Here is a 57,671-nt window from a genome sequence, read left to right on the forward strand (position 1 = left end):
CCCGGGCCCGTGAGCTCTTCGGCTTCCGTCCGGACGCCGAGATCACCACCGAGGCCAATCCCGACACCATCACCGCTGCCACCGCGCAGGTCCTCGCCGAGGCCGGGTTCACCCGGCTGAGCCTGGGCATGCAGTCCGCCGTGCCGGAGGTGCTGCGCACCCTGGACCGCACCCATGACCCGGCCAACGTGGAGCGCGCGGTCCAAGCCGCCCGCGCCGCCGGCCTGCAGGTCAGCCTGGATCTGATCTCCGGCACGCCGGGGGAGAGCCTCGAAGACTGGCGCACCAGCCTGGACCACGCGGTCGCGCTGCGGCCGGACCACATCTCGGCCTATTCGCTGATCATCGAAGCGGGCACGGCGATGGCCGCCAAGATCAAGCGCGGCGTGCTGCCCGACATCGACCCCGATGATCAGGCAGACAAGTACCTGCTCACCGATCAGGTGCTCGGCGCCGCCGGGATGAGCTGGTACGAGGTCTCCAACTTCTCCACCAGTGCCGCGACCCGCTCGGAGCACAACCTGAACTACTGGGTGGACTCCGACTGGTGGGGCGCCGGGCCTGGCGCACACTCCCATGTGGCCGGACTGCGCTGGTGGAACGTGAAGCACCCCGCGGCCTATGCACAGCGGCTCTCCAGCGGCACCACCCCGGGCCACGGCCGGGAGCTGCTGGCGGATCAGGACAAGACCCTGGAGCACCTGATGCTGCGGGTGCGTCTGGCCGACGGGCTCGACGTCGCCGGGTACAACGCGCTGCCGGAGCTGCGCCGCAGCCAGGGCGAGAAGATCTCGCGGAAGAGCCTGCAGTCACTGGTGCATGACGGGCTGATCGACGACGACGCCGCGGAGCCCAGCACCGCTCATCCGCAGGGCCGAGCGGTGCTCACCCTGCGCGGACGGCTGCTGGCCGATGCAGTGACCCGCCGACTGGCGCCCTGACCGAAGGACGGGTGCTCGGTTGAGCAGGCGGCGATGCCCAGCGGATCAGCTGAGGATTCTCAGTGGATCAGGCGAAGGTTCAAGGGGTACCGGTAGGGGCGGCCCTTGTTGCACTGGATGCCGGCCACGAGCCCAGAGATGGTCATCGTGACCCAGATCAGCACCGCGAGGAGGCCGAAGACCCAACCGATGGCCGGGATCAGGGCAAGGATGTAGCAGGCCAGCATCACTGCGGTCAGCGGAAGCGTGAAGTTCAGCGCCTCTTTGGACTCCTGGGCGGTGAACGGGCCGCGGTCGCGGTAGACCAGATACACCGCGAGGGCGGGGAAGCAGCCGATGAGCGCGCCGAAGTGCGACAACGTGGCCCAGCGTCGATCCTCTGCCGGGGTCAGCGCCGCGGCGGCAGCGGAGGAACCCTTCAGGCGTGCAGAAGAATCCGTTCGAGCATCCTGCCCCGACCGGTCACCCTGGGGTTTCTGATTATGCTCCACTGCACCTCCGTGTCTGCGATGCCACCCTTGCGGCACCTGGCCGTTCCCGATTCGAATTCTACCCAATCGCCCTGGACATCGACTGGCCGACGGAGGCGTGTCGGAGTCCGGATTCTGCGCGCTGCGCCTGTGTGCCCGGACCCGGTGGTCTCGCTCGGTTCCTAAGTTCAGTGCTCCACCGTGACGAAGTCGATCAGCTCCTCCACCCGACCGAGCAGCGAGGGCTCGAGATCCGCGTAGCTGCTGACCTGGCCGAGGATCCGTTTCCACCCGTGCGCGATGTCACGCTGGTTCGCATGCGGCCAGCCCAGCGCCTGCAGCGTGCCGACCTTGATGTCCTGACTGCGCGGGATGTCCGGCCAGCGCTTCAGCCCGAAGAGATGCGGCTTCACGGCCTGCCAGACATCCACATAGGGATGGCCCAGGACAGCGATGTTGCCCTGTGCGCCGCGCTGCTGCATGACCTCGCGGGCGATGCGCGACTCCTTGGAGCCGGGGACCAGGTGATCCAGCAGCACTCCGACCCGACGCCGGGGTCCCGGCCCGAACGCGCGGATCGCGCCGAGCAGGTCATCGGCGCCGTGCAGCGGCTCCACGACGATGCCTTCGATCCGCAGGTCCTCGCCCCAGACCTTCTCCACCAGCTCGGCGTCGTGGGTGCCCTCGACCCAGATCCGTGAGGCCCGGGCGACCCGCGCCGGCGCGTTCGCCACCGCCACCGAACCCGAGGCGGTGCGAGTGGGCTTCGCCGCGGCGGCCCGCGGGGTGGGGGGAGTCAGCTCCACCGGCTGGCCCTCATACAGGAAGCCGTGGCCCAGCGGGAAGGAGCGGACCTTGCCGCGCCGGTCCTCGAGACTCACCACATGGACACCGCCGGAGGCCTCCACCGAGATGATGGCGCCGACCCAGCCGGACTCCACCTCCTCGATCACGGCGCCGTAGTCGGCGGGCATCGCGGAGACCTTGCGGAGCTGGCTCTGGCGGAGCCGGGAGAGGTCCTGGGCACCCCAGTTCGGGGTGGAGGAGGGACGCCAGTCGGGGAAGTGCGGAGCGCTCATGATCACCCATTGTAGAATTGGCACTTGTACTCGAAGAGTGCCAGAAGTTCAGGAGGCGCCAAGCTTACATGTCAGACACCCGTCGTCTGCAGGTTCTGCGTGCCATCGTGGAGGACTACGTCCAGACCCGGGAGCCGGTCGGATCCCGGGCCCTGGTGGAGCGCCATGACCTGGAGGTCTCGCCCGCCACGATCCGCAACGATATGGCCCACCTCGAGGAGGAGGGTCTGATCGCCGCCCCGCACACCTCTGCCGGGCGGATCCCCACCGACCTCGGCTACCGACGCTTCGTGGACAAGATCACCGAGGTCCGTCCGCTCTCGGCCGCCGAGCGGCGCGCCATGGACACCCTGCTCGAGACCGCCGATGACCACGATGCGATGCTCGAGCACACCGTGCGGCTGCTCGCGATGCTCACCAACCAGGTCGCCGTGATCCAGCATCCGCAGCGCTCCACCGCGAAGATCCGACATATCGACATCGTCTCGATGTCCTCGCACAAGGCGCTGGCCATCGTGATCCTCTCCTCCGGGAAGGTCGAGCAGCGCATGGTCACCCTCGCCGACGCGATCGGCGACGACTCGCTGCACCGGATCGCCCAGGTGCTCTCCACCGAACTGCATCAGCGCTCCATCTCTGCCCTGCCGCTGCCCACCGACACCCTGATCAGCCGGGTGGAGCCGGTGCTGCGGCCGTCCATGGCGATCATCGCCCAGGCGGTGGAGACGATCCTCGAGTCTTCCCGCGTGGATCGCATCATCATGGCCGGGACTGCTAACCTCGCCAGGTCGGGCCGCGACCTCGGTCCCTCCATCGGTCCCATTCTTGAGGCGCTCGAGGAACAAGTAGTGCTGCTTCGACTGTTGACAGAGATGGAGCAGGACCGACGCGGTCTCTCCATCCGCATCGGTCACGAGACCAGTCATGATTCGCTGATCGAGACCGCTGTCGTCGCAGCAGAGTATGGCTCCCAGGCGGGAGCCGAAGGTGCCAAGCTCGGCGTCGTCGGTCCGACCCGCATGGATTACGGCTCCACCATGTCCGCGGTGCGCGCAATGGCGCGCTACCTGTCCCGAATTCTCTCCGAAGGGTGAACGTCCTTGAAGATGACGACTGACTATTACGAAGCGCTCGGCGTCAGCCGCTCGGCGTCCACCGAAGAGATCAAGAAGGCCTACCGCAAACAGGCCCGCAAGCTTCACCCCGATGTGAACCCCTCCGAGGACGCCGCCGAGCAGTTCAAGGCGCTCGGCCGCGCCTACGAGGTGCTCTCCGACCCGCAGAAGCGGCAGAACTACGACGCCACCGGCGATGAGAACGGCCGCTCCGGATTCCCCGGCGGCGGAGCAGGCGGCGCCGGCTTCGGCGGCTTCGGCGACATCTTCGAGACCTTCTTCGGCGGGGGAGGCGGAGGCCCCGCCTCACGCACCCGCCGTGGCCAGGACTCGCTGATCCGGGTCCGCATCGACCTGCGCGACGCCGTGTTCGGCACCACCAAGGAGGTGGAGCTGGAGACCGCCGTGACCTGCACGGTCTGCGACGGCTCCTGCACCCGCAAGGGCACCTCGCCCACCACCTGCCCGGACTGCCACGGCCAGGGCCAGGTCCAGCGGCCGATGCGCTCGATCCTGGGCACCGTCATCCAGACCCAGACCTGCGCCCGCTGCGCCGGCTTCGGCAACATCATCGAGGACCCCTGCCAGGAGTGCGACGGCCAGGGTCGGGTGCGCGAGCGCAAGTCCCTGAAGGTCAAGGTCCCGGCAGGCGTGGACCGGGGCAACCGGATCCACCTGGCCGGCGAGGGCGAGGCCGGACTGGCCGGCGGCCCCTCCGGAGACCTGTTCATCGAGGTCGAGGTCAAGCAGCACGAGGTCTTCACCCGCCGCGGCAACGACCTGCACGCCACGGTCTCGATCCCGATGACCGCGGCCGCCCTGGGCACCACGGTCGACCTGGACACCTTCGACGGCGCCGAGGAGCTCACCGTGAAGCCGGGCACCCAGTCCGGTGAGGTGCTCACGCTCAAGGAGCGCGGGGTGACCCACCTGCGCGGCGGCGGTCGCGGCGCGCTGAAGGTGCACCTGAAGGTCGAGACCCCCACCAAGGTCTCCGACCGCGAGGCCCAGCTGCTGCGCGAACTCGCCCTCGAGCGCGGTGAGGAGCGCGGGGAGTCCACCACCGAACACCGTGGCGTCTTCGCCAAGCTTCGCGAACGCTGGGACGCGCTCTAGAGATGCGCGATCTGAGATGACGGCACCGCTGTTCCACCTCGACCCGGGTGCGCTGGACGACGCGGCCGTGGCCGAGGTGGTCACGCTCACCGGCGCGGAGGGCCACCATGCCGCCACCGTGATGCGGCTGCAGCCCGGCGAGCCGGTGCTGCTCTCCGACACCGTGGGGCGGCGCGCCGAAGGCCGCGTCCGCTCCGCCGGAGGCGGGCAGCTCGAGGTGGAGATCCTCGCCGTGATCGAGGAGCCGGTGCCGCTGCCCCGGCTGGTGCTGGTCCAGGCGCTTGCCAAGGACCGCCGCGACCTGCAGGGCGTGGAGTCCGCCACCGAGCTCGGCGTGGACGCGGTGATCCCCTGGCAGGCCGAACGCTCAGTGGCCCGCTGGAAGGCCGGCCGCGAGACCAAGAAGCACGCCGAGTGGGTCGCCCTGGTGACGACCGCGGCCAAACAGACCCGACGCACCACCATCCCCGAGGTGCGCCCGCTGCAGAGCACCGCCGGCTACCTCACGGCGATCCGGTCCGCGGGCGCCGAGGTCGGCGTCGTCGTGCTGCATGAGACCGACGAGACCTCGCTGGCCCAGGCCATCGCCGCGCTGCAGAAGCCCGCCCGCAAGGATCCGACGCTGAAGGATCCGATGCAGCAGGATTCCACGCACCAGCTGCAGGAGCTGCACCTGGTCGTCGGTCCGGAGGGCGGGATCAGCGACCGCGAGATCGAGCTGCTCACCGGCGCCGGAGCGCAGGTCGCCCGGCTCGGCCCCACCGTGCTGCGCTCCTCCACCGCCGGTCCCGCGGCGCTGGCCGCCGCGCAGCTGCTGCTGGGCCGCTGGGACTGGGGTGCTGAGACTGGTCAGCCTGAGCAGACCGCATAGACTGGGGACCAATGACTGAGACTTCGCAGAACCCGAGCACATCGCCCATCTCCGGAGCGGCCCGCGGCGCCACCGCCGCCGCGCTGGGCAACATCGAGCGTCAGGTCCACTTCGCCGACGCCGAGACCATGTTCCGCAGCCTCGGCGCCGGGGACCTCGCGCTGCGCATCCTGCAGGGCATCTACCCGGCGTCCTCCATCGGGCTGCGTGATCAGCTGGTCACCGTGGGCGGGCCCGCCGGGGAGATCACCGGGATCGTGGAGATCCTCACCCAGCTCAAGACCCTGGCCGCCTCCGGGACCACGGTCACCGAGGAGATCATCGAACAGGTCGCCACCATGGTGCGCGCCGACGCCGCGCAGGACTCCGCGCGGATCGTGACCACCAACATCCTCTCCCACCGCGGGCGCACCATCCGGCCCAAGACCAAGAACCAGCAGACCTATGTGGACACCATCGACGAGTCCACCGTGGTCTTCGGCATCGGCCCCGCCGGCACCGGCAAGACCTACCTGGCCATGGCCAAGGCGGTCCAGGCGCTGCAGGCCCGCGAGGTCAACCGGATCATCCTGACCCGCCCCGCCGTGGAGGCCGGCGAGAAGCTCGGGTTCCTGCCGGGCAGCCTCAACGAGAAGATCGACCCCTACCTGCGCCCGCTCTATGACGCGCTGCACGACATGATCGACCCGGACTCGATCCCGCGGCTGATGGAGTCAGGCATCATCGAGGTCGCCCCGCTGGCGTACATGCGCGGACGCACGCTCAACGACTCCTTCATCATCCTCGACGAGGCGCAGAACACCACCGCCGAGCAGATGAAGATGTTCCTGACCCGGCTGGGGTTCAATTCCAAGATCGTGGTCACCGGAGACATCACCCAGGTGGACCTGCCGCGCGGCACCGACTCCGGACTGCGCACCGTGATCGAGATCCTCGACGGCGTCGAGGGCATCGAGATCTCCCGCTTCGGCTCCGAGGATGTGGTCCGCCACGAACTGGTGGGCCGCATCGTGGACGCCTATGAACGCCACCAGGACCGGACTCCCGCCCCCGCGACCCGACGCGGAGGACGGCGATGACCGAGGCCCAGGTCACGGTCGAGGACAGCTCCGGCTCCGATCAGATCTCCGGAGCGCACCTTGCCGAGCTGCTGGACCTCACCGGATTCCTCTACGCCAAGCTCCACCTGGCACCTGCGGTGACGCTGTCGATCACGCTTGTGGACGAAGAGGCCATCGAGCAGCTTCACCTGGACTGGATGAACCTGCCCGGGGCCACCGATGTGATGAGCTTCCCGATGGACGAGCTCATCGCCGGCACCGCCGAGGACCCGGTCACCGAGGGCGTGCTCGGCGACATCGTGATCTGCCCCGGCGTCGCCGCCGCGCAGGCGAAGGCCAACGGGCACCCGCTCAGCGCGGAGCTCGCGCTGCTGGCCACCCACGGGGTGCTGCACCTGCTCGGACATGACCACGCCGAGGCGGCTGACCGTGAAGAGATGTTCACCCTGCAGCGAGTGCTCCTGGAGGAGTACCTCGGTCACGCTGCCCCGACGCCGACGGTCTGATCCATGGCCCTCGGCATCCTCATCATCCTTGCGCTGGTCTGCGCCGTGCTGGCCTTCGCGCTCTCCGCGGCCGACTCCGCGTTCCTGCGGCTGAGCCGCCGTGAGGCCGAGGAGATCGCCGAGCAGCGCGGCTCCACCGCCGTGGAGAAGATCCTCGCCCAGCCCGTGGCGCACACGCTCGCGCTGCAGACCTGGCGCTGGTTCTTCACCACCGCCGTCGTCGTGCTGGTCATCGTGGCCTCCGCACTGGCCCTCGACGGGCTTGCCGCCGGCGCCGTGGCAGGCTCCGCGGTCCTGCTCATCGGCGGAGTCATCGCCGCGGCGATCTCCCCGCGGCGGGTCGGCCGGGGCCACCACCTGCTGGTCGCGGCCTCCACAGCGCAGTTGGTGCGCACCCTGCGGGTCGTGCTCGGACCCTTCCCCGAGGCGCTGAGCAGCATCGGCGCGCGCACCGTCCCGGGCACCGCACACACCGACCAGGGCTTCTTCGACGACGAGGAGTTCCGCGAATTCGTGGCCCGCGCCTCGGAGAAGGACATCATCGAGCACGCCGAGGCCGAGCTGATCCAGTCCGTCTTCGACCTCTCCGCCACCCGGGTCCGCGCCGTGATGGTCCCGCGCACCGACATGGTCACCGTGGAGTCCGGGACCAGCCTCGCCGAGGTCATGACGCTGTTCTTCCGCTCCGGATACTCGCGGATCCCGGTGGTGCGCGGCTCAGCCGATGACATCACCGGCATGATCTACCTCAAGGATGCCGCGTTCCTGCACCACCGGCTGCGCAGCGGGGAGCTGCTCAGCGCCTACACCGACCGCGACCCGGACTCGATCCTCATCGACGAGCTCCAGCGCGACGTCCGCTATGTGCCCGAGTCCAAACCGGTCTCCGAGTTCCTCTCCGAGCTGCAGCGCGAGTCCACCCACGTGGCCATCGTGGTCGACGAATACGGCGGCACCGCCGGGATGGTCACCCTGGAGGACCTGATCGAGGAGATCGTGGGGGAGATCGTGGACGAATACGACACCGAGTCCGCCGAGATCGAAGACCTCGACGACTCACGACGCCGGCTCTCGGCCCGCATGTCGGTCGACGACTTCGCCGAGCTCTACGAGCTCGACCTCGACGACGAGGAAGAGGTCGACACCGTCGGCGGTCTGCTCGCCAAGGCCCTGGGCCGGGTGGCGATCGCCGGATCCGAGGTCGAGATTCCGCGCCGCCACGGCCCCGGAGTGGTGCTGCGCGCCGACCGGCTCGAGGGGCGACGCAATCGGGTGAGCCACGTGCTCGCCTGGGAGGCCGAGGACCGGCGAGGCGCCAGAGCGGGGCTGGGCACCGACGCCGAGCCCGACGCTCTGCACCTCGACCCGACAGAGACGGCAGCACAGACAGCACCACAGACGGCACCCCAGACAGCGGCCCAGACCGCAGTCCAGACAGCAGCCCAGCAGGACGACCGGGCCGCAGCCGCGGCCTCGGCGCAGGAGAGGATCGGAACACCACGATGAGCCCAATACAGATGCCGCCGCAGCAGGAGGGCTTCGCCGCGTTCGACGAGAACTTCCGCGCCGGATTCGCCAGCCTGGTCGGGCGCCCCAACGCCGGGAAGTCCACGCTGACCAACGCGCTGGTCGGGGACAAGGTGGCGATCACCTCCTCGAAGCCGCAGACCACCCGGCACACCATCCGCGGGATCGTGCACCGCAGCGACTTCCAGCTGGTCCTGGTCGACACTCCGGGGCTGCACCGCCCGCGGACCCTGCTCGGCAAGCGGCTCAACGGCCTGGTCATCGACACCCTCTCCGAGGTCGACGTCGTCGGGTTCTGCATCCCGGCCGACGAGAAGGTCGGACCCGGTGACCGCTTCATCGCCGCCCAGCTGACCAAGCTCCCGCACAAGCGGGTCATCGCACTGGTCACCAAGGTGGACAAGGTCTCCCGCGAGGACCTCGCCGAGCAGCTCATGGCTGTGGACCAGCTCGGCCGCGAACACCTCGCCCAGGAGGGCAACCAGGCCGGCGGCTTCGCCGAGATCATCCCGGTCTCCGCCCTCGAAGGCGACCAGACCGAGGTGGTGATCGAACAGCTCGCCGCGATGATGCCACAGTCCCCGCCGCTCTACCCCGAGGGGGAGCTCACCGACGAGCCCGAGGCCATCATGGTCGCCGAGCTGGTCCGTGAAGCGGCCCTCGAAGACGTCCGCGATGAGCTGCCGCACTCGATCGCCGTGGTCGTCGAGGAGATGGTTCCCCGCGAAGATCGGCCCGCCGACAAGCCGCTGCTCGACGTCCGGGTCTCGATCCACGTGGAGCGCGACTCGCAGAAGGCGATCATCATCGGCAAGCGGGGCGCCCGGCTCAAGGCCATCGGCACCGACGCGCGGGCCGGGATCGTCAAGCTGCTGGGCACCCCGGTCTACCTCGATCTCCACGTCAAGGTGACCAGGGAATGGCAGCGCGACCCGAAGAAGCTCGGCCGGCTCGGCTTCTAGCCCCGGACAGCGGGGGTCGTCCACATGATGAGAATCAGGGTGACCCACTGCACACGCCCGCGCTGCGTGCTAGTTTGAAAGATGTGCAGACGATACGCCAGCGCGTCCTACGACTAGAGCTTCTCCGCCGCAGCGGGGAAGAGCTCGCGCACGTCTGATCCCAGCTCACCTCACCGGTCCAGCTCGTAGATCCAGCACAGCGCAGCACTTCCAGGTCGAATCCCCGCTGCGGAGCTCCTCCGCCTCGACCGCTCGCCCTCAGCTCGTTCACAGCAAGGAAGCTCTCATGCGCAAACTTCAGAAGACCTCACCCATGCCGTTCCAGCGGTATGTGCCCTTCGAGGAGCAGATCACCGTCTCGCTGCCCGACCGCACCTGGCCGGACAAGACCATCCGCACCGCCCCGCGCTGGTGCGCGGTGGACCTGCGCGACGGCAATCAGGCGCTGATCGACCCGATGACCCCGGATCGCAAGCACCGGATGTTCGAGCTGCTGGTGAGCATGGGGTTCAAAGAGATCGAGGTCGGGTTCCCCTCGGCCTCGCAGACCGACTACGACTTCGTCCGCCAGCTCATCGAGCAGGACAAGATCCCCGACGACGTCTACATCCAGGTGCTCACCCAGGCGCGCGAAGCCCTGATCGAGCGCACCTTCGAGGCCATCGCCGGGGCGCCGCGCGCCATCGTGCACCTGTACAACTCCACCTCGGTGCTGCAGCGCGAGGTGGTCTTCAAGGCTGACCGCGACGGGATCGTCGACATCGCCACCCAGGGCGCCCGGCTGTGCAAGAAGTACGAGGAGGCGATGCACGCCGCGGCCTCCACGCCCACCGAGATCGTCTACCAGTACTCCCCGGAGTCCTTCACCGGCACCGAGCTCGACTTCGCCGCCCACATCTCCGATTCCGTGGTCGACGCCTTCGGCGCCACCCCGGAGAAGCCGGTCATCATCAACCTGCCCGCCACGGTGGAGATGGCCACCCCGAACGTCTACGCCGACTCCATCGAATGGATGCACCGGAACCTGCGCAACCGCGAGTCGATCGTGCTCTCGCTGCACCCGCACAACGACCGCGGCACCGGCGTCGCCGCCGCCGAGCTGGGCTACATGGCCGGCGCCGACCGGATCGAAGGCTGCCTCTTCGGCAACGGAGAGCGCACCGGCAACGTCGACCTGGTGACCTTAGGCATGAACCTGTTCAGCCAGGGCATCGACCCGGAGCTCGACTTCCGCGATATGAGCACCATCCGCAGCACCGTGGAGCACTGCAACCAGATGGGAGTCCCGGAGCGCTCACCCTACGGCGGCGACCTGGTCTTCACCGCCTTCTCCGGCTCGCACCAGGACGCGATCAAGAAGGGCTTCGAGCACATGGACGCCCGCGCCGATGCGGCCGGGGCCTCCCGCGACGAGATCACCTGGGCCGTGCCGTATCTGCCCATCGACCCCAAGGACATCGGCCGCAGCTACGAGGCGGTCATCCGGGTCAACTCGCAGTCCGGCAAGGGCGGGGTCTCCTACCTGCTCAAGGCCGAACGCGGGATCGATCTTCCGCGCCGCGCCCAGGTCGAGTTCTCCGGGGTCATCCAGCGTCGAGCCGACGACGGCGGCGGCGAGGTCTCCGGCGAGGAGATCTGGCAGATCTTCCAGGACGAGTACCTGCCGGTGGACACCGCGCACCACCAGTGGGGCCACTACCGGCTGGACGAGGTCAACACCTCCTCCAACGCCGAAGGAGTGTTCCACATGGAGGTGGAGCTGCAGGCCGGCGGTCACGCCACCTCGCAGTCCGCCCACGCCAACGGTCCGATCGCTGCGCTGCTGCAGATCCTCGCCGACGACGGGGTCGACGTGCGGCTGCTGGACTACACCGAGCACGCCATGAGCCAGGGCGGGGACGCCCAGGCGGCATCCTTCGTGGAGCTGGCGATCGGGGAGCGGGTGCTGTGGGGAGTGGGGCTGGATCACAACACCACCCTGGCCTCGCTGCAGGCAGTGATCTCGGCGGTGAACCGCGCGCTGCGCGACGCCGCCCCGGTCCGCTGACCGGCACCCCGGCAGCCCAGGGCCTGCGCCCATGCCGCTGTAGTACTCTGCCACCATGGCCGGCTCCACCTTCGCGTCCCGCTCCTACCGGGACGCCGCGATCATCCTGCGCACCCAGAACCTGGGTGAGGCGGACCGCATCATCACCGCGCTGACCTCAGCGAACGGGCTGGTGCGCGCGGTTGCGAAGGGGGTGCGCCGCACCTCCTCGAAGTTCGGCGCCACCGTGGAGCCGTTCATGGTGGCAGATGTGCAGTTCGTGCACGGGCGCTCCCTGGACATCGTCACCCAGGCCACGTCGAAGAACACCTACGGTCCGCCGATCGTCGCGGACTATGACAAGTACATGGCGGCGAGCACCATGGCCGAGACCGCCGAGCGGCTGATGGACGTCGAGTCGGATCCGGCCTTCGGCGGCGCCCAGTTCCGGCTGCTCCACGGCGGATACTCGGCTCTGGCCCGCGGAGTCCACCCGGCCGACGTCGTGCTGAACTCCTACCTGCTGCGCGCTTTGTCCTCCGCCGGCTGGGCGGTCACCTGGACCGCCTGCGTGTCCTGCGGCAAGCCCGGCGCCCACACCGGCTTCCACCCCGCCGCCAGCGGGCCGGTCTGCACCGACTGCCGGCCACCGGGCACCCGGACCCTGGATCCGGCCACGGTGGAGCTGCTGCACGCGCTGCAGCACGGCCACTGGGAGCACACCCGATCCTTCCGCAGCGACATCCGGCATGAGGCCACGAACGTGGTGATCAGCTACGCCCAACACCACCTGGATCGCCGACTGAGCTCGCTGGGACTCTGAACCGAGCGGGCAGAGGCTGGAGCCGCCGCGGCCGCGCCGGTGAGAGCAGACCGGTGAGAGCTGATCCGGTGAGAGCTGATCCGGTGAGATCCGATCCGGGGAGTGTCGCACGGTCGGGGTGCCGGCTGCGCCGGCGCGACATGGAAGAATGGACGCCATGTCCCTGCCCATCCATCAGGATCCCGCCCCCCGCCCCGACCGCGTCTCGGCACCGCAGCTGCCCCCGGAACTGGTGCCGGCCCATGTCGGGATCGTGATGGACGGCAACGGGCGCTGGGCGAACCAGCGCGGACTCCCGCGCACCGAAGGGCACCGGGCCGGTGAGGCCGCGCTGATGGACGTCATCGCCGGCGCGATCGAGATCGGCGTCAAACACATCAGCGTCTACGCGTTCTCCACCGAGAACTGGAAACGCTCACCCGATGAGGTGCGCTTCCTGATGGGCTACTCGCGCGAAGTGCTGCGCCGGCAGCGCGACGTGCTGAACTCCTGGGGCGTGCGGATCCGTTGGAACGGGCAGCCCGGACGCCTGTGGCGCTCGGTGATCAAGGAGCTCGAGACCTCCGAGGAGCTGACCGCACAGAACACCCGCTTCACGCTGACCATGTGCGTGAACTACGGCGGCCGAGCCGAGATCACCGACGCGGTCAAGCTGATCGCCGCCGAGGTCGCCGCCGGTCGGATGGACCCGCGCAAGATCACCGAGAAGACCGTGGCCGCCCATCTGGACGAGCCCGACCTCCCCGACGTCGACCTCTTCCTGCGCAGCTCCGGGGAGCAGCGCATCTCGAACTTCCTGCTCTGGCAGTCCGCCTACGCCGAGCTGGTCTTCATGGACGTGCTCTGGCCCGACGTGGACCGCACCACTCTGTGGGAGGCCGTGGAGATCTACGCCCGTCGTGATCGCCGCTACGGCGCGGCGGTGGACAGGTTCTCCGCAGGACGCTCAGCCTCGGGAGCGTAGGCCCGCAGCCAGCGCTGCACCTCGTCCAGCGCCCGGGTGCGCACCGCATCTTCTGAGGCGAAGACGTCATGGATCGCCCCGTGCACCCGCACCACGGTGACCTGATCGCCGAGCTTGACCGCCCGGCGGGCCAGCAGCTCCACGTCGAGCACCGAGTCGGACTCCTGCAGCTCCTCGGTCCAGTGCCGCCGGTAGGCGGTCACACCCGAGAGCAGCACCAGGATCGGCAGCTGCAGCCCCAGCCCCTCGTAGACCTTGCGCTGACCGGTCAGCACTGCACGCATCCAGCCCACCCGGATCGGGAAGGACGTGCGCGGGCGCCACCGAGGATGCAGCGTCCATTCGCCCTGCGCCTGATCCGAGAGCGTCTGCCAGTAGTTGTCGACGGCCGGCAGCTTCAGCGCGCGCGTGGGGGAGAACTGCCCCAGTGGTGCCAGGAAGCCCTCGGTGGCGGTGCGCGCGGCGACGTCGCCGGAGAGCTCCAGCCATGGACTGTTCAGCACCAGCGCGCTGATCGCTCCAGGGTTGCGCTGCGCCCACAGCACGGCGATGAGACCACCGGTGGAGTGGGCTTCGATGATCGGGGCCGGAGCGTCGGGGTGCAGCGAGTGGATCTCGCTGAGCGCGGCCTCGATGTCGGCGTCGTAGGTGCTCAAGTCATCGACATAGCCCGGCGTCTGCCAGCTGCGCAGGCTCCGGCCGTATTTGCGCAGATCCAGCGCGTAGAAGGGACGCCCCCAGCTCTGCCAGCGACGAGCCATCGGAATGTTGTAGAAGTAGTCGGCCCAGCCGTGCAGGTGCAGCACCGGGGCCAGCTGCGCTGGGTGGTCCGGCTCGGCCGGGGTCTGCCCGGCCGCCGACTCGGTCCCACCCGCTGCCGGGCGCTCATCCTGGACCGCCTGCTGTTCGGGATCGGGGGAGTAGCTGACCAGAGTCGCGCTGACCGGCCCCTCCTCGTCCTCACCGAGGGGCAGCGTGAGCCGCTTGCAGCCCTGGAGATGATCAGGAGACCAGAGGCCCACAGGGGAGTCTTCGAGCAGTTGATCCATGCTCACCATCCTAGGAGGCAACACCGGGCCGACCGGCATCCTAGGATGGGAGCCATGTACCGCTTCGTCTTCAAGACCGTCTTCACCCGGCTCGATCCCGAGAAGGCCCACCACCTGGTCGTCTCCGGGCTGCGGCTGAGCAGGCGACTCGGGGGCGGCAGGGTGCTGGAGCGGCTGTGCCGCCCGGATGAGTCGCTGCAGATCCGTGCGCTGGGCCTGGTCTGGCCCTCACCCTTCGGCCTCGCCGCCGGCTTCGACAAGGGCGCCACCTCGGTGCTGCCGCTGGCGCACCTGGGATTCGGACATATCGAGATCGGCACCGTGACCGCCGCCGCGCAGCCGGGAAACCCGACGCCGCGGCTCTTCCGACTCGTCGAGGACCGCGCGCTGATCAACCGCATGGGCTTCAACAACGACGGCGCGGAGGAGGTCCGTCCGCGACTGGTTCAGATCCGCGAGCAGATCTCCCGGCTCAAGCGGGCAGGTCGGCACGCGCCGGTGATCGGCGTGAACATCGGCAAGACCAAGGTGACCCCGCTTGAACACGCCACCGAGGACTACCTCGTCTCCGCCCGGATGCTGGCTCCGGTGGCGGACTATCTGGTGGTCAACGTGTCCTCACCGAACACTCCGGGGCTGCGTCAGCTCCAGGACATCACCGCGCTGCGGCCGCTGCTCGCCGCGGTGGGTGCGGAGGCCGACGACGCCGCGCAGCGCCACGTGCCGCTGCTGGTGAAGATCGCGCCCGATCTGGCCGACTCCGACGTCGACGCCGTGGCCGAGCTGGTCAGCGACCTGGGGCTGGACGGGGTGATCGCCACGAACACGACGATCTCCCGCGAGGATCTGCACAGCGACCCGGAACAGGTGCAGGCCGCGGGGGCCGGCGGACTCAGCGGCCCGGTGCTCGCCGAACGCTCCAAGCAGGTGCTGACCCGGCTGCGCGCCGCGCTGCCGCGCACCACCGCGATCATCTCCGTCGGTGGAGTGACCTCAGGGGCCGACGTGGCCGAGCGGCTCGCGCTCGGCGCCGACCTGGTGCAAGGCTACACGGCCTTCGTCTATGAGGGTCCGTTCTGGGTGCGCCGGATCAACCGCGACCTGAGGTCGCTGCTGCGAAGCGGCTGAGGCCCCGCCGCTCGGGCGGGGCTCATGCTCAGGCGGGGAAGTGTCCTCGGGCCACCAGCGGCTTGGGAAGCCGCAGTCGGCGGATCTGCAGCGATCGCATCGCGGCGTAGAAGGGGAGTCCGCGTTCACGGTTCTCGATGCCGAACTTGGCATCGATCTTCTTGCGCACGGTGCGCCCGACCCACACGGCCTCGACGAGGACGGCGAGCACGAAGAGCCAGAGGATCTGGCTGACGATGATGCGCATCCCCTCGTTCATGACGAAGGATGCGAAGAGGAAGACCAGCACCAGGACCAGCATCCACTCACCGATGCCGAAGCGCGCGTCGACGTAGTCCCGGACGTAGCGTCGCTGGGGACCGCGATCGCGAGCAGGAAGATACTTCTCCTCGCCGGTCTCCATCGCCCGGCGCATCTTCACCCGCTGATCGGCCATCTGCTGGCGCTGGGCGGCGCGGGCGACCTTGCGATCGTTCTGCACCAGCGGGCGCTTTCGTGCCGCCTGCTGCTGGCTGCGCTTCGGTGTGGGCACGCCCTTCTTCTCAGGCTGACGCCTGGTGTTCTGGGCCTGCTCGCGAGCTTGCGCGGCTTCAGCCTCGGCGATCTGGTCGGCAGTGTTTTTCTTACGTCCTAGCACCCCGCCAGTGTAGCGGGAATAATGGACTTGATCCCTGCGCCGTGCTCGACCGGCGGGAATGAACCTCGTGGCCCTCGGCGTTGTTACCGTAGAGCACAGGCCTGCCGCTACAACCAGAGAGGTGTATGCCATGAGCACCACCACCCAGGACACCGCCGCCGGATCCGCCGCTGAGACCGAATCAGCCGAGATCACCGGATCCGCCGTCGATGGCTTCAAGACCCACCAGGTCGAACTCAGTGAGACCGCCGCCGAGAAGGTCTCCTCGCTGCTTCAGCAGGAGGGCCGCGAAGATCTGCGGCTGCGCGTGGCCGTGCAGCCCGGCGGCTGCTCCGGCCTGATCTACCAGCTCTACTTCGACGAGCGCGTCCTCGACGGGGATGCACTGCGCGACTTCAGCGGTGTCGAGGTCGTCGTGGACAAGATGAGCGTGCCCTACCTCGAGGGCGCGAAGATCGACTTCGAGGACTCCATCTCGAAGCAGGGGTTCACCATCGACAACCCCAATGCTGGCGGCTCCTGCGCCTGCGGCGACTCCTTCCACTGACCGAATCCTCCAGGGCTCATCGGTCCGCGCCGTCGGGTTCCGACGCCGGGCCCTGACCCGGTCCGCCGAGTCACAGCGTCATAAAGCAGACACATCGGCAGCGGATTCAGCCGCTGCCCAGCACGAGCGAAACTCCGCTTCTCCCGTTTTCTACACGGGGTAGAAGCGGAGTTTTCTCGTATCCGGGGTTCGGAGGCAGGGTCGAAGGAGCAGATCAGATGCGTCGGGCGCGGGTGTCCGTCCTCCCGGTCCTCTACAGGACGTAGTAGTCTGGAGCGCGAAGCGTTCATGGTGGTTCGAACTCTGCGCACAGCGCGGTCAACGGGTCACGGAGAACGCACATTCGCACACCGAGATAGAGGAAGGGCCGTCTGTGAGTTCGCATAATCGAACCGGCAGCCGAGGCCGTGCATTGAAGTCAGTTGCACTGGCCAGCGCGGCGGCACTGGTGCTCAGCGCCTGCTCGGAAGAGCAGCCTGCACAACGAGGATGGCTTCCGGGCAGCCGGGACACCACCAGCAACACTGCGGAGTTGACCGACCTGTGGGTCAACTCCTGGATCGCCGCGCTGATCGTGGGCCTCATCACCTGGGCACTGATGCTCTGGTGCATGGTCGCCTACCGTCGCCGCAAGGGGGAGACCGGCTACCCGCGCCAGATCGCGTACAACGTGCCGCTGGAGATCATGTACACCATCGTCCCGCTGGTCATGGTGGGCGTGCTGTTCTTCTACACCAACCAGGTGCAGCGCTCAGTCGATGAGCCCTACACCGACCCTGATCTGGTCGTCGACGTCCGAGGCAAGCAGTGGGCCTGGGACTTCAACTACAACTACGACGGCGACGAGCGCTACTTCGCCGGTGTCCAGGCCGAGCTCACCGGTGAAGAGGGCGTGCGCGAGACGCTGCCCACCCTCTACCTGCCGGTGGATCAGCCCGTCACCTTCGAGCTCAACGCCCGCGACGTCATCCACTCCTTCTGGATCCCCGCCTTCCTGCAGAAGCGCGACATGATCCCGGGTCGCACCAACGAGATCCACCTGACCCCGCAGGAGCTTGGCAGCTTCGACGGCAAGTGTGCAGAACTCTGCGGCGAGTACCACTCGGAGATGCTCTTCAATGTGGAGGTCGTCACCGAGGACGAGTTCCGTGACTACCTCGAGACCCTGCCCGAGGGTCAGCTCGGCGACGAGTATGACCGCAATCCAAACCTCCACGAAAACGTGGCCGGAACTGAAGGGGACGACTGACTGTGGCGACCCTCGAATACACCGCCGACGAAGCGCGTGAGGTCTCGCGCGTCGTCCCCCGCTCCAAGGGGAAGATCGTCGTCAACTGGCTGACGACCACCGATCACAAGGTGATCGGCTACATGTACCTGATCACCTCCTTCTTGTTCTTCTGCGTCGGCGGCGTCATGGCGCTGCTGATCCGTGCGGAGCTCTTCGAGCCCGGCATGCAGCTGCTGCAGACCAAGGAGCAGTACAACCAGCTCTTCACCATGCACGGCACGGTGATGCTGCTGATGTTCGCGACCCCGCTGTTCGCCGGCTTCGCCAATGTCATCATGCCGCTGCAGATCGGCGCCCCGGACGTGGCCTTCCCCCGCCTGAACGCGCTGGCGTTCTGGTTCTTCCTCTTCGGCGCCCTGGTCGCCATGGCAGGCTTCCTCACCCCCCAGGGTGCGGCCTCCTTCGGCTGGTTCGCCTACGCTCCGCTGTCTGACACCACGTATTCACCGGGAGTCGGTGGTGACCTATGGGTGTTCGGCCTGGCCTTGACCGGCTTCGGCACGATCATGGGCGGGGTCAACTTCATCACCACGATCCTGTGCATGCGCGCTCCAGGCATGACCATGTGGCGGATGCCGATCTTCGTGTGGAACACGCTGATCACCTCGATCCTGGTCCTGATGGCCTTCCCGCCGCTCGCGGCCGCGCTGTTCGGACTCGGTCTCGACCGGAGGTTCGGCGGGCACATCTTCGATCCGGAGGCAGGCGGTGCGGTCCTCTGGCAGCACCTGTTCTGGTTCTTCGGACACCCGGAGGTCTACATCATCGCGCTGCCGTTCTTCGGCATCATCTCGGAGATCCTGCCGGTCTTCAGCCGCAAACCGATCTTCGGCTATAAGGGCCTGGTCTACGCGACCATCGCGATCGCCGCGCTGTCGGTGACCGTGTGGGCCCACCACATGTATGTCACCGGAGCCGTGCTGCTGCCGTTCTTCGCGCTGATGACCATGCTGATCGCGGTGCCCACAGGGGTGAAGTTCTTCAACTGGATAGGCACGATGTGGCGAGGGTCGCTGACCTTCGAGACGCCGATGCTCTGGAGCCTCGGCTTCCTGGTGACGTTCCTCTTCGGCGGACTCACCGGCGTCATCCTGGCCGCGCCGCCGCTGAACTTCCACCTCTCGGACACCTATTTCGTGGTCGCTCACTTCCACTACGTGGTCTTCGGCACCGTGGTCTTCGCGATGTTCGCCGGATTCTACTTCTGGTGGCCGAAGTGGACCGGCAAGATGCTCAACGAGCGTCTGGGCAAGATCAACTTCTGGATGCTCTTCGTCGGCTTCCACGGCACCTTCATGATCCAGCACTGGCTCGGCGTCATGGGCATGCCGCGTCGTTACGCGGACTACATGGTCGAGGACGGGTTCACCACCATGAACCAGTTCTCCACGGTGTTCTCGATGCTGCTGGGCGCCTCGCTGATCCCGTTCTTCTGGAACGTCTGGATCACCGCTCGCAAGGGCAAGAAGGTGCTGGTGGATGACCCGTGGGGCTTCGGCGGCTCGCTGGAATGGGCGACCTCCTGCCCACCGCCGCGGCACAACTTCTACTCGCTGCCGCGCATCCGCTCTGAGCGTCCCGCGCTGGATCTGCACCACCCTGAGCTCGCTGACCGGCACACCCTGCAGACACCTGCGGGCAAGATCTTCGGTCCAGCAGATCAGCAGGACAAGGAAGGCGTCTGATGAAGGCAAATATCGGGTTGTTCCTAGGCCTGGGCGTATTCGTCCTCATCGTGGCCTTCATCTACGGCTTCTGGAGCGGATGGTCAGACATGGCCGGGTTCCCGCTGCTCCTGCTCACCGCAGGCATGGCGTTCATGCTCTGGTTCTACCTGCGGATGGTCGCGAAGAACCACGACGTGCTCGACGGGGACAACCCGGCGGGCGAGATCGAGCACATGGCCGGCAACTACGGCGAGTTCGCTCCCTGGAGCTGGTGGCCGCTGGGCCTCGGCTTCTCCGCAGCGTTCGCGTTCTTCGGCCTGGCCATCGACTGGTGGGTGTTCTTCATCGCGCTGATCCCCGGTCTGTTCTTCATCACCGGCTGGGTGCTGGAGTTCAACCGCAAGCGCTACGCGCACTGATCAGCCCAGACGCACCGCTGGAGAAGGCCCGCCGTGAGCATCGACTCACGGCGGGCCTTCTCGTCCCCGGACGCCCCGCGCGGTGCGTAGAATCCTTGCTATGACGATCCGCCCCATCACGATCCACGGTGAACCGGTGCTGCACCGACGCGCACAGGAGGTCGAGACCATCGACGACTCCATCCGCGAGCTGGTGGCCGACATGTTCGCGACCCAGGACGCCGCCCACGGGGTGGGACTGGCGGCCCCGCAGATCGGCGTCGGGCTGCGCATCTTCACCTACAGCTTCGCCGATTCAGGCGATCAGCCCTCCCGTGGAGTGATCATCAACCCGCGGCTCCGCCTGATCGGCAAGGTCTCCAAGGAGTCCGCCGACCCCGAGGAGGAATCCGAGGGCTGCCTGTCCGCGCCGGGGTACAACTACCCGCTCAAGCGCAGCGAGCACGTGGAGATCACCGGGCTCGACGTCGCGGGGGAGCCGCTGCAGTTCGAGGCCACCGGATGGTTCGCCCGAATACTGCAGCACGAGTACGACCACCTTGACGGCTACCTCTATGTCAATCGGCTGGACCCCAGATGGGCGCGGCGCTGGAAGAAGGTCGTGAAGAAGGAGGGCTGGAACCAGCCCGGCCTCACCTGGCTCCCCGGAGTCGACCCTGATCCATTCGGCCACGACGAGCCCGAAGACCCGGCTGGTGCCGAAGACCCAGCGTCAAGGGACGCCGGTCACTCCGACGACGCCGGTCACTCCGACGACGCCGGTCAGGCCGAGCGGGGCGTCAGCTCACACTCTGGCTGAACGCCACCCAGCGGCGCAGCACATCAGCCGCGGCGCCAGAGTCGATGGACTCTTCGGCCCGGCGCATGTTGGCCGTCAGCCGGTCCACCAGCGGCCCCTGGGCCAGTTCATCGAGGCTGGTCAGTCCGGCCGCGGCATTGACCACGACGGCGTCTCGCACGGGCCCAGGCTCCCCGGAGAGCATCTGCCGCACGATCTGTGCGTTCTCGGTGCCGGAACCACCGCGCAGGTCCTCCACGGACACGCGGGGGAGTCCGACATCCTCAGGCTCCAGGGCGGTGTGTGAGACCTCGCCGGAGCGGATCTCCCAGATGTCGGTGGCGGCGGAGGTGGTGATCTTGTCCCGCCCGTCCCTCCCGCGGAACACCAGGCCGCGGGTGCCGCGCATGGCGAGCACCTCAGCCATCTTCGGTGCCAGCGTGGGGCTGGCGCAGCCCAGCGCCTGGGCGGTCACACGTGCCGGGTTCGACAGGGGCCCCAGGAAGTTGAAGACCGTGCGGATGCCGAGCTGACGCCGCACCGGCCCGACGTGGCGCATCGAGGGATGGAAGCTCTGCGCGAAGAGGAAGGTGATCCCGACCTCCTCCGCGGCGCGGGCCACCTGCTCGGCGCCCATGCTGAGGTCCACTCCCAGTGCCTCGATGACATCGGCCGCGCCGGCAGTGGTGGAGGCGCCGCGGTTGCCGTGCTTGACCACGCGTGCCCCGGCCCCCACGGCGGTCAGTGAGGCCATCGTGGAGATGTTCACGGTGCCCAGCATGTCTCCACCGGTGCCCACGATGTCCAGGGTGGGTCCGGGGATGCTCAGCGGGACGGCCTTGTCCATCATCGTGGCGCTGAGCCCGACGAGCTCCTCGGCGACCTCGCCCTTGGCGCGCAGCGCGACCAGGAAGGCGGCGATCTGCCCGTCACCGAGGGCCCCGCTCATGAGCCTCTCCATCGCCCAGGCTGAGGTGGCTGCGCTGAGGTGCTCTCCGGCCAGGAGCGTCTCCAGCAGCTCGGACCAGCTCGCGGGCACCGGGGTCGCGCGGAGCAGCGGATCGGGTGAGTGTGGAAGTTTCACAGCCCCAGACTATCGGCCGATCACGGTCCGGCTCCGACCAATTTCGACACGCTGTAGAAATATTGTCGACTTTTTTGACCGGCTCCACCTTGGCGGATCCTGGGAATGGCGCGGAATCCGCCCCCTGACAAGGATCTGGAACCACGCCATAGTGACCGTCGGTGTCGCAAACTGCTGGGCTTTCAGGACATAATGAATGCGTGACGACTGCAACCCAAGCCCCAATCGCTCCGGCGCGAACACTGCCGAACCGCCCGAACATGGTGTCCGTGGGCACCATGGTCTGGCTCACCAGTGAGCTCATGTTCTTCGCCGGCCTGTTCGCCATGTTCTTCACACTGCGTTCCACGCAGTCTGAGATGTTCGCCGAGGGTGCCAGTGAACTGGACATCCCGTTGGCCACCACGATCACAGTGATCCTGGTTGCAAGCTCGGTGACGGCTCAGTTCGGTGTCTTCGCTGCTGAGCGGCACCAGCCGCGCCGCACCGGCGGCACATTCCAGATCAAGCACTGGGGCATGGTCGAGTGGTACATCCTCTCGTTCATCATGGGCGCCATCTTCATCGGCGGTCAGACCTACGAGTTCGCGGTGATGGTCTCCCATGGGATCACCGTCTCATCGAACGCGTTCGGCTCCGCCTTCTACATCACCACCGGCTTCCACGGGCTGCACGTCATCGGTGGTCTCGTGGCCTTCCTCTATGTGATTGCGCGGGCGTACTTCAGTGTGAAGTTCACCCACAAGGAGGCTCACGCCGCCGTCGTCGTGTCGTATTACTGGCACTTCGTCGACGTCGTGTGGATCGCACTGTTCGGCATCGTCTACCTGCTGCCGCTGTTCGCCTGATCAACGGGCCCAGCCGAAGCACCCCAGCTTGTATCGCATCGAAAAGTTAGGAACCGGCACGTGAAGGCACTCTCACAGAAGCGTCGCCACCCGCTCGCGGCAGTGGCGCTGCTCCTCCTGGGCCTCTTGCTCACCGGAGGGCTCTACGCCGCGGCGACCTCCATCAACGAGGCTCAGGCATCGAACGCCGCTGACGTCTACTCCGCCTCCGACGTGGAGGAGGGCGAGCGGCTCTTCGTGGCCAACTGCGCCACCTGCCACGGCATCAACGCAGAAGGCTCCGACGCCGGCCCCTCGCTGATCGGCTCCGGCGCCGCCGCGGTCGACTTCCAGGTCGGCACCGGACGCATGCCGATGCAGATGTCAGGTCCGCAGGCGCAGAAGAAGCCGGCTCAGTTCAACGATGAACAGACCATGCAGCTCTCGGCCTACGTCGCCTCGCTGGGCTCCGGCCCCGCGGTGCCCGCGGCCGAGTACCTCGATGTCGAAGAGGGCAACATCGCCCGCGGCGGCGAGCTCTTCCGGATCAACTGCGCCATGTGCCACAATGCCGCCGCCGCCGGCGGCGCGCTGACCGAAGGCAAGTACGCCCCCGGGCTGGACGGCGTGGAGTCAGTGCACATCTACGAGGCCATGGTCACCGGCCCGCAGAACATGCCGGAGTTCACCGACGCCAACATCCCTCCCGAGGACAAGCGCGACATCATCGCCTTCCTGAAGAACAACGAATCTCAAAGCGCTCCGGGCGGCTTCGCCCTGGGCTCGCTGGGACCGGTCTCGGAAGGTCTGCTGATCTGGACCCTCGGACTGGCCCTGCTGATCGGCTCGATGGTCTGGCTGACCTCACGGTCCTCCTGAGCATCCGCCGCAGCACCTAAGCACCCGCACACGTAAACACTGAAGCAAAGGACGAGAACCATATGGGCGAGCACGGTAACGGTGATCCGAGCACGGGCGCCGTCATCAAAGCAGGTGAGGGAAGGTCGAGCGGCTATGCCATCGACAACCCGGGCCTGCCCCCGCACCGCCCGCGGTTGGCAGACGCGGACGAGAAGGCCGCCAAGCGCGCCGAGCGGCAGGTCTCTGCGCTCTTCCTGATCTCGATCATCGGTACCGTGATGTTCTTCGTCGGCTACTTCGCCGTCGGCGTCACCGCCGGGGATCTGAACATGCTCCGGCTGCAGAACACGCTGCTTGGAGTCGGCGTGGCCTTTGCCATGCTGGGCATCGGACTCGGAGTCGTCCAGTGGGCCCGCGCACTGATGCCGGACCACGAGGTCGTCGAAGACCGCAAGCCGCTGCGCAAGGAAGAGGACCGCGCCGAGGCTGCCCAGACGGTCGACGAGATCCTCGACGAGACCCAGATCAAGCGGCGTCCGCTGCTGCGCAACACGCTCATCGGCGCCGCCCTGCTGGCCCCGCTGCCCGCCGTCGTCGTCTTCCGCGATCTTGATCGCTCCGAGGACTTCGGGCCCGAGCGGATGCGGCACACGCTGTGGACCGAGGGGGTGCGCCTGGTGCGCGACCCCACCGGCACCCCGATCCGCGCCTCCGACCTCACGGTCGGCTCGGCGGTGCACGCCATCCCGGAGACCCTCCGCGAGGTCTCCGGGCACGGCGATCGCCTGGCCGAGAAGGCCAAAGCCGTCGTCCTGCTGATCCGGATGAATCCCGATGACTTCGAGGCCGTGACCCCGGGTCGCGAGGACTGGAAGCACGAGGGAATCATCGCCTGTTCCAAGGTCTGCACGCATGTCGGCTGCCCGGTGGCGCTCTACGAGCGTCACACGCATCACCTGCTGTGCCCCTGTCACCAGTCGACCTTTGACGCCGCTGCGGAGTTCAAGGTCACCTTCGGTCCGGCAGGCCGGCCGCTGCCCCAGCTGCCCATCACCGTCGACGATGAGGGCTTCCTCATCGCTCGCAGCGACTTCACCGAACCCGTCGGCCCCACCTACTGGGAGCGTGGCTAAAACTCATGAGCAGTCAGTCTCTAGAATCCAAGTACACCGAGGAGCAGTACTCCGAGGTGGACCAGTACCAGCCGGCGACCCGCACCGGCAAGATCGCGAACTACGTCGATCAGCGCGTGGGCGGTACCGGCATGGTCCGCGAGTTCGGCCGCAAGGTCTTCCCGGACCACTGGACCTTCATGTTCGGCGAGGTCGCGCTCTACAGCTTCGTCATCACCGTGATCTCAGGTGCGTTCCTGACCTTCTGGTTCGATCCCTCCATGGCCAGCACGCGCTACGACGGGGCCTACGTCCCGCTGCAGGGCGTGGAGATGTCCACCGCCTACGCCACTTCGCTGGAGCTCTCCTTCGATGTGCGCGGCGGCCTGTTCATGCGCCAGCTCCACCATTGGGCCGCCTTGATGTTCATCATGGCGATGGCGATCCACATGCTGCGCGTCTTCTTCACCGGCGCGTTCCGCAAGCCGCGCGAGCTGAACTGGGTCGTCGGCTGCACCCTGCTGCTGGCAGGCCTGGGCGCCGGCTTCACCGGCTACTCGCTGCCCGATGAGGTGCTCTCCGGCAACGGTCTGCGCATCATCGACGGCATGCTCAAGGCGATTCCCGTGGTCGGCACCTACATCTCCTTCTTCCTCTTCGGCGGGGAGTTCCCCGGCGACGAGGTCATCCCGCGGCTCTACTCGCTGCACATCTTCATCATCCCTGCGGTGATCCTGATCCTTATCGCGGTCCATCTGTTCATGGTGGTCACCCACAAGCACACCCAGTACCCCGGCCCAGGCCGCACCGAGCGCAACGTGGTCGGCTACCCGATCGGACCCGTCTACGCGGCCAAGGCCGGCGGCTTCTTCTTCGTGGTCTTCGGTGTCCTGGCCCTGCTGGCAGGCACCTTCCAGATCAACGCACTGTGGAACTACGGGCCCTATGACCCGTCTCCGGTGCAGGCAGGCACCCAGCCTGACTGGTACATCGGCTGGTTCGACGGCTTGCTGCGCCTGATGCCGGGCTACATCGGCGACATACCGCTGGAGTTCGTGCTGCCGACGCCTTGGGGCGGCAACAGCGTGGCCACGCCTGTGCTGGTCACGTTCATCCCGATCACCGCTCTGCTGCTCGGTCTGTTCGTCTGGCCCTGGATCGAGGCCTGGATCACCGGTGACAAGAAGGAACACCACATCCTGGACCGCCCGCGCAACGTCCCCGGACGCACCGCCTTCGGCATGGCCATGATGATCTGGTACTTCGTGATGTGGGCTGCCGCGTCCTCCGACCTGATCGCGACCCACTTCTCGCTCTCGTTCAACGACGTGCTCATCTGGCTCCGGGTGCTGTTCTTCGCCGGACCGATCCTCACGTTCATCATCACCAAGCGGATCTGTCTGGCCCTGCAGCGCAAGGATCGCGAGATCGTGCTGCACGGCAACGAGGCGGGCGTCATCGAGATGCTTCCGCACGGTGAGTTCCGTGAGAAGCACACCCGGGTCAGCGACTACGAGCTCTACACGCTGGTCTCCTACGAGTCTCCCGAGGTCACCGCGGCCCGCCCCAACTCCCGGGGCAAGGTCGGACTGCTCGAGAAGTCACGGGTGACGCTCAACCGGACCTTCTTCGAGGACCGGGTCGCACCGGTCAGCCGCGAGGAGTACATCGAGGCGCTCTCCCACGATGACCACGGGACTGCCGCCGAGCTGCCCGCCGGTTCGGTCGGAGCCATCGAGTCCAAGAAGAACTGAGCATCGTGAGGCGCTGATCATCCGGCGCTGGACGCAGAGAAGCGGCCGTCTCCCTCTCGGGAGGCGGCCGCTTCGTCGTCTGCGGCGTCAGCGGGTTCTGTCGGTGCCGCGGGCGAGCTGTCGCTTGCCCGTCATCTCGTGCCCGTCACCTGTTGTCCGTGCCCCGGATGATCGAGCGCAGCTTCCCCAGCCGCTCCGAGACGGCGCGTTCGGCGCCGTTGCCGGTGGGCTTGTAGTAGTCCACCCCGATCAGCTCATCGGGCACGTACTGCTGGGTCGCGACGTGATGCGGCTGGTCATGGGCGTAGATGTAGCCCTTGCCATGGCCCATCCGGTGTGCCCCGGAATAGTGTGCGTCACGCAGATGCGGCGGGACCGCGCCGGACTTCCCGGCGCGCACGTCGGCTATGGCGGCGTCGAGGGCCTTATAGGAGGCGTTGGACTTCGGCGCGGTGGCGATGTGCACCGTGGCCTGGGCGAGCAGGATCCGTCCCTCCGGCATGCCGATGAGCTGCACGGCATCTGCCGCCGCCATGGCGGTCTGCAGCGCCGTGGGGTCGGCCATGCCGACTTCTTCTCCGGCGGCGATGACCAGCCGGCGGGCGATGAAGCGCGGGTCCTCTCCGGCGACCACCATCCGCGCCAGGTAGTGCAGCGCGGCGTCGGGGTCCGAGCCGCGCAGCGACTTGATGAAGGCGGAGACGATGTCGTAGTGCTGGTCCCCGTCTCGGTCGTACCGCTGCACGGCGAAGTCCATCGCCTGTTCGGCGTCCCGGGCGGTGATCAGCACCGGGGCGTCCGACGCCGGCTCATCGGCCGAGGCTCCTTCAGACACATCCGAAGCGTCCTCGGGGGAGCGGCCCATGGCCACGGCCGCGGCGGCCTCCAGGGTGGTCAGCACCCGGCGCGCATCACCTCCTGCCATGCGCAGAATATGATCCCTGGCCGTGTCTTCGAGCTCGAAGGCCGAGTCGAGGCCGCGGGTGTCCTGCAGCGCCCGGGTGATCAGTCCGGAGAGGTCATCCTGGGTCAGTGAGCGCAGGGTGAGCATCAGTGACCGGGAGAGCAGCGGGGCGATGATCGAGAAGGACGGGTTCTCTGTGGTCGCGGCGACCAGGATGACCCAGCCGTTCTCCACTCCCGGCAGCAGGGCATCCTGCTGGGCCTTGTTGAACCGATGGATCTCATCGAGGAACAGCACGGTGGTCTGCCCGCGGAGATCTCGATCCTCCAGCGCACGGTCCATGACCTGTCGGACGTCCTTCACACCGGCCCGGATGGCGGAGAGCTCCACGAACTTCCGCGAGGCGCCACGGGCGAGCACATGGGCCAGCGTGGTCTTGCCGGTGCCGGGAGGGCCATAGAGGATCACCGAGGAGGCGCCGGCGGGTCCGCGGGACCCTTCAGCCAGGACGCGCAGCGGGGACCCCTGTTCGAGCAGATGCTGCTGGCCGAGCACTTCCGCGAGGGTGCGCGGTCGCATCCGCACCGCCAGTGGAGTATGCCGACGACGCGCGCCCGCCTCCGCCGTGGAGGCCGGGGCGGGCGCGTCGTCGTCGCCGAAGTCATCGGAGGCGAAGAGGTCCCCCGTGATGGGATCGGCCACTGCGCCTCCTAGAGCTGGGTTCGTAGATAGATTCGATAAGAATCCGTTCCAGGCTACCCGGTGCGGCTCAGGCCTGGGACTCAGGCTCAGCCCTTGGTGCCGGTCCTGCCCTCTGCCTTGGCCTCGGTGCCGGCCTCAGCCTTGGCCTCCGTGCCGGCCTCAGCCTTCGGCTCGGGCTTGGCGTCGACGCCGGCCTCCTTGCGCTGCTGCGCGGTGATCGGGGCGGGCGCCGCGGTGAGCGGGTCGTAGCCGCCGCCGGACTTGGGGAAGGCGATGACCTCGCGGATGGAGTCCTCACCGGCGAGCAGCGAGACCACGCGGTCCCAGCCGAAGGCGATGCCGCCGTGCGGGGGAGCGCCGAACTTGAAGGCGTCGAGCAGGAACCCGAACTTCTCCTGCGCCTCGTCCTCGGGAATGCCCATGACCTTGAAGATCCGCTCCTGGACGTCGCGGCGGTACACGCGCAGCGAGCCGCCGGCGATCTCGTTGCCGTTGCAGACCAGGTCGTAGGCGTTGGCCAGCGCCGAGGCCGGATCGGTGTCGAAGCTCTCGGCGAACTCCGGCTTGGGGGCGGTGAATGCGTGGTGCACGGCGGTCCAGGCACCGGATCCCACGGCCACATCGCCGGCGGCCTGGGCCAGGGCTGCGGGCTCGAACATCGGGGCGTCGACCACCCAGACGAAGGACCACGCGTCCTGATCGATGAGTCCCACACGGGCGGCGATCTCGTTGCGCGCGGCGCCGAGGAGTCCGCGGGAGGGAGAGACCTCACCGGCGGCGAAGAAGACGCAGTCCCCGGGGGAGGCCCCGGTGGCGGCTGCCAGTCCGGCCTTCTCCGGCTCGGAGAGGTTCTTGGCCACGGGGCCGCCGAGCTCGCCGTCCTCACCGATGAGCACATACGCCAGGCCCTTGGCGCCGCGCTGCTTGGCCCATTCCTGCCAGGCGTCGAGGGTGCGGCGGGGCTGCGAGGCGCCGCCGGGCATCACCACGGCACCGACATAGGGAGCCTTGAAGACCCTGAAGGGGGTGTCCTTGAAGTAGTCGGTGAGCTCGGTGAGCTCCAGCTCGAAGCGCAGATCAGGCTTGTCCGAGCCGTAGCGGGCCATCGCCTCGTGGTAGGTGATGTGCGGGATCTCGGCGGGCAGGTCCACGTCGATGAGCTTCCAGAGCCTGCGCACGAGCTCCTCGCCGAGGGAGAGGATGTCTTCCTGCTCCACGAAGCTGGCTTCGATGTCGAGCTGGGTGAACTCGGGCTGGCGGTCCGCGCGGAAGTCCTCGTCGCGGTAGCAGCGGGCGAGCTGGTAGTACTTCTCGAAGCCACCGACCTGGAGCAGCTGCTTGAACAGCTGGGGGGACTGCGGCAGCGCGTACCAGGCGCCCGGTGCCAGGCGCGCCGGGACCAGGAAGTCGCGTGCACCCTCTGGGGTGGAGCGGGTCAGCGTCGGCGTCTCGATCTCGGTGAAGGACTCGTGGTGCAGCAGGTCGCGGGCGACCCGGTTGGCCTCGGAGCGCAGCCGCAGCGCGCGCTGCGGCCCTTCCCGGCGCATATCGAGGTAGCGGTGGCGCAGCCGCGCCTCCTCGCCGACCTCGACGTGCTCATCGATCTGGAAGGGCAGCGGTGCCGCGGTGTTGAGCACCGTGACGGTCTCGGCCAGCACCTCGACCTCGCCCGAGGGCAGGTTGGGGTTCTCGTTGCCCGCGGGACGGCGCTCCACCGAACCGGTCACCTGCAGCACGAACTCGTTGCGCAGCGGATCGAAGTCGGCCTCCTCGCGCACCACGACCTGGGCCACGCCCGAGGAGTCACGCAGATCGAGGAAGGCCACTCCGCCGTGATCTCGGCGCCGCGCCACCCATCCGGTGAGGGTGACGGTCTGGCCTATGTTCTCGGCGGTGAGTGAGCCGGAGGTGTGTGTGCGGAGCACGGTGTCCTTCCTGAGGGATCAGTTGCTGGTGCGGGCCTGCGGCCCGGGGAGTCAGTCGGTGGCCGATTCTACTATCCGCGGGAGCGCGTCCTCGGCCGGGGGCGTCCAGCTGGCCGGATCCGCGGGGCTCTGGGCACCGGTGCGGATGTCCTTGACCTCATGGGCGCCGTCGTCGTCGGTGAACCAGACATAAGGGATGCCGCGGCGGTCAGCGTGGCGGATCTGCTTGCCGAACTTCTCAGCCTTCAGCGCGACCTCCACATTGATCCCCCGGAGGCGCAGCGCGTCGGCCACGTCCTGGGCGGCCCCCCAGTCCTCGTCGGAGCGCAGCGCCACGAAGACTGCGGTGGGGACCTTACGGCTGGCGGAGAGCCCGCCCTCGGCCAGGATCCGGGAGATCAGTCGGGTGACCCCGATGGAGAGCCCGACGCCGGGGAAGCTGCGCCTGCCCTTGGAGGCCAGAGATTCATAGCGGCCGCCGGAGCAGACCGAGCCCAGCGATTCGTGACCGATCAGCACGGTCTCGTAGACGGTGCCGGTGTAGTAGTCAAGGCCGCGGGCGATGGAGAGATCAGCGGTGACCCGACCGGGGACCCGCTTGTTCAGCTCCGCGACGACCTCTTCAAGCTCGGCCAGCCCGGCGTCGAGCAGCTCATCGGCCTCCACGGTGCCCAGCAGGGCGCGCACCGCGGTGACGAAGGAGGTGTCGGTGGCGCGGATCTGGGCGAGCTCGAGCGCCTGCTGCGCCTGCTGCGGGGTGGCGGCACCGGTGGAGACCAGCTCCTCGCTGACCTTCTCGGCGCCGATCTTCTCCAGCTTGTCGATCGCGCGCAGCACCGCGGTGGTGTCGCTGAGACCGATGGAGCGGTAGAACCCCTCGGAGAGCTTGCGGTTGTTGACCCGGAGCATGAAGTCGCCGATCGGCAGCGCCTCGAGCGCCTTGGCCATGACCACGCCGATCTCCACGTCGCTGCGGAAGGGGAGCGCGCCGTCGCCCACCAGGTCGATGTCGGCCTGGGTGAACTCGCGGTAGCGCCCGTCCTGGGGGCGTTCACCGCGCCAGACCTTCTGGATCTGGTACCGCCGGAAAGGGAAGTCCAGGTGCCCGGCGTTCTCCACCACGTAGCGGGCGAAGGGCACGGTGAGGTCGAAGTGCAGGGCCAGTCGGGCCTCGCGGCCCTCTTCCTCCTGCAGCCGGGAGACGGCGTAGATCTCCTTGTCGATCTCGCCCTTCTGCAGCAGCGTGTCGATGGTCTCCACCGCCCGGGACTCGATGGAGGCGAAGCCGTGGCGTTCGAACACCTCGCGAAGCGTGTCCAGCACGTGCAGCTCCACCAGACGCTCCTCGGGGAGCCATTCGATGAAGCCGGAGAGAGAGGTGGTTCGTGCCATGAGTGTGCGCGCAGTCCTTGGGTCGTCGGGGGAGCCTGGAATCGGGCCCGTTCAGCATAACGGCTCCGGTACGCTGGTGGGCATGAGTCCTGCAGTCAAGCCCGACCACCATGAGACCTCCCTCGCCGACGCCCACCGATTCGCCCGGGTGGATGAGGAAGGCCATGTCTATGCACTGGCCTCCGCTCCCGCGCAGACCGAGACAGCCGACGGCGCCGCTCCGGAGGCCGTCCATGTCACAGCGCCGGAGGCCGACGGCGTCGCGGCGGCGCACCCTGAGACCGCCGAGGCCGCCGAGACCCCCGGGCCGAAGGCCGCCGAGAGCTATGTGGGGCAGTTCTCCGGAGCCAGCGCCGATGAGGCCCTGCACTACTTCACCCGGAAGTTCGATGAGCTCTACAACCGTGCGCTGCTGCTGAGGGCTCGCGCCGCGGCCGGCGCCGACTCCGCCAAGGCGCTGCACGAGTCTTTGAGACACATTCGCCAGGAGCTCACCGACGGCACCTGGGTCGGCGACGTCGCGGCCCTGAGCTCGCTGCTTGGGGAGATCTCCACGGAGATCGATCAGCGCGCAGCGGTCGAGGCGCAGGAGGCTGAAGCGGTGCTCGCCGAGCACCTGGCGGTCCGTGAGCAGATCGTGGCCGAGGTGGAGCTGCTGGCCGAGGCCGATCCGACCACACAGCACTGGAAGAGCGCCCAGGCGCGGATGAACGAGCTCTTCGAGGCCTGGAAGGCCGAGCAGAAGAAGCCGCCGCGGCTGACCAAGTCCCAGGAAGACCCCTATTGGAAGCGTTTCCGCGCCGCGCGGAATCTCTTCGAGAAGAACCGGCGCGCGTTCTTCGCCTCCCGGGACAAGGAGCACGGTGATATCAAGGCCGCCAAGGAGGCGCTGATCGTCGAGGCGGAGCAGCTCAAGGACTCCGACGACTATGGCGCGACCACCAAGGCCTATCACCGGCTGATGGATGACTGGAAGGCCCTGGGCCGCGGCGCCCGCAAGACCGACGACGCGCAGTGGGCCCGCTTCCGCGCCGCCCAGGACGTGTTCTTCGGCGCCCGGGACAAGATCAACGCAGAGACCGACGCGGAGTACGCCGAGAACCTCACGGTGAAGCTGGCGCTCCTCGAGGACTTCGAGGCCCTGATGCCGATCGAGAACCCAGAGGCGGTCCGGGAGCAGTACCAGGCGCTGCTGAACCGCTGGGACGCCGCCGGTCGGGTGCCTCGTGGGGACATGAAGTCCATCGAGAGTCGGCTCAAGCGCGTCCAGGATGCGTTCCACGACGCCGAGAAGTCCCATTGGCGAAAGACCGACCCCGAGACGATCGCGCGACAGAATTCGATGCTCACCCAGCTCGACGACGCCATCGCTGAACTTGAAGCGGCACTCGAGGCCGCCCAGGTCAGCGGAGACACCCAGGCGATTGCAGAAGCTAAAGAGGCATTGGACGCGCGAAGAAGCTGGCGGGATATGTTGAAGTAACGAATACATTACACTCGTCAAAGATCTGGTGACCCATTTGCTATTCCCTGTGGGTCACTGGACTTGTGCCGTCGACATCCAGTGAGGACCCCGCGTGAGCGATCAACAGCCGCATGAGTCGGGCTCCCAGCGCAGCCGCCGCGAGATTCGCGAGGCTCGGGAGCTCGAACTTGCTGAGCAGCGTGCTCTGGAGGAGACGCTGCGCACTCCGCGCGCCCGCTCGGCGGCCTCGGCGGGGCCCGCGGTAGAGCGCGATGAGCCCACCGCGGCGGATCCCGGCGCGGCACCGTCCCCGGCGTCCCTGCCCTCGCCTGTATCGGCAGCCTCCCCGGAACCCGCCACGGACTCCGTCCCACTGACTATCCCCAGTCCGTCCAGGACGCCGCTGCCCACCATTGCGCCGGTGCAGGGCTCGGTGATCTTCAACCAGGAATACGTCAGCGAAGGCAAACTGGAGCGCGAAGACACCCAGCACGCCGACCCGCACCACCCTGACCTGCACCCCGTCGTCCCCGCCACGGGTGACGACCCTGACTCTGAGCCCACTGCTCCCTCCGCCGTGACCCCCTTCGACCAGGTCCTCTCCCCGGACGAGGCTGACTATGACGTCGACTACGAGTCCGACGTCGACTACGACGCGGATTACGAGTACGCGCTGGCGGAGGAGTCGGACTTCCCCCTCGAGGACGACCTCGAGGACGACTATTACGAAGGTACCCGCATCGCTCACGACGACGACGGCACTCCGCTGCTGATCTCATCCTCAAGCCACGGCCGCAGCTACCAGACGGTCTCCGGCGTCGAGGGGGGCGCGACCCAGGCGGTGTTGGAGAAGCGGCGCACCCGACGGCGGCGCCGCAACCTCACCCTGAGCGTGGCCTTCGGACTGTTCGCGGCGCTGCTCGTGGGATTCGTGGTCGTGCTGCAGTCGCTGTTCGGCGGCGGCGGCCCGGAAGACTTCGAGACCCAGGCCGGGGAGGTCGTGGAGTTCACCGTCGAAGAAGGAGACGGTCCCGCGCTGGTGCGCAACCGCCTCCTGGAAGCCGGGATCATCGCCAGCGACGACGCGTTCGACGACGCCTTCGCGGCGCTCGACGGAGCACCTGAGCTGCAGCCGGGGGAGTTCCAGCTGCGCGAACAGATGCCGGCCGCGGATGCGCTGGCGGTGATCTTCGAGGAGGGCGAGGCGCTGCACTACATCTCGCTCCAGGACAACACCCGCATCGACGCGGCGCTGAGCTCCATCGCGGCGCAGACCGGAATCCCCGAGAGCGACATCGGCCGAGCGGCGGCTGACCCCGGCGCCTATGGACTGCCCGACGAGGCCGAGACGCTCGAAGGCTATCTCGCCGCCGGGGAGTACCAGCCGAGCCTGGAGGCGACCCCCGAGGAGATCCTCCAGCAGATGGTGGACACCACCTTCGAACGGCTCGAGGAGCTCGGCATCACCGAGGAGGATGAGCAGTGGCGCACGGTGATCGTCGCCTCCCTGCTCACCGCGGAGGGCCTGCCCGGCGACTACGAAGAGATCGCCGGGATCATCGAGAACCGGCTGGCCCCGAACAACTCCGAGACCGACGGGCTGCTGCAGATCGATGCCACCGTGATCTACGGACTCGGGACGCAGAGCGTGCACTTCACCGAGGAGGAGCGAGCCGACGCCTCCAACGAGTACAACACCTACCAGAACCCGGGCCTGCCCCCCGGACCTGTCGCCGCACCCAACATGGCGACCCTCGAGGCCGCCGCGAACCCGGAGGAGAACGACTACTTCTACTGGGTCACCGTGGACCTCGAGACCGGTGAGACGAAGTTCGCCGAAGACTATGAGGAGCACCTCGGCTACGTGGAGGAGTTCAACGCGTACTGCGAGGACAACGCCGAGATCTGCGACGGAGAACCGACCCAGGAGAACGCCGGACCGTGACTCGTCAGGCCGCTGTGCTGGGCCACCCGATCGCCCACTCGCTCTCCCCGCTGCTGCACGCCGCGGCCTATGAGCACCTGGGGCTCGACGCCGACTACCGGCGGATCGACGTCGAAGAGTCTTCGCTGCAGGAGTTCCTGCGCGGAGAGGGCGCGGCGCCGGGCTGGCTGGGCTGGTCGGTCACGATGCCGCTGAAGGCCGCCATGGTGAGCGCCGTGGACCACCCGTCGGCGCGGGTCACCGCGCTGGGCGTGCTCAACACCGTCGTCCACGGTCCCGCCGGCACACCGGAGGGCGCGCGCACGCTCTCCGGTGAGAACACCGACGTGGACGGCATCGTCGCGGCCCTGGGCGAGGCCGGGCTGCACCAGGCGTCGTCGTCGGGCCGGGGCAGCTTCGGCATCATCGGTGCCGGCGCCACCGCCACCGCCGCGCTGGCCGCCGCCTCCGAGCTCGGCTACACCCAGGTGCGCAGCTACGCCCGCTCCGTCCAGCGCGGGCTGGAGCTGGAACCGGTGGCCGCCGCGCTGGGTCTTCGGCTCAGCGTGGCCCAGCTGTCCGCGCTGCCGCATGACCTCTCTGTCACGGACGAGCTTCCGGCAGCCCACGACCTCTCGGCAATCCACGACCTGGACGCGGGCCGGGGGAACTCCGTGCTGCTCGACGCCGTGGTGTCGACCCTTCCACCGCGCGCCGCCGATGAGATCGCCGCCACGCTGCCCAGACTGGACCGCCCGATTCCGCTGCTCGACGTCGCCTACGACCCCTGGCCCTCGCTCCTGGCCGGCTCCTGGGAGGCGGGCGGCGGCCGGGTGGTCAGCGGTCTGGTGATGCTGCTGCACCAGGCGGTGAAACAGGTGGAGCTGTTCAGCGCGGCCACCTCGACCCCGGCCGGTGAGCTCTCCGCGGAGTCCCACGCCCAGATGGTGGCCAAGATGAGGCGCGCGATCGGTTTATGATGGACCCCATGTTGCGCTGGCTCACTTCCGGAGAATCACACGGCAAATCCCTCGTCGGAATCCTGGAAGGGCTTCCCGCCGGCGTCACGCTGAGCACCGAGGCGGTGCAGGAGAAGCTCGCCCGCCGCCGTCTCGGCTACGGCCGCGGAGCCCGGATGAAGTTCGAACAGGACCAGGTCGCGCTGCTGGCCGGCGTGCGCCACGGCGTCACCATCGGCGGACCGCTGACCATCGAGGTCGGCAACACCGAGTGGCCCAAGTGGGAGAAGGTCATGTCAGCCGACCCGGTGGACCCCGCCGAGCTGGAGCACCTCGCCCGCAACGCCCCGCTGACCCGCCCCCGCCCAGGTCACGCCGACTACACCGGCATGCAGAAGTACGGCTTCAGCGAGGCCCGCCCGGTCCTGGAACGCGCCTCGGCGCGGGAGACCGCCACCCGCGTCGCCCTCGGTGCGGCCGCCCAGTCCTTCCTGAGCGAGCTCGGGATCACCACGGTCTCGCACACCACCGCCATCGGCCCGGTGCAGATCCCCGCCGACGCCCCGCTGCCCCGCGCCGCCGATGCACAAGCCCTGGACGCCGACCCGCTGCGCTGCTTCGACGCGGAGACCTCCGAACGGATGGTCGCCGAGGTCGACGACGCCCACCGCGCGGGGGAGACCCTCGGCGGCGTCGTCGAAGTGGTCGTGGAGGGACTTCCCCCGGGCCTGGGCAGCTATGTGCACTGGGACCGACGGCTGGATTCACGCCTGGCCGGAGCGCTCATGGGCATCCAGGCCATCAAGGGCGTGGAGGTCGGCGACGGCTTCGAGACCACCCGACGCCGCGGCTCGGCCGCCCACGACGAGATCACCCTGGACGAGCACGGGCAGATCGCGCGCACCTCCAACCGCGCCGGCGGCATCGAAGGCGGCATGAGCATCGGCGGCCCGCTGCGGGTCCGCGCCGGGATGAAACCCATCGCCACCGTGCCGCGCGCGCTGCGCACCGTGGACACCGCCACCGGCGAGCAGACCACCGCCCACCACCAGCGCTCCGACGTCTGCGCCGTGCCGGCGGCCGGCGTCGTGGCGGAGGCCATGGTGGCCCTGGTCATCGCCGAAGCCGTGCTGGAGAAGTTCGGCGGGGACTCGGTGAGCGAGGTGCAGCGCAACCTGCGCAGCTATCTCGACCACCTCCCCGAGCTCGGCGGCGACCCCTCGGGAGCCGGTGCGGACGGAGACCCGCTCCAGGCCCCCGCCGCGATGCAAGACTGATGCGTCAACCCGCAGCCGCCGAGCAGCGAGGCGACGGCCGCAACATCGTGCTGATCGGGCCGATGGGCTCCGGGAAGTCCACCGTCGGTGCCGCCCTGGCCCGCCGGCTGCACCGGCCGCACGTGGACAGCGACCACTTCTTCGTCGCCCGCCACGGATCCATCCCGGAGTACTTCTCGCTGCACGGGGAGGACGCCTTTCGGGCCGAGGAGCGCAGCATCGTGGCCGAGCTGCTCGACTCCCCACGCCCCTCGGTGATCAGCCTCGGCGGGGGAGCGGTGCTCAGCGCCGGCACCCGCGGACTCCTCCGCGACCAGCTGGTGATCATGCTGGATCTCACCGAGGACCAGGCCGCGCTGCGCCTGGGGGACGGCTCCAGCCGGCCGATCCTCGGCGCGCACCCGGTGCAGGCCTGGAAGCGCATCTATGCCGAACGCGAGCAGATCTACCGAGACTGCGCTGATATCGTCATGAGCCCGGACGATGCGCACATCGACGTGCGAGTCGACCACATCGTGCGAGCCCTCAACACCACCTCCAGGAGAGATCCAAGCGTATGAGCCACCAGGCCGAGACCGAGGCTTCCGCCCCTGAACCCACCATCATCACCGTCGGGGAGGGCGCGGGCACCGGCGGTCAAGAGCTGGGCTACGACGTCATCATCGGCAACGGGCTGCTCTCCCGGCTGCCCGGGCTCGTCGGCCCACAGGCCGAACGGGTGCTGGTGATCCACCCCCGGGCGCTGCGCGCCACCGGCGACGTGGTCCGCGAGGACCTCGAGAAGGCCGGGTATCAGGCGCTGGTCGCCGAGATCCCGGACGCCGAGGAGGGCAAGCACATCCAGGTCGCCGCGTTCTGCTGGCAGGTCCTGGGGCAGAACGACTTCACCCGCTCCGACGCGATCGTCGCCGTCGGCGGGGGTGCGGTGACCGATGCCGCCGGCTTCGTGGCCGCGACCTGGCTGCGCGGCATCCGCGTGGTCCACATGCCCACCACGCTGCTGGGCATGGTCGACGCCGCTGTGGGCGGGAAGACCGGGATCAACACCTCCGAGGGCAAGAACCTGGTCGGCTCCTTCCACCAGCCCGCCGGAGTGCTCGCCGATCTGGACACGCTGCTCACCCTGCCCCGCAACGAGCTGGTCGCCGGACTCGCCGAGGTCGTGAAATGTGGATTCATCGCCGACGAGCGGATCCTCGACATCATCGAAGCCAGCCCGGAACAGGCGCAGAACCCGCACTCCTGGCAGATCCGCGAGCTCATCGAGCGCGCCGTAGCGGTCAAGGCCAAGGTGGTGGGTGCGGACATGCTCGAATCCGGCGTCCGCGAGTCGCTGAACTATGGCCACACCCTGGGCCACGCCATCGAACTCGCCGAGCGCTACCAGTGGCGCCACGGCGCGGCCATCTCGGTGGGCATGATCTTCGCCGCCGAGCTCGGGCGCAGCCTGGGCCGACTCGATGACGCCACTGCGGACCGTCACCACGCCGTGCTGAACCTGCTCGGGCTGCCCACCACCTACCGCGATGACCGCTGGAGCCAGCTGCTCGAAGGCATCCGCCGGGACAAGAAGAACCGCGGCGATCAGCTGCGGTTCGTGCTGCTCAATGGTCAGGGGCAGCCGGTCACCGTGGAGATCCCGGACGCCTCGATCCTCTTCGCCACCTACCAGGAGATCGCCCAGCCGGAGACGGGCAGCATGATCTCGCTCTGAAGCCAGCGCTCGAGCCTGTAGAATCGTTTGGCGCCGCGTGGAGCGACCATGGCGTCCAGCATTCGCTGTGCACAACACTCCATGCCCCCACGACCCAGGAAAGGCAGATTGTGGCCAGCTCGAACGACATCAAGAACGGCTCCGTCCTCAAGATGGAGGGACAGCTGTGGAACACGCTCGAGTTCCAGCACGTCAAGCCGGGCAAGGGCGGTGCGTTCGTGCGCACCAAGCTGAAGAACATCCGCACCGGCAAGGCCGTGGACAAGACGTTCAACGCCGGCGCCAAGGTGGAGTTCGCCACAGTCGACCGCTCCAACTACCAGTACCTCTACCAGGACGGTGAGGACTTCGTCTTCATGGACCTGCGCGACTACGACCAGATCACCGTGCCCGCCACGGTGGTCGGCGACGCCGCGAACTTTCTGCTGGAGTCCCACGAGGTGACCATCGCCCTGCATGACGGCACCCCGCTCTACCTCGACCTGCCCCCCTCGGTCGTCCTGGAGATCACCTACACCGAGCCGGGCCTGCAGGGTGACCGCTCCAACGCCGGCACCAAGTCCGCCACGCTGGAGACCGGACACGAGATCCAGGTCCCGCTGTTCGTGGACCAGGGCACCCGCGTGAAGGTCGACACCCGCACCTCCGCATACCTCGGCCGAGTCACGGACTGATCCCTCCAGTGGCAAAGCGAAGCAAAGCCCGCCGCCGGGCCCTTGAGATCCTCTTCGAGGCCGAACAGCGAGACATGGACCCCTTCGAGGTCCTGCGGGTCCGCCGCGAGCGCGCGGACCTGATCGTCAACGAATACGTCCTCGAGCTCATTGACGGTGTGAAGTCCGAACAGGAGCACATCGACGAGATCCTGGCCACCTACGCGCGCGGCTGGACGCTTGAACGGATGCCGCGGGTGGACCTGATGGCGCTGCGCATCGGCGCCTGGGAGCTTCTGTGCAACAACGAGATCCCCGACAACGTGGCGGTCTCCGAGGCCGTGACGCTGGTCAAGGAGCTCTCCACCGATGATTCGCCCAGCTTCGTCAACGGACTGCTCGGCAGGATCCAGGTGCTCAAGCCCACGCTGGTCGAGGTCGATGACGTAGAGTGAACGCGGCGCTTCAGCTCAGCGCCGCAGCACGGCTCGAGCAGCTGCACCGCGGTGCGGCGGCGCAGGCCACAACTGAAGATTCAGACTTCCTTTAAACATCGTCCAGTGAGGCGAGGAAGGAGTCATACGGTGACACGCTCACCCGAGACCTCTCACGTGATGTCCGCCTCCGACATGGACCGGGCGCTCACGCGCATAGCCCACGAGATCGTCGAATCCCACCGCGGAGTCGAAGGTCTCCTGCTGCTCGGCATCCCACGCCGCGGAACCATCCTGGCCCGCCGCCTGGGTGAACGGCTGGCCCGGATCGATCCCGCCTTCGATCCCGAACAGGCCATCGGCTCCCTGGACATCACGCTCTACCGCGATGACCTGCGCGCCCACGGGGCCCGCACCCCCGAACCCACCAAGATCCCCGGCGCCGGGATCGACGGCGCCACAGTGGTCCTGGTCGATGACGTGCTCTACTCCGGACGGACCGTGCGCGCCGCCCTGGACGCCCTGCAGGCGCTCGGCCGCCCCGCCGTCGTCCGGCTCGCCGTGCTGGTGGACCGCGGCCACCGCGAACTGCCGATCCGCTCGGACCATGTCGGCAAGAACCTCCCGACCTCCCGCGACGAACGCGTCTCGGTGCTCCTCGACGAGGTCGATCGTGTGCCCCGCAGCGAGGAGGCCGTGGTCATCCAGCGCGGCCGCGCGTCCCAGGCGGGTGAGCGCTGATGCGACATCTGCTCTCCACCGCCGATCTCAGCCACGCGCAGGCGCTGAGCATCCTCGACACCGCCGAGGAGATGGCCGCCGTCTCCACCCGCGAGGTCAAGAAGCTGCCCACCCTGCGCGGTCGCACCGTGGTGAACCTCTTCTTCGAGGACTCCACCCGCACCCGGATCTCCTTCGAGGCCGCCGCCAAACGGCTCTCCGCAGACGTCATGAACTTCTCCGCCAAGGGCTCCTCGGTCTCGAAGGGGGAGTCGCTGAAGGACACCGTGCAGACCCTGGAGGCCATCGGCGCAGACGCGATCGTGATGCGGCACTGGGCCTCCGGCGCTGCCGCGCAGCTCGCCGCCTCGGACTGGACCGACTGCGCGGTCATCAACGCCGGTGACGGCACCCACGAACACCCCACCCAGGCGCTGCTCGACGCGCTGACCCTGCGCCGCGGCTGGTCCGCCGCCCAGGGCCAGGACCCGCGCGGCACCGACCTGACCGGGATGCGGGTATTGATCGTCGGAGACATCCTGCACTCGCGGGTGGCCCGCTCCAACATCTGGCTGCTGCGCACCTTGGGCGCCGACGTCGGCCTGGTCGCCCCGGCCACGCTGCTGCCGGTGGGCGTGGAGAAATGGCCGGTGAACGTGTACTACAGCCTCGACGAGGCGCTGGGCTCCGGCCCGGAGGCCGGCCCCGACGCGATCATGATGCTGCGGGTCCAGGCCGAGCGGATGGGCGGCGCCTACTTCCCGACCGCCGCCGAGTACACCCGCCGCTGGGGCCTCACCGATGAGCGGCTGGCCCGGCTCGAAGCCCACCGCGGAGCCGCCGGGCAGCGACCTATGATCCTGCACCCGGGACCGATGAACCGCGGAGTCGAGATCTCCGCCGCCGCCGCCGACTCCCCGATGAACCAGGTCCTGGACCAGGTCTCCCACGGAGTCTCCGTCCGCATGGCCGTGCTGCACCTGCTGCTGAGCAGCTCAGAGAGGAACACCGCATGAGAAGCACCCCCACCGCCGCCACCCTGATCCTGGGGGCCCTGCCCTACGGCGAGGCGCCCGAGGACGTGCTCATCGCGGAAGGCCGGATCGCCGCCGTCGGACCCGACGCCCGGATTCAGGCCGAGCAGCTGCAGGAGGTCACCACCATCGAGGCGGCGGGACTGATCATGCTTCCGGGCATGGTGGACCTGCACACCCATCTGCGCGAGCCCGGCCGGGAGGACGCCGAGACCGTGGAGACCGGCAGCCGCGCCGCCGCCAAGGGCGGCTTCACCGCGGTCCACGCGATGGCGAACTCCTCCCCGGTGGCGGACTCCGCCGGCGTCGTCGAGCAGGTGCACCGGCTCGGCCGAGCCTCCGGCTGGACCGAGGTCTACCCGGTCGGCGCCGTCACGGTCGGACTCGCCGGCGAACGACTCGCCGAGCTCGGCGCCATGGCGGAGTCCTCCGCGCAGGTGAGGATGTTCTCCGACGACGGGATGTGCGTGCACAACCCGGTGCTGATGCGCCGGGCGCTGGAGTACGTGAAGACCGTGGACGGGTTCATCGCCCAGCACGCCCAGGAGCCGCTGCTCACCGAGGGCGCACAGATGAACGAGGGCGACGTCTCCGCGGTCCTGGGACTGCCCGGCTGGCCCGCCGTGGCCGAGGAGTCCATCATCGCCCGCGACGTGCTGCTGGCCCAGCATGTGGGCTCGAGGCTGCACATCTGCCACGTCTCCACCGCCGGCTCGGTGGAGATCATCCGCTGGGCCAAGGAGCGCGGCATCGACGTCACCGCGGAGGTCACCCCGCACCACTTGCTGCTCACCGACGAGCTGGTCCGCGGCTATGACCCGGTGTACAAGGTCAACCCGCCGCTGCGCACCGGCGCCGACGTCGAGGCGCTGCGCGCGGGCCTCGCCGACGGCACCATCGACATCATCGGCACCGACCACGCCCCGCATCCCACCCAGGCCAAGGAATGTGAATGGTCCGCCGCGGCCATGGGCATGACCGGGCTGGAGACCGCGCTGCCGGTGGTCATCAAGACGATGATCTCCACCGGGCTCATGGGCTGGCGACGCTTCGCCGAGGTCACCTCGATCAAGCCGGCGCAGATCTACCGCCACGCCCACCAGGGGCGACCGCTGAAGCCCGGCGAGCCCGCCAACCTGATCCTGGTGGACGCGGGCGCGACCCAGACCGTGGACCCCGCCGGCCACGCCAGCAAGGGTCGGAACTCGCCCTTCCGCGGGATGGAGCTGCCCGGCGCGGTGCGCGCGACCTTCCTGCAGGGGCACCCGGTGGTGCTCGACGGCGAGCTCAACAGCCCGCTGAGCGAGGCCGCGGCGCGCGCGGCGGAACAGTCGCAGGTGCAGTCATGACGGTGCAGCTGCCCATGATCCCGCCCACGACCCTCGCCACGACCGCCGCGGACATGACCGGCACCTATCTGTCCTATCTGTGGATCGCGCTGGGAATCATCGCGGTGCTGCTGGGCCTGCTCTGGCTCGGCTGGCGCGGACGCAAACGCCGCCAGCGCGGACTTCCGGTGCCGGACCAGGTCCCCGCCGAGCTGTTAGAGGCCCAGCCGCGCGCCGCCGCGGAGGGCATGGTCATCGGCACCGTGAAGGCCGGTGACTACCTCGACCGGGTCGCCGTCCACGGACTCGGCGTGCGCACCAACGGACGCGTCGAGGTCCACGAGCAGGGCATCGCCGTCTTCCGCTCCGGGGCGCCGAACTTTCTGATCTCCGCCCCGGCGCTGGACCACGTGCGCACCGACCGGGGAGTGGTGGGCAAGTTCGTCGAACGCGACGGCGCCATCATCATCGGCTGGCGGCTCGGCGAGGAGCCCGTGGAGACCGCCTTCAGAGCCCGGCACGCAGAAGCCCACCAGGAGCTCCTCGACGAGCTCACATCCGTCATCCGTCCCTCCGACGAGGAGTCAACACCTTCATGACACACCACAACTCCGCCGCACAGGCCCCGACCCGGGCGCCGGCGTCCACACCGACACAGTCACCGGCCTCGACGTCGACCTCGGCGCCCGCGCTGCTGGTCCTCGAGGACGGCACCGTGCACCACGGCTCCGCCTACGGCGCCCAGGGCGCACGCCTGGGTGAGGCGGTCTTCGCCACCGGGATGACCGGCTACCAGGAGACGCTCACCGACCCCTCCTACGCCCGCCAGATCGTGGTGCAGACCGCCCCGCACATCGGCAACACCGGGATCAACGACGAGGACGCCGAGTCCCGCAAGATCTGGGTCGCCGGCTATGTGGTGCGCGACGCCGCCCGCCGCCCCTCGAACTGGCGCTCCCGGCGCACTCTGGACGAGGAGCTCAGCTCCCAGGAGATCATCGGCATCAAGGACGTCGACACCCGGGCGATCACCCGGCACCTGCGCAGCGCAGGATCGATGAAGGCCGGGATCTTCTCCGGCGACCAGGCCGCCCGGCCGGTCGCCGAGCTGGTCGCCGAGGTGAAGTCCCAGCCCTCGATGGCCGGCGCACGCCTGGCCGAAGAGGTCTCCACCGACACGGCCTATGTGATCGAGCCCCGCGACCACGGCTGGACCCAGGACATCGTCGCCACCGTGGCCGCCATCGACCTCGGCATCAAGACCATGACCCCGGTGCGGATGGCCGAACGCGGACTGCGGGTGCATGTGCTCCCCGCCGCCAGCAGCTTCGCCGAGATCGAGGCGCTGGACCCCGACGGGGTCTTCCTCTCCAACGGGCCCGGAGATCCCGCCACCGCGGCGAACCAGATCGGGCTGCTGCGCGAGGTGCTCGACGCCAGGACCCCGTTCTTCGGGATCTGCTTCGGCAACCAGATCCTGGGCCGGGCGCTGGGCTTCGGCACGTACAAGCTGCCCTTCGGCCACCGCGGGATCAACCAGCCGGTGATGGACCACGCCACCGGCAAGGTGGAGATCACCTCGCAGAACCACGGCTTCGCCGTGGACGCGCCCGTGGGCGAGGTGGTCACCGCCCCGCAGGACCGCTTCGGCCGGGTCGAGGTGAGCCACTCCAGCCTCAACGACGGTGTCGTGGAGGGCCTGCGCTGCCTCGACATCCCAGCATTCAGCGTCCAGTACCATCCCGAGGCCGCCGCCGGCCCGCATGACTCGGCCTACCTCTTCGACCGCTTCGTCGAGCTGATGACCGACGCGCGCACCAAGACTGGTGCCGACACCGTCACTGCCGCCGACACTGAGACCACCACCCACACCGTGACCACCACCGACACTGAGACCCGTGGAGGGAACCCACTCAATGCCTAAGCGTCAAGACCTCAAGTCCGTCATGGTCATCGGCTCCGGCCCGATCGTGATCGGCCAGGCCGCCGAGTTCGACTACTCCGGCACCCAGGCCCTGCGAGTGCTCAAGGAGGAGGGCCTGCGGGTCATCCTGGTCAACTCCAACCCGGCCACCATCATGACCGACCCGGAGTTCGCCGACGCCACCTACGTGGAGCCGATCAGCCCCGAGGTGGTCGCAAAGATCATCGAGAAGGAGCGCCCCGACGCGCTGCTGCCCACCCTCGGCGGGCAGACCGCGCTGAACACCGCGATCGCGCTGGACAAGGACGGTGTGCTGGAGAAGTTCGGCGTCGAGCTGATCGGGGCGAACATCGCCGCCATCGAGCTCGGCGAGGACCGGCAGAAGTTCAAGGGCGTGGTGGAGCGCTCCGGCGCCGAGTCCGCCAAGTCGCTGATCGTGCACTCCATGACGGAGGCGCTGGCCGCCGCCGAGGAGCTGGGCTACCCGATGGTGGTGCGACCCTCCTTCACCATGGGCGGTCTGGGCTCCGGGATGGCGTACAACGAGACGGACCTGCACCGGATCGCCGGCGCCGGGCTGCAGTACTCACCGACCACCGAGGTGCTCCTGGAGGAGTCCATCCTGGGCTGGAAGGAGTACGAGCTGGAGATGATGCGCGACTCCAAGGACAACGTGGTCGTGGTCTGCTCCATCGAGAACTTCGACCCGGTGGGGGTCCACACCGGTGACTCCATCACGGTGGCTCCGGCCATGACGCTGACCGACCGCGAATACCAGCGGCTGCGCGACATCTCCATCAACGTGATCCGCGAGGTCGGGGTGGCCACCGGTGGCTGCAACATCCAGTTCGCCATCGAGCCCGGGACCGGCCGCGTCGTCGTCATCGAGATGAATCCGCGGGTCTCGCGCTCTTCGGCGCTGGCCTCGAAGGCCACCGGCTTCGCGATCGCCAAGATCGCCACCAAGCTGGCCCTGGGCTACACCTTGGACGAGATCCCCAATGACATCACCAAGAAGACCCCGGCCAGCTTCGAGCCGGTGCTGGACTATGTCGTGGTGAAGGTCCCGCGCTTCGCCTTCGAGAAGTTCCCTGCGGCGGACCCCACGCTGACCACCACGATGAAGTCTGTGGGCGAGGCGATGGCCTTCGGGCGCAACTTCACCGAGGCCATGCAGAAGGCGCTGCGCTCCCTGGAACAGCGCGGCAGCGAGTTCGACTTCACCGTCGCCGACCCGGAAGAGCTCGAAGAGCTGCTCGAGAAGATGGCCACGGCGACCACCGAGCGGCTCCACCAGGTCCAGCGGGCGCTGCTCTCCGGGGCTTCGATCGAGGCGGTCCATGAGATCACCTGGATCGACCCCTGGTACCTGGATCAGCTCCAGCTGATCAACGAGACAGCGATGGCGGTGGCAGCTGCGCCTGAGCTCGACGTCGCCGCGCTGCGCCTGGCCAAGCGGCACGGCTTCTCCGACGAACAGATCGGCGCGCTGCGGCACATGGACGCCGCGGTGGTCCGCGGAGTCCGTCACGCGCTGGGGATCCGCCCCGTCTACAAGACCGTGGACACCTGCGCCGCCGAGTTCGAAGCCTTCACCCCGTACCACTACTCCTCCTATGACCTCGAGGACGAGATCGTGCACCACGATCAGCCCTCGGTGATCATCCTGGGCTCCGGGCCCAACCGGATCGGACAGGGCATCGAGTTCGACTACTCCTGCGTGCACGCCACCATGGCGCTGCGCGAGGCCGGCTATGAGACCGTGATGGTCAACTGCAATCCCGAGACCGTCTCCACCGACTACGACGTGTCCACCCGGCTCTACTTCGAGCCGCTCACGCTGGAAGACGTGCTCGAGGTCATCGCGGCCGAGGAGCGCAGCGGGGGAGTGGCCGGGGTCTTCGTCCAGCTCGGCGGGCAGACCCCGCTGAAGCTCGCCCAGCAGCTCGCCGACGCCGGGGTGACCATCCTGGGCACCTCCCCGGAGGCGATCGACCTCGCCGAGGACCGTGGAGAGTTCGACCAGGTGCTCCAGCGCGGCGGGCTGATCGCGCCGAAGAACGGCACCGCAGTGAGCTTCGAGGACGCCAAGAAGGTCGCCGACAGCATCGGCTACCCGGTGCTGGTCCGGCCCAGCTACGTGCTCGGCGGACGCGGCATGGAGATCGTCTACGACGAGCCCGGCCTGGAGCGCTACATCGCCAACGCCACCGAGGTCACCCCGGAGCACCCGGTGCTGGTGGACCGGTTCCTCGAGGACGCGATCGAGGTCGACGTGGACGCCCTCTACGACGGCGAACAGCTCTACGTGGGCGGGATCATGGAACACATCGAGGAGGCAGGGATCCACTCCGGCGACTCCGCCTGCGTGCTGCCCCCGATCACCCTGGGCCCTGACGTGCTCGAACGCGTCCGGGTCGCCACCCGGGTCATCGCCGAGGGGGTGGGGGTGAAGGGGCTGATCAACATCCAGTTCGCCCTGGCCTCCGACATCCTCTACGTGATCGAGGCCAACCCGCGCGCCTCCCGCACCGTGCCGTTCGTCTCCAAGGCCACCGGGGTGCAGATGGCCAAGGCCGCGGCGCACATCGGCACCGGTGTGGCCATCGCGCAGCTGCGCGCAGGCTCGGGCCACAGGCTCTCCGGCCTGCTGCCGGCCACCGGGGACGGCTCCGAGCTGCCCCCGGGCGCGCCGGTCTCGGTGAAGGAGGCGGTGCTGCCCTTCGCCCGCTTCCGCACCCCCGAGGGACGCGTGGTCGATTCCCTGCTCGGCCCGGAGATGCGCTCCACCGGCGAGGTGATGGGCATCGACAAGCATTTCGACACCGCCTTCGCCAAGGCCCAGCAGGCGGCGAACAACCCGCTGCCCACCTCCGGCAACGTCTTCGTCTCGGTGGCCAATCGGGACAAGCGAGCGATCATCATGCCGGTCAAGCGCCTGGCCGACCTGGGCTTCTCCATCGTCTCCACAGGAGGCACCGCCGATGTGCTGCGCCGCAACGGGGTCGAGACCACCACGGTGGCGAAGATCGCCGACGCCGAGACGCAGGGCGGCACCATCCTGGAACGGGTGGAGAGCGGGGAGATCGCGCTGATCATCAACACCCCCTCCGGCGGGAACGCCCGCAGCGACGGTTACGAGATCCGCGCCGCCGCCACCTCGGTGGGCACCCCGGTCATCACCACCGTGGCCGAGTTCGGCGCGGCCGTGCAGGCCATCGAGGCGCTGGGCCAGTTCAGCTGGTCGGTGGCCTCGCTGCAGGAGCACGCCGAGCGACTGAAGCAGGCCGAGCGGCTGAACCAGGCCGAACTGGCCAGACAGGCCGACCAGCGCAAGCAGGATGTCCAGCGCAAGCCGGCGAGGCAGGCCGGGGCATGACCTCCAGCCTCGCGGGCCAGTCCGCCGGGATGCCCTTCGGCGGACGGCTCGCGGCGGCGATGAGCGCCCACGGCAGGCTCTGCGTGGGTCTGGACCCGCATCCGCAGCTCCTCACCGACTGGGGGCTCACCCAGGACGCCGCCGGGCTGCGCGAGTTCAGCGCCCGGGTGCTCGAAGCCTGTGCCGGTCGGGTCGGCGTGCTCAAGCCCCAGGTGGCGTTCTTCGAACGCTTCGGGGTCTCCGGCATGCAGGTGCTCAGCGAGGTCCAGCACCAGGCCCGCGCCGCGGGGCTGCTGGTGATCGCCGACGCCAAGCGCGGAGACATCGGCTCCACCATGGCCGGCTACGCCGAGGCCTGGCTGGACCCGGATGCGGACTTCGGGGCCGATGCGCTCACCGTGAGCCCCTACCTGGGCTTCGGCTCGCTGCAGCCAGCGATCGACGCCGCCGCCCGGCACCGGGCCGGACTCTTCGTGCTGGCGCTGACCTCGAACCCGGAGGGCCAGCAGGTTCAGCTCGCGCGCGACGCCCGGGGCGTCACCGTGGCCGGGCAGATCGCCGCCGAGGCGGCGGCCGCCTCCTCGGCGCTGGCCCAGACCGCACCCGCAGCCGGAGCAGCCGGAGAGACCCGCTCCGGGGTGGGCGCTGAGGTCGGCGCAGCCGTTGGGCTGGGCAGCATCGGGCTCGTCGTCGGAGCGACGACGGCGGGGCTCGCCGTCGAACACGGGATCGACCTCGGGGCTGGCCGGATGCCGCTGCTGGCACCGGGCTACGGGGCGCAGGGCGCCGACGCCGAGGCGCTGCGCGCAGGCTTCGGTGAGCGCTACGCCGAACAGGTCCTGGTGAACTCCTCCCGCGGGATCCTGGGTCAGGGGCCGGACCCGGATTCTCTGACCAGGGCCATTGAACTGGCGAAGGCGGATCTGGGCTGAGAACTCGCCAGGCCGTTCTCTATTGATGTTCGACCGCCCAGCCACTAGATTCTGCTCAATATCACCTGGTGCTGTCGGCTGACAACCGTCCCGAGCGACTGCACCACGGACGTTGGGGGAGAATCGTGGCACTGCGAGAACTGACCAAGGAAGAGCGGGACACCGCCCGTCGCAAGGCACTGGCCGCCCGCGTCGAACGGGCCCAGCTCAAGAAGGAGTTCGGCAACGGGGGCATCGGCTTCGATGAGGTCCTCGAACGCGCTTCCAGCTCCGAGGCGGTGGCTCGGCTGAAGACGCTCGAGCTGCTGGAGTCCCTCCCCGGGGTCGGTCGCGTCACCGCCACCAAGGCGCTGGAGGACCTGGGGATCTCGGTGAACCGCCGACTCGGCGGACTCGGGGTCAAGCAGCGACGAGCCTTGAAGGAGTATCTGGCAGAATTGGGCTGACCATCCCAGCCCAAGGAGCCAGTGCATTGTCAGCAGTCCCCGGCAGTCCCGCCGTCACCGTGCTCGCCGGACCGACCTCCGTCGGCAAGTCGACGCTGAGCCGATTCATCCGCACCCACTATCCCGAGGTGCACTTCTCGGTCTCCGCGACCACCCGCGAGCCGCGCCCGAGCGAGGTGGACGGTGTCGACTATCACTTCATCGACCCCGAACGCTTCGACGAGCTCATCGAGCACGGCGAGTTCCTGGAATGGGCCACCGTGCACGGGAAGCACCGCTACGGCACCCTGCGCTCCACCGTGGACGCCGCACTGACGGACGGGAGGCTGGTCCTGCTTGAGATCGATCTGCAGGGAGCCCGCCAGGTCAGGGCCACGATGCCCGAGGCGCAGTTCGTGTTCCTGGCACCCCCCTCGTGGGAGGACCTGGTCTCCCGGCTGGTCGGACGCGGCACCGAATCCGAGGAGGAACAGCGGCGCAGGCTGGAAACGGCTAAGATAGAGCTTGCCGCAGAGCAGGAATTCGATGTTTCGATCATCAATGACGAGCTCGACCGTGCCGCAGCCGAACTTGTAGCCCGCATGGGCTTCACCCATGCATCACCCCAATCTGAAGGACATCTCCCCAAGTGACTGAGCAGACCGAAGGCATCATCTACCCGTCGATCGACTCCCTCCTGGAGAAGAGCGCCTCGAAGTACTCGCTGGTCCTCTTCGCCTCGAAGCGGGCCCGCCAGATCAACGCGTACTACGCCCAGCTGCACGAGGGCCTCTTCGAGTACGTGGGACCGCTGGTGGACACCAAGCTCAACGAGAAGTCGATGTCCATCGCCCTGCGCGAGATCAACGAAGACCTGCTGGTCAACCACCCCGCGGTCAACCCCGCCTCCTGATCAGGATCTGCTGCGCAGCGGCACTGCCGGCTCAGCGGCCCGACCCCGCAGTCACCCTCGACAGGGCCTGCGGGGTAATCTGGGCGGATGCGCATCGTTCTTGGAGTCAGTGCCGGCATCGCCGCCTATAAGGCGGTCCACCTCCTGCGACTCATGCGAGAAGCCGGCCACCAGGTCGACGTGATCCCCACCCCCGCGTCGGAGAAGTTCGTCGGGCGCGCCACCTGGGAGGCGATCAGCGGCCGTCCGGTGACCACCTCCGTGTTCTCCGGAGTCGACGAGGTCCGCCACGTCAGGCTCGGCCAGGAGGCCGACCTGGTCGTCGTCGCCCCGGCCACCGCTGACCTCCTGGCCCGGGCCCGCGCCGGAATGGCCGATGACCTGCTCACCACCACGCTGCTGGCCTCCGAGGCCCCCACGCTGCTGGTCCCCGCGATGCACACCGAGATGTGGAACAGCGCGGCCACCACCGAGAACGTCGAGGTGCTGCGGACCCGCGGCATCGAGGTCATGGAACCCGCCGTCGGCCGGCTCACCGGCAAGGACACCGGGCCCGGACGGCTCCCCGAACCCGAGGAGATCTACGCCCGGGTCACCGAACTTCTCCACGAGATCGACGGTGCGGCCGGACAGGGCACGCCGGAAGCCTCAGCCTCAGCTCCGGACCAGGCTCTGGACCAGGCGTCAGCCGCAGCTCCGACCCCAGGGCGCCTGCGGGGCCGGACCGTCGTCATCACCGCCGGCGGCACCCGCGAACCCCTCGACCCGGTGCGCTACCTGGGGAACCGCTCCTCGGGCAAACAGGGCATGGCCCTGGCCGAGACCGCCGCGGCCGCAGGCGCGAAGGTGCACCTGATCGCCGGGACCATGGACGTCCGGCCCCCCGCACAGCTTCCCAACATCACCGTGGAGCACATCGAGACCGCCGCTCAGCTGCAGGCGGCGGTGCAGCGCGCCGCACCGGCTGCCGACATGCTGATCATGGCCGCCGCCGTCGCCGACTTCCGCCCGGCCGCCTACGCCGCGCAGAAGATCAAGAAGACCGAGGACGGCGAGAACCCGGTCATCACGCTGGAGCGGACCCCCGACATCCTCGCCGAGACGGTCCAGCACCGCCGGTCCGCAGGAACCGGGCCGGCCGTCATCGTCGGCTTCGCGGCGGAGACCGGCAGTGCAGAGGCTGACCCGCTGGAACTGGCCCGGGCGAAGCTGCTGCGCAAGGGCTGTGACCTGCTGGTGCTCAACCAGGTGGGGGAGACGCTGGTCTTCGGACGCGACGAGACCGAGATCCACATCCTCACCCCACCGAGGCTCACCGTCGAAGGCTCCGCGGTGGTGACCCTGCGCGGTACCAAGCATGAGGCCGCCGAGGCGATCATCGCCGCGGCCGCGGCTTACGTCGTGTGAAGCACGCAGATCAGCCGCGGATCGGCCTGCCGTAGGATGACCGAGTGACGAATTCCAACACCCCCGCGGCTGCGTCCTCGCTGCGCCTCTTCAGCTCCGAATCCGTGACCATCGGTCACCCGGACAAGATCTGTGACCAGATCTCCGACGCCATCCTCGACGCGCTGCTCGCCGTGGACAAGAACTCCCGCGTGGCGGTGGAGACGCTGACCACCACCGGTCTGGTGCATGTCGCCGGCGAGGTGACCACCTCGGGCTACGTGGAGATCCCGCAGATCGTGCGCAACACGCTGCTCGACATCGGCTATGACTCCTCCGCCAACGGGTTCGACGGTGCCCGCTGCGGCGTCTCGATCTCCATCGGCCAGCAGTCCCCGGAGATCTTCGCCGGGGTCTTCAACTCGATGGAGGCCCGTGGCGGTGCCGAGGACCGCCGGGACGCCCAGGGCGCGGGTGACCAGGGAATCATGTTCGGCTACGCCACCAACGAGACCCCGTCCTACATGCCCAGCGCCATCTCGCTGGCCCACCAGCTCTCCGCGCAGCTGACCAGGGTCCGCCAGGACGGCCAGCTGGCCTACCTGCGTCCCGACGGCAAGACCCAGGTCACCATCGGCTATGACGGCGACCGTCCGGTCAGCCTCGACACCGTGGTGGTCTCCACCCAGCACACCGCTGAGATCTCCCAGGAGCAGCTCCAGGGCGACATCAGCGCCCAGGTCATCGCCCCGGTGCTGGAGCACACCGGGCTGGACCTCGGCACGCTCTCCGAGATCATCAACCCGTCGGGCCCCTTCGTGGTCGGCGGACCCGTCGGCGACGCCGGGCTGACCGGACGCAAGATCATCGTCGACACCTACGGCGGGTTCTCGCGCCACGGCGGCGGCGCCTTCTCCGGCAAGGACCCTTCAAAGGTGGACCGCTCCGCCGCCTACGCGATGCGCTGGGTGGCCAAGAACGTGGTGGCCGCCGGACTCGCCGATCGCGCCGAGATCCAGATCGCCTACGCGATCGGTCGCGCCCACCCGGTGGGCATCTACGTGGAGACCTTCGGCACCGAGAAGGTGGATCCGATGCAGATCTCGGCCGCGATCGACGCGATCTTCGACCTGCGTCCGCTGGGCATCATCGAGGATCTGGACCTGCTGCGTCCGATCTACCGCGAGACCTCCAAGAACGGGCACTTCGGCCGGGAGGGGGAGAACTTCCCCTGGGAGCGCCTGGACCGGGTCGAGCAGCTGAAGTCCTTCTTCAACGCCTGACCCACGAGCAGGAGCAGCCGCAGGCCGGTCGCGGCTTCCGGCTCTCCTGCGGCTGCCGGCTCAGGCGCCGGGGAGGCGGTGGCTCGAGGTTCCGCGCCAGCTGCGGTAGGCCCAGATCGTCAGCGCCACCACGATGGCCCAGGACACGCCGATCACCACGCCGTTGACGATGGTGCGATCGGCGATGAACGCCCCCAGCGCCACCAGCGAGACCTGTCCGGGCACGGTGGAGATCGCGCTGGCCACCACGAAGTCGCGCTGCGAGACACCGAACGCACCACTGCCGTAGTTCACCGGCCAATAGGGAACCCCAGGCATGAGCCGCAGGGCGAAGACGGCCTCGAAGCCGGCACCCCGCAAGTGCGCCTCGACCTTCTCTGCGTAGGATCCCAGCAGCTTCCGCACGGCCTGTGTGCCCAGGAAGCGGGCCAGATGGTAGGCGGCGAAACAGCCGATCAGCACACCGACCACCGAGAGCAGGCTGCCCAGCAGGGTGCCGAAGATCAGTCCGCCGCTGACGGCCATGATGGTGACCGGGATCGGGGTCATGGCTACCGCCGCGTAGAGCAGGATGAACACGAACCATGCGGCCCAGCCGAAGTCCTCGATGCGCTGCTGCAGCTCATCCAAGGGGGGAAGCCGCAGATTGAAGGCGGCGTAGATCATGCCCAGGAGCACGGCCACGAGCAGTGCGTTGCGGATGAAGGAGCCCCAGGCGGGACCGAGGGCTTTTTCGCTCATTGGGTCAACTCTACGCATCGGTCTGTGTCCATGGTGAGAGATACGATCGCAGGGCAGCGGAAATCTCGGTAGGGGGTGAACCAGCATGGCGGAAGAGCCGGCATCACAGGCGCAGCAGCAGTCGAACCAGCCTGCCCTGCTGGACTCGCTGGCGCCGCAGCCCGCCCCGCAGCTGCCCGCCGGGGCCACCGATGACCTCCCCGTGGCGGAGGTGCTGCTGGAATCAGCCGTGCCGCATCTGGATCGCCCCTTCGACTATGTGGTGCCCATCGATCTGGCCGAGAAGATCGTTCCGGGGTGCCGGGTTAAGCTGCGCTTCTCGGGACGGGAGATGACCGGCTACGTTCTGCGTCGCAAGCAGGAGCCCTCCACCGCCTCTCGGCTCTCCCTGATCACCAAGCTCGTCACCGCCCTGCCGGTGCTCGGTGAAGACATCCTGCAGCTCTCCCAGCAGGTCGCCGAACGCGGCGCGGGGGTCACCGCCGACGTGCTGCGCGCCGCCATCCCCCCGCGCGCAGCCCGGGTGGAGAAGGACTACGCCGGTCTGCGCGTTCCGGCCACAGTGCTTGACCCAGAGAATCCCCGACCGCGCAGCGCCGCGCTGGCACTGAAGTCCTATGGCGAGCAGTCCTGGACGCGGCAGGTGCTGCACCGGGTGCAGGAGTGTCTGGCAGGGGAGGGTGACGCCGTCGTCGTGGTCCCGGACCAGCGCGACGTCGAGGCACTGATGGAGGTGCTCACCGGCACGCTGGGCAGTGGGGTGGCGGTCCAGCTCACCGCGGAGATGGGCCCCTCCGCGAGGTACCGATCGTTTCTGCAGCTGCGCTACGGGCAGGCCCGGGTGGCGGTCGGCACCCGGTCGGCGGTCTTCGCCCCGGTGCCCCGACTGCGGCTGCTGATGGTCTTCGAAGACGGCGAGCAGACCCACGCCGCGCCTCGGGCTCCGTATCACCACGTGCGCGAGGTGGCGCTGCTGCGCACGGTGCAGACCGGAGCTGAGCTGGTGATGCTCTCCACCTCACGCAGCCTCGAGGTCCAGCGGCTCATCGAGCGCGGCTGGCTCACCGAGGCCGCCCCTGACCGGGAAGAGCGCCGCGCCGCCGCGCCCCGGATGATCGCCACCGCGGACTCCTACGAGCAGGAGCGCGAACCGGCGTTCCGGCAGGCCCGGCTGCCCGCGGCCGCGTACAAGGCGGCCCGGGACGGGCTGCAGGAAGGACCGGTGCTGATCCAGGTCGCGCGCAGCGGGTTCATCCCGGCGGTCCTCTGTGAACGCTGCCGCAGCCGCCAGCAGTGCCCGCAGTGCCACGGACCGTTGAGCCTGCCCGCCCACCACGGGCAGTCGCGGACGCTGAAGTGCCGCTGGTGCGGGCTGCACCACCGCAACCACCGCTGCACCGAGTGCGGTTCCACCACCTTCCGGGCCGGCACCCGCGGAGCCGATCGCACCGCCCAGGAGCTCGGCCGCGCCTTCCCCAACACCCCGGTCATCTCCTCCACCGCGGATCACCCGATCGCCGAGGTGGACCAGGAGCCCGCCCTGGTGGTCAGCACCCCCGGGGTGGAGCCGGTGGCGGAAGCCGGGTACGCGACCGCGCTGCTGCTCGACGGGGACACCCAGCTCAGCCGCGAGGGCCTGGACGTGCCGCGCCAGGTGCTCTCACGCTGGTTCCGTGCGGCCTCTCTGGTCCGCCCGCACAAGACCCACGGCGGCACCGTGGTCATCACCGCCGACGCCGAGGAGCTCACCGCCGCCCTGGTGCGCTGGGACCCGGTGACGTATGCCCGTCGGGAGCTCTACAACCGGCTGGAACTGGGGCTGCCGCCGGCGCAGCGGATGCTCAGCCTCACCGGTGACCCGGCCGAGGCGGAGGCCTTCCTCGGCCAGGTGCAGCTGCCCGCGGGCCGAAGCTGGATCGGGCCGGCCCCGCTGGAGGACGGGCGGCACCGCTATCTGCTGTTCTTCGGCTACGCGGAGGCCGCCGCGGTGGTCACCGAGATCCGCCGGATCCGCCGCACCCACAGCGCGGCGCCTCCGGGAGCCGCACGCGGCGGCCGTGGCCTGCGGATCGCGATGGACGACATCGCCAGCCTGCAGTTCTGAGCCTGTGGCTCTTCGCCTGCAGATCTGAGCTCAGGGTTCCGACTCGATCGGCGGCGCTCAGTCCAAGGTGGCGATGAAGCGGCGCAGCGCACGGGCCGCCTGGGCGGGCTTCTCATAGTGCAGCAGGTGTCCGGTGCCGCACAGCACCTCCGAGTGAGCCTGCGGGATCATCCGGCGCAGCGCCCGCTGTCCGGCGGGGGTGCTCAACTGGTCCTGCGCCCCCGGGACCAGGAGCACCGGCAGGTCGAGCAGCTCTGCGAATTCGGTGACGGTGTGCCGGCTGGAGGCCCAATAGGCCTGCAGCAGCGAGTGCGGATCTGCGAAGCCGCTGAAGTGCCGGCGGTGCTGATCCCGGATATACGCCACCTGCTCCGGCACCCTGGTGACGATCATAGAGACGTTCGTGACCGCCTGCGCCAGCGGCGACCGCAGCAGTGCCTGCGCCCATCGTTCGGGCAGCCACTGGCTGGACCGGTAGTAGAGGTCGACGGCGGCGGCGCCGGGCAGCAGGCTGCCGGTGAAGATGTCATTGCTGATCGGGGCGAACAGCGCGAGCCCTGCCCAGCGCCGCGGCTTGGTCGAGTGGGCGGCTGGTCTGCTCTGCGCGGCGTGGGCGGCTGGGTTTCTCTGCGCGGCGTGGGCGGCTGGGTTTCTCTGCGCGGCGTGGGCCGCGACGACGATCGAGCCGAAGGAGTGGCCCACCAGCACATCGTCGGGCCCCAGCTGAAGTGTCTCGGCCAAGGCCTCCACGCAGGCCGCATAGGTCGCCAGGCTGTGTTCAGCGGGACCGTCGGGCCCGCGCTGCAGCGGCGGTGTGGCGCCGAAACCGGGGAGATCCGGGACGAAGACCTCGAACTCCGGCAGTGCGTCCACGATCAGCGCCATCCCGTGATGGTCCCCGCGGAAGCCGTGGATCAGCAGCAGCCGGCGCACATGACCCGGCGAAGCCGCCGGGACGGCGGTCGCGGCGGGCGAGGGCACCTGGGCGGGGTAGTGCCAGACCGCCGCAGAGGTGCTCAGCCGCTCCGCGCCGTCGTCGGTCTTGTCGCTTATCCCGGTGTCCATCTCGGCCTTGGGGGAGGCGAAGTCCAGCGAGACGTCTCGTCTGATTCCTGTCCGGGCTGGGTGCTCGGTCCACGTGCGGCTCACTGGCCCAGCCTACCGGTGAACTCAATTAGACTGGCGGGGTCCAAGATACGACCCGACGACGACGAGGTGCCCCCCAGGTGAGCCACGCGAGCGAAACCGCTGCAGCCGATACCACTGCGACTCAGCCCAGCAGCCCTTCGACTGACTCCCAGGGCGGCGAGAAGAAGCAGTACTCCTTCCAGGAGATGGAGGCCCGCTGGCTGCCCCTCTGGGAGGAACAGGGCACCTTCGTGGTGGATCCGGCCGACACTCGGGAGAAGAAGTACGTGCTGGACATGTTCCCGTACCCCTCCGGCGATCTGCACATGGGTCACGCCGAGGCCTTCGCCATCGGTGACATCCCCGCCCGGTACGCCCGGCTGCGCGGCTACAACGTGCTGCACCCGATC

At 68.5% G+C, this 57,671-nt stretch carries 53 protein-coding genes (2 of these 53 cut by a window edge); 43 read left to right on the top strand and 10 right to left on the bottom strand.

Annotated elements, in window-relative coordinates:
- Positions 1-941, top strand: the 3' portion of a protein-coding gene (gene hemW, locus LTH96_RS04330; protein WP_241464536.1) for a radical SAM family heme chaperone HemW. 346 nt of this gene lie to the left of the window's left edge; the window shows 941 of its 1,287 coding nt (coding positions 347-1,287); its start codon lies off the left edge, out of view; it ends in the stop codon at positions 939-941.
- Positions 942-1,000: 59 nt separating this feature from the next.
- Here hemW and LTH96_RS04335 read toward each other — a convergent pair whose 3' ends face one another.
- Both LTH96_RS04335 and LTH96_RS04340 read right to left on the bottom strand, forming a co-directional pair.
- Positions 1,001-1,432, bottom strand: coding sequence for a DUF4870 domain-containing protein (locus tag LTH96_RS04335; RefSeq protein ID WP_241464537.1), 432 nt, complete (start codon positions 1,430-1,432; stop codon positions 1,001-1,003).
- A 167-nt stretch (positions 1,433-1,599) separates the two neighbouring features.
- On the bottom strand, positions 1,600-2,490 hold the full coding sequence (locus LTH96_RS04340) for a DUF3097 domain-containing protein (RefSeq protein WP_241464538.1): 891 nt from the start codon (positions 2,488-2,490) through the stop codon (positions 1,600-1,602).
- 68 nt (positions 2,491-2,558) lie between these two features.
- Here LTH96_RS04340 and hrcA point away from each other — a divergent pair, with 68 nt between their 5' ends.
- The 10 genes from hrcA (at position 2,559) to LTH96_RS04390 (ending at position 13,461) form a co-directional block, all read left to right on the top strand.
- Positions 2,559-3,584: a heat-inducible transcriptional repressor HrcA gene (gene hrcA, locus LTH96_RS04345; RefSeq protein WP_241464539.1), complete on the top strand. Its 1,026-nt coding sequence runs from the start codon at positions 2,559-2,561 to the stop codon at positions 3,582-3,584.
- Between the two features lie 12 nt (positions 3,585-3,596).
- On the top strand, positions 3,597-4,721 hold the full coding sequence (gene dnaJ, locus LTH96_RS04350) for a molecular chaperone DnaJ (protein ID WP_241464540.1): 1,125 nt from the start codon (positions 3,597-3,599) through the stop codon (positions 4,719-4,721).
- 16 nt (positions 4,722-4,737) lie between these two features.
- Entirely contained in the window at positions 4,738-5,592 is an 855-nt protein-coding gene (locus tag LTH96_RS04355) for a 16S rRNA (uracil(1498)-N(3))-methyltransferase (RefSeq protein ID WP_241464541.1), read from the top strand.
- Positions 5,593-5,603: 11 nt separating this feature from the next.
- Positions 5,604-6,671: a PhoH family protein gene (locus tag LTH96_RS04360; protein WP_241464542.1), complete on the top strand. Its 1,068-nt coding sequence runs from the start codon at positions 5,604-5,606 to the stop codon at positions 6,669-6,671.
- Positions 6,668-7,159: an rRNA maturation RNase YbeY gene (gene ybeY / locus LTH96_RS04365; protein WP_241464543.1), complete on the top strand. Its 492-nt coding sequence runs from the start codon at positions 6,668-6,670 to the stop codon at positions 7,157-7,159. The genes LTH96_RS04360 and ybeY overlap by 4 nt, the downstream gene beginning before the upstream one ends.
- A 3-nt stretch (positions 7,160-7,162) precedes the next feature.
- A complete protein-coding gene (locus tag LTH96_RS04370; RefSeq protein ID WP_241464544.1) occupies positions 7,163-8,665 on the top strand; it encodes a hemolysin family protein in 1,503 nt (500 codons plus the stop codon).
- Positions 8,662-9,648, top strand: coding sequence for a GTPase Era (gene era / locus LTH96_RS04375; RefSeq protein ID WP_370644386.1), 987 nt, complete (start codon positions 8,662-8,664; stop codon positions 9,646-9,648). The genes LTH96_RS04370 and era overlap by 4 nt, the downstream gene beginning before the upstream one ends.
- Positions 9,649-9,934: 286 nt before the next feature.
- A complete protein-coding gene (gene leuA / locus LTH96_RS04380; RefSeq protein WP_241464545.1) occupies positions 9,935-11,695 on the top strand; it encodes a 2-isopropylmalate synthase in 1,761 nt (586 codons plus the stop codon).
- 55 nt (positions 11,696-11,750) lie between these two features.
- Entirely contained in the window at positions 11,751-12,497 is a 747-nt protein-coding gene (recO, locus tag LTH96_RS04385; RefSeq protein ID WP_241464546.1) for a DNA repair protein RecO, read from the top strand.
- Positions 12,498-12,654: 157 nt separating this feature from the next.
- Positions 12,655-13,461, top strand: coding sequence for an isoprenyl transferase (locus LTH96_RS04390; RefSeq protein WP_241464547.1), 807 nt, complete (start codon positions 12,655-12,657; stop codon positions 13,459-13,461).
- On the opposite strand, the gene LTH96_RS04395 is transcribed toward LTH96_RS04390, so the two are convergent.
- Positions 13,407-14,510, bottom strand: a complete 1,104-nt coding sequence (locus LTH96_RS04395) for an alpha/beta hydrolase (protein WP_241464548.1) — start codon at positions 14,508-14,510, stop codon at positions 13,407-13,409. The genes LTH96_RS04390 and LTH96_RS04395 overlap by 55 nt on opposite strands.
- Before the next feature lie 54 nt (positions 14,511-14,564).
- Between LTH96_RS04395 and LTH96_RS04400 the strand changes: the two genes are divergently transcribed.
- A complete protein-coding gene (locus tag LTH96_RS04400; protein ID WP_241464549.1) occupies positions 14,565-15,638 on the top strand; it encodes a quinone-dependent dihydroorotate dehydrogenase in 1,074 nt (357 codons plus the stop codon).
- Between the two features lie 28 nt (positions 15,639-15,666).
- Here LTH96_RS04400 and LTH96_RS04405 read toward each other — a convergent pair whose 3' ends face one another.
- On the bottom strand, positions 15,667-16,275 hold the full coding sequence (locus tag LTH96_RS04405) for a DUF3043 domain-containing protein (protein ID WP_241464550.1): 609 nt from the start codon (positions 16,273-16,275) through the stop codon (positions 15,667-15,669).
- A gap of 130 nt (positions 16,276-16,405) precedes the next feature.
- Between LTH96_RS04405 and LTH96_RS04410 the strand changes: the two genes are divergently transcribed.
- The 5 genes from LTH96_RS04410 to def all read left to right on the top strand — a co-directional run bounded on the left by LTH96_RS04410 (position 16,406) and on the right by def (position 20,998).
- Positions 16,406-16,822 (top strand): iron-sulfur cluster assembly accessory protein, encoded by a 417-nt coding sequence (locus tag LTH96_RS04410; protein ID WP_241464551.1) that lies wholly within the window; start codon positions 16,406-16,408, stop codon positions 16,820-16,822.
- A 373-nt stretch (positions 16,823-17,195) separates the two neighbouring features.
- The gene (gene coxB, locus LTH96_RS04415) at positions 17,196-18,071 is read left to right on the top strand and encodes a cytochrome c oxidase subunit II (RefSeq protein ID WP_241464552.1); all 876 of its coding nucleotides are present in this window, start codon (positions 17,196-17,198) and stop codon (positions 18,069-18,071) included.
- Positions 18,072-18,073: 2 nt separating this feature from the next.
- Positions 18,074-19,798: a cytochrome c oxidase subunit I gene (gene ctaD / locus LTH96_RS04420; RefSeq protein WP_241464553.1), complete on the top strand. Its 1,725-nt coding sequence runs from the start codon at positions 18,074-18,076 to the stop codon at positions 19,796-19,798.
- Positions 19,798-20,199 (top strand): cytochrome c oxidase subunit 4, encoded by a 402-nt coding sequence (locus tag LTH96_RS04425; protein ID WP_241464554.1) that lies wholly within the window; start codon positions 19,798-19,800, stop codon positions 20,197-20,199. The genes ctaD and LTH96_RS04425 overlap by 1 nt, the downstream gene beginning before the upstream one ends.
- Positions 20,200-20,299: 100 nt before the next feature.
- On the top strand, positions 20,300-20,998 hold the full coding sequence (def, locus tag LTH96_RS04430; protein WP_370642614.1) for a peptide deformylase: 699 nt from the start codon (positions 20,300-20,302) through the stop codon (positions 20,996-20,998).
- Here def and trpD read toward each other — a convergent pair.
- Positions 20,979-22,061, bottom strand: a complete 1,083-nt coding sequence (gene trpD / locus LTH96_RS04435) for an anthranilate phosphoribosyltransferase (RefSeq protein WP_370644387.1) — start codon at positions 22,059-22,061, stop codon at positions 20,979-20,981. The genes def and trpD overlap by 20 nt on opposite strands.
- A 200-nt stretch (positions 22,062-22,261) precedes the next feature.
- On the opposite strand from trpD, the gene LTH96_RS04440 reads away from it, so the two are divergent.
- From LTH96_RS04440 to LTH96_RS04455, 4 genes are all read left to right on the top strand, one after another.
- The gene (locus LTH96_RS04440; RefSeq protein WP_370642613.1) at positions 22,262-22,909 is read left to right on the top strand and encodes a heme-copper oxidase subunit III; all 648 of its coding nucleotides are present in this window, start codon (positions 22,262-22,264) and stop codon (positions 22,907-22,909) included.
- A 60-nt stretch (positions 22,910-22,969) separates the two neighbouring features.
- A complete protein-coding gene (locus LTH96_RS04445; protein ID WP_241464555.1) occupies positions 22,970-23,767 on the top strand; it encodes a cytochrome c in 798 nt (265 codons plus the stop codon).
- Between the two features lie 62 nt (positions 23,768-23,829).
- A complete protein-coding gene (locus tag LTH96_RS04450) occupies positions 23,830-24,882 on the top strand; it encodes a ubiquinol-cytochrome c reductase iron-sulfur subunit (RefSeq protein ID WP_241464556.1) in 1,053 nt (350 codons plus the stop codon).
- Positions 24,883-24,887: 5 nt separating this feature from the next.
- A complete protein-coding gene (locus LTH96_RS04455; RefSeq protein WP_241464557.1) occupies positions 24,888-26,615 on the top strand; it encodes a cytochrome bc complex cytochrome b subunit in 1,728 nt (575 codons plus the stop codon).
- Between the two features lie 145 nt (positions 26,616-26,760).
- Here the strand turns inward: LTH96_RS04455 and LTH96_RS04460 are convergent, their stop codons facing one another.
- The 3 genes from LTH96_RS04460 to hisS all read right to left on the bottom strand — a co-directional run bounded on the left by LTH96_RS04460 (position 26,761) and on the right by hisS (position 31,538).
- A complete protein-coding gene (locus LTH96_RS04460; protein WP_370644409.1) occupies positions 26,761-28,098 on the bottom strand; it encodes a replication-associated recombination protein A in 1,338 nt (445 codons plus the stop codon).
- 209 nt (positions 28,099-28,307) lie between these two features.
- Positions 28,308-30,146 (bottom strand): aspartate--tRNA ligase, encoded by a 1,839-nt coding sequence (gene aspS, locus LTH96_RS04465; RefSeq protein ID WP_241464559.1) that lies wholly within the window; start codon positions 30,144-30,146, stop codon positions 28,308-28,310.
- Between the two features lie 51 nt (positions 30,147-30,197).
- On the bottom strand, positions 30,198-31,538 hold the full coding sequence (gene hisS / locus LTH96_RS04470; RefSeq protein ID WP_241464560.1) for a histidine--tRNA ligase: 1,341 nt from the start codon (positions 31,536-31,538) through the stop codon (positions 30,198-30,200).
- Between the two features lie 82 nt (positions 31,539-31,620).
- Here hisS and LTH96_RS04475 point away from each other — a divergent pair, with 82 nt between their 5' ends.
- From LTH96_RS04475 to metK, 20 genes are all read left to right on the top strand, one after another.
- The gene (locus tag LTH96_RS04475) at positions 31,621-33,021 is read left to right on the top strand and encodes a DUF349 domain-containing protein (RefSeq protein WP_241464561.1); all 1,401 of its coding nucleotides are present in this window, start codon (positions 31,621-31,623) and stop codon (positions 33,019-33,021) included.
- A gap of 94 nt (positions 33,022-33,115) precedes the next feature.
- Entirely contained in the window at positions 33,116-34,948 is a 1,833-nt protein-coding gene (locus LTH96_RS13205) for an endolytic transglycosylase MltG (RefSeq protein WP_241464562.1), read from the top strand.
- A complete protein-coding gene (locus tag LTH96_RS04485; RefSeq protein WP_241464563.1) occupies positions 34,945-35,907 on the top strand; it encodes a shikimate dehydrogenase in 963 nt (320 codons plus the stop codon). The genes LTH96_RS13205 and LTH96_RS04485 overlap by 4 nt, the downstream gene beginning before the upstream one ends.
- An 8-nt stretch (positions 35,908-35,915) precedes the next feature.
- Positions 35,916-37,163: a chorismate synthase gene (gene aroC, locus LTH96_RS04490; protein ID WP_241464564.1), complete on the top strand. Its 1,248-nt coding sequence runs from the start codon at positions 35,916-35,918 to the stop codon at positions 37,161-37,163.
- Positions 37,163-37,723: a shikimate kinase gene (locus LTH96_RS04495; protein ID WP_241464565.1), complete on the top strand. Its 561-nt coding sequence runs from the start codon at positions 37,163-37,165 to the stop codon at positions 37,721-37,723. The genes aroC and LTH96_RS04495 overlap by 1 nt, the downstream gene beginning before the upstream one ends.
- Positions 37,720-38,877 carry a 3-dehydroquinate synthase gene (gene aroB, locus LTH96_RS04500; RefSeq protein ID WP_241464566.1) on the top strand — a complete coding sequence of 386 codons (1,158 nt, stop codon included), beginning with the start codon at positions 37,720-37,722 and terminating at the stop codon, positions 38,875-38,877. The genes LTH96_RS04495 and aroB overlap by 4 nt, the downstream gene beginning before the upstream one ends.
- A 110-nt stretch (positions 38,878-38,987) precedes the next feature.
- Complete coding sequence (efp, locus tag LTH96_RS04505) at positions 38,988-39,551, top strand: elongation factor P (RefSeq protein ID WP_207172284.1); 564 nt, start codon at positions 38,988-38,990, stop codon at positions 39,549-39,551.
- 8 nt (positions 39,552-39,559) lie between these two features.
- On the top strand, positions 39,560-39,985 hold the full coding sequence (gene nusB / locus LTH96_RS04510) for a transcription antitermination factor NusB (protein ID WP_241464567.1): 426 nt from the start codon (positions 39,560-39,562) through the stop codon (positions 39,983-39,985).
- A gap of 129 nt (positions 39,986-40,114) precedes the next feature.
- On the top strand, positions 40,115-40,705 hold the full coding sequence (pyrR, locus tag LTH96_RS04515; protein WP_342357740.1) for a bifunctional pyr operon transcriptional regulator/uracil phosphoribosyltransferase PyrR: 591 nt from the start codon (positions 40,115-40,117) through the stop codon (positions 40,703-40,705).
- A complete protein-coding gene (locus LTH96_RS04520) occupies positions 40,705-41,700 on the top strand; it encodes an aspartate carbamoyltransferase catalytic subunit (protein WP_241464568.1) in 996 nt (331 codons plus the stop codon). Before pyrR ends, LTH96_RS04520 begins: the two co-directional genes overlap by 1 nt.
- Positions 41,697-43,067, top strand: coding sequence for a dihydroorotase (locus LTH96_RS04525; RefSeq protein WP_241464569.1), 1,371 nt, complete (start codon positions 41,697-41,699; stop codon positions 43,065-43,067). The genes LTH96_RS04520 and LTH96_RS04525 overlap by 4 nt, the downstream gene beginning before the upstream one ends.
- Entirely contained in the window at positions 43,064-43,645 is a 582-nt protein-coding gene (locus LTH96_RS04530) for a hypothetical protein (RefSeq protein ID WP_241464570.1), read from the top strand. The genes LTH96_RS04525 and LTH96_RS04530 overlap by 4 nt, the downstream gene beginning before the upstream one ends.
- Positions 43,642-44,970, top strand: a complete 1,329-nt coding sequence (gene carA, locus LTH96_RS04535) for a glutamine-hydrolyzing carbamoyl-phosphate synthase small subunit (protein WP_241464571.1) — start codon at positions 43,642-43,644, stop codon at positions 44,968-44,970. The genes LTH96_RS04530 and carA overlap by 4 nt, the downstream gene beginning before the upstream one ends.
- Complete coding sequence (gene carB / locus LTH96_RS04540) at positions 44,963-48,349, top strand: carbamoyl-phosphate synthase large subunit (protein WP_241464572.1); 3,387 nt, start codon at positions 44,963-44,965, stop codon at positions 48,347-48,349. The genes carA and carB overlap by 8 nt, the downstream gene beginning before the upstream one ends.
- A complete protein-coding gene (pyrF, locus tag LTH96_RS04545; RefSeq protein WP_241464573.1) occupies positions 48,346-49,281 on the top strand; it encodes an orotidine-5'-phosphate decarboxylase in 936 nt (311 codons plus the stop codon). Before carB ends, pyrF begins: the two co-directional genes overlap by 4 nt.
- A gap of 125 nt (positions 49,282-49,406) precedes the next feature.
- Positions 49,407-49,727 carry an integration host factor, actinobacterial type gene (gene mihF / locus LTH96_RS04550; protein ID WP_241464574.1) on the top strand — a complete coding sequence of 107 codons (321 nt, stop codon included), beginning with the start codon at positions 49,407-49,409 and terminating at the stop codon, positions 49,725-49,727.
- 26 nt (positions 49,728-49,753) lie between these two features.
- Positions 49,754-50,359, top strand: a complete 606-nt coding sequence (gene gmk / locus LTH96_RS04555; RefSeq protein ID WP_241464575.1) for a guanylate kinase — start codon at positions 49,754-49,756, stop codon at positions 50,357-50,359.
- On the top strand, positions 50,356-50,619 hold the full coding sequence (gene rpoZ, locus LTH96_RS04560) for a DNA-directed RNA polymerase subunit omega (protein ID WP_036476028.1): 264 nt from the start codon (positions 50,356-50,358) through the stop codon (positions 50,617-50,619). Before gmk ends, rpoZ begins: the two co-directional genes overlap by 4 nt.
- Positions 50,620-50,706: 87 nt before the next feature.
- On the top strand, positions 50,707-52,026 hold the full coding sequence (locus tag LTH96_RS04565; protein WP_241464576.1) for a phosphopantothenate--cysteine ligase family flavoprotein: 1,320 nt from the start codon (positions 50,707-50,709) through the stop codon (positions 52,024-52,026).
- A gap of 44 nt (positions 52,027-52,070) precedes the next feature.
- Positions 52,071-53,288, top strand: coding sequence for a methionine adenosyltransferase (gene metK / locus LTH96_RS04570; RefSeq protein ID WP_241464577.1), 1,218 nt, complete (start codon positions 52,071-52,073; stop codon positions 53,286-53,288).
- A 60-nt stretch (positions 53,289-53,348) separates the two neighbouring features.
- On the opposite strand, the gene LTH96_RS04575 is transcribed toward metK, so the two are convergent.
- A complete protein-coding gene (locus LTH96_RS04575) occupies positions 53,349-54,029 on the bottom strand; it encodes a TVP38/TMEM64 family protein (RefSeq protein WP_241464578.1) in 681 nt (226 codons plus the stop codon).
- 85 nt (positions 54,030-54,114) lie between these two features.
- Here LTH96_RS04575 and LTH96_RS04580 point away from each other — a divergent pair, with 85 nt between their 5' ends.
- The gene (locus LTH96_RS04580) at positions 54,115-56,133 is read left to right on the top strand and encodes a primosomal protein N' (protein ID WP_241464579.1); all 2,019 of its coding nucleotides are present in this window, start codon (positions 54,115-54,117) and stop codon (positions 56,131-56,133) included.
- A 57-nt stretch (positions 56,134-56,190) separates the two neighbouring features.
- On the opposite strand, the gene LTH96_RS04585 is transcribed toward LTH96_RS04580, so the two are convergent.
- Positions 56,191-57,282, bottom strand: coding sequence for an alpha/beta fold hydrolase (locus LTH96_RS04585; RefSeq protein WP_241464580.1), 1,092 nt, complete (start codon positions 57,280-57,282; stop codon positions 56,191-56,193).
- 77 nt (positions 57,283-57,359) lie between these two features.
- Here LTH96_RS04585 and leuS point away from each other — a divergent pair, with 77 nt between their 5' ends.
- A protein-coding gene (gene leuS / locus LTH96_RS04590; RefSeq protein WP_370644388.1) for a leucine--tRNA ligase crosses the window boundary here: on the top strand, positions 57,360-57,671 show its beginning. The gene runs 2,244 nt beyond the window's last position; only the first 312 of its 2,556 coding nucleotides appear in the window; its start codon is at positions 57,360-57,362; its stop codon lies beyond the right edge, outside the window.

The sequence above is a fragment of the Nesterenkonia sp. LB17 genome (genome assembly GCF_022565915.1).
Classification (GTDB): Bacteria; Actinomycetota; Actinomycetes; order Actinomycetales; family Micrococcaceae; genus Nesterenkonia.

Excerpts from the sequence above, each read along its gene's own strand:
- LTH96_RS04370 (WP_241464544.1), top strand. The coding sequence starts at position 7,163 with ATGGCCCTCGGCATCCTCATCATCCTTGCGCTGGTCTGCGCCGTGCTG.
- era (WP_370644386.1), top strand. The coding sequence starts at position 8,662 with ATGAGCCCAATACAGATGCCGCCGCAGCAGGAGGGCTTCGCCGCGTTC.
- LTH96_RS04565 (WP_241464576.1), top strand. The coding sequence starts at position 50,707 with ATGCGCATCGTTCTTGGAGTCAGTGCCGGCATCGCCGCCTATAAGGCG.
- LTH96_RS04460 (WP_370644409.1), bottom strand. The coding sequence starts at position 28,098 with ATGCGACCGCGCACCCTCGCGGAAGTGCTCGGCCAGCAGCATCTGCTC.
- LTH96_RS04495 (WP_241464565.1), top strand. The coding sequence starts at position 37,163 with ATGCGTCAACCCGCAGCCGCCGAGCAGCGAGGCGACGGCCGCAACATC.
- LTH96_RS04355 (WP_241464541.1), top strand. The coding sequence starts at position 4,738 with ATGACGGCACCGCTGTTCCACCTCGACCCGGGTGCGCTGGACGACGCG.
- LTH96_RS04410 (WP_241464551.1), top strand. The coding sequence starts at position 16,406 with ATGAGCACCACCACCCAGGACACCGCCGCCGGATCCGCCGCTGAGACC.
- LTH96_RS04390 (WP_241464547.1), top strand. The coding sequence starts at position 12,655 with ATGTCCCTGCCCATCCATCAGGATCCCGCCCCCCGCCCCGACCGCGTC.
- aroB (WP_241464566.1), top strand. The coding sequence starts at position 37,720 with ATGAGCCACCAGGCCGAGACCGAGGCTTCCGCCCCTGAACCCACCATC.
- ybeY (WP_241464543.1), top strand. The coding sequence starts at position 6,668 with ATGACCGAGGCCCAGGTCACGGTCGAGGACAGCTCCGGCTCCGATCAG.
- LTH96_RS04360 (WP_241464542.1), top strand. The coding sequence starts at position 5,604 with ATGACTGAGACTTCGCAGAACCCGAGCACATCGCCCATCTCCGGAGCG.
- LTH96_RS04395 (WP_241464548.1), bottom strand. The coding sequence starts at position 14,510 with ATGGATCAACTGCTCGAAGACTCCCCTGTGGGCCTCTGGTCTCCTGAT.
- recO (WP_241464546.1), top strand. The coding sequence starts at position 11,751 with ATGGCCGGCTCCACCTTCGCGTCCCGCTCCTACCGGGACGCCGCGATC.
- LTH96_RS04455 (WP_241464557.1), top strand. The coding sequence starts at position 24,888 with ATGAGCAGTCAGTCTCTAGAATCCAAGTACACCGAGGAGCAGTACTCC.
- LTH96_RS04340 (WP_241464538.1), bottom strand. The coding sequence starts at position 2,490 with ATGAGCGCTCCGCACTTCCCCGACTGGCGTCCCTCCTCCACCCCGAAC.
- carB (WP_241464572.1), top strand. The coding sequence starts at position 44,963 with ATGCCTAAGCGTCAAGACCTCAAGTCCGTCATGGTCATCGGCTCCGGC.
- hrcA (WP_241464539.1), top strand. The coding sequence starts at position 2,559 with ATGTCAGACACCCGTCGTCTGCAGGTTCTGCGTGCCATCGTGGAGGAC.
- leuA (WP_241464545.1), top strand. The coding sequence starts at position 9,935 with ATGCGCAAACTTCAGAAGACCTCACCCATGCCGTTCCAGCGGTATGTG.
- LTH96_RS04580 (WP_241464579.1), top strand. The coding sequence starts at position 54,115 with ATGGCGGAAGAGCCGGCATCACAGGCGCAGCAGCAGTCGAACCAGCCT.
- dnaJ (WP_241464540.1), top strand. The coding sequence starts at position 3,597 with ATGACGACTGACTATTACGAAGCGCTCGGCGTCAGCCGCTCGGCGTCC.
- aroC (WP_241464564.1), top strand. The coding sequence starts at position 35,916 with ATGTTGCGCTGGCTCACTTCCGGAGAATCACACGGCAAATCCCTCGTC.
- LTH96_RS04475 (WP_241464561.1), top strand. The coding sequence starts at position 31,621 with ATGAGTCCTGCAGTCAAGCCCGACCACCATGAGACCTCCCTCGCCGAC.
- LTH96_RS04425 (WP_241464554.1), top strand. The coding sequence starts at position 19,798 with ATGAAGGCAAATATCGGGTTGTTCCTAGGCCTGGGCGTATTCGTCCTC.
- carA (WP_241464571.1), top strand. The coding sequence starts at position 43,642 with ATGACACACCACAACTCCGCCGCACAGGCCCCGACCCGGGCGCCGGCG.
- LTH96_RS04400 (WP_241464549.1), top strand. The coding sequence starts at position 14,565 with ATGTACCGCTTCGTCTTCAAGACCGTCTTCACCCGGCTCGATCCCGAG.
- hisS (WP_241464560.1), bottom strand. The coding sequence starts at position 31,538 with ATGGCACGAACCACCTCTCTCTCCGGCTTCATCGAATGGCTCCCCGAG.
- LTH96_RS04530 (WP_241464570.1), top strand. The coding sequence starts at position 43,064 with ATGACGGTGCAGCTGCCCATGATCCCGCCCACGACCCTCGCCACGACC.
- LTH96_RS04450 (WP_241464556.1), top strand. The coding sequence starts at position 23,830 with ATGGGCGAGCACGGTAACGGTGATCCGAGCACGGGCGCCGTCATCAAA.
- LTH96_RS04525 (WP_241464569.1), top strand. The coding sequence starts at position 41,697 with ATGAGAAGCACCCCCACCGCCGCCACCCTGATCCTGGGGGCCCTGCCC.
- LTH96_RS04520 (WP_241464568.1), top strand. The coding sequence starts at position 40,705 with ATGCGACATCTGCTCTCCACCGCCGATCTCAGCCACGCGCAGGCGCTG.
- pyrF (WP_241464573.1), top strand. The coding sequence starts at position 48,346 with ATGACCTCCAGCCTCGCGGGCCAGTCCGCCGGGATGCCCTTCGGCGGA.
- def (WP_370642614.1), top strand. The coding sequence starts at position 20,300 with ATGACGATCCGCCCCATCACGATCCACGGTGAACCGGTGCTGCACCGA.
- LTH96_RS04575 (WP_241464578.1), bottom strand. The coding sequence starts at position 54,029 with ATGAGCGAAAAAGCCCTCGGTCCCGCCTGGGGCTCCTTCATCCGCAAC.